We start from the raw sequence: 57671 nt of genomic DNA, 5'->3' as shown, positions 1-57671 counted from the left end.
TGCTTTACATTCTGTACTATATCTCTGCAATTTTTTGGTCATGGTAAGCGCCTCGTCCAGTGGTTAGTTTACTAAGTTTATCTTTACAGTTTCTTCAGCATCGCTCAATTTCTAACTTGCTAAAAACAACTTATTCAATTAAGAAAATACAATAAAAAATCCTTCATTATCAATGTTGAGGGTTTACAAAAGACATTGTATTTATTATAGATATCAATTCTTTAATATGTCAGCTTGAACGAATTTGAGCAAGCTAGAGCAAAACATAAATTTAAATAATTTCATTTGTTTAATGAATCGATAAAAATATTTAACCCATTAACCTTGTACCACCCCATACTTTTAATAAGAAGATTTTATCATGTTAAACCAACGTCCGTTATATATCCCCTTTGCAGGTCCTGCACTATTAGAAACCCCTTTATTGAATAAGGGCAGTGCTTTTTCATCAGAGGAGCGCGATAGCTTTAATTTAACCGGTCTATTACCTCATAATATTGAGACGATTGAAGAGCAGTCATCACGTGCTTATCTTCAACTACGCTCATTTACCAGTGATATGGATAAGCATATTTATTTGCGTAATATACAAGATACTAATGAGACATTATTTCACCATTTGATTGAGCAGCATATTGAGGAAGTCATGCCGCTCATCTATACCCCTACGGTTGGGCAAGCTTGTGAAAAATTCTCTCAAATTTATCGCCGTAAACGTGGTTTATTTATCTCTTATCCTGAACGTCATAAAATCGATGACATGCTGCAAAACGCCACCAAACAAAACGTAAAAGTTATCGTGGTCACTGATGGTGAACGTATCTTGGGCTTAGGTGACCAAGGTATTGGCGGTATGGGAATTCCAATTGGTAAATTGGCTTTATACACCGCTTGTGGTGGTATTAGCCCCGCTTATTGCTTACCTATTTTGTTAGATGTCGGTACCAATAATCAGCAGTTGCTTGACGATCCTATGTATATGGGCTGGAGAAATCCACGCATCTCTGGCGATGAGTATAATGAATTTGTAGACTTATTTATTCAGGCTGTTAAGCGTCGTTGGCCCGAGGTGTTATTGCAATTTGAAGATTTTGCACAGGAAAATGCGACCCCATTATTGAATAAATATCGTGATCAGCTATGTTGCTTTAACGATGATATCCAAGGAACTGCTGCTGTTTCAGTCGGTACATTGATTGCAGCATGTTTAAATAAAAGCCAGAAACTTAGTCAACAAAATATTGCTTTCTTGGGTGCAGGATCTGCAGGTTGCGGTATCGCTGAGCACATTATTCGTCAGATGCAGCGTGAAGGGTTAACAGAAGAGCAGGCTCGCAGACAGGTATTTATGGTTGACCGTTATGGTCTGCTAACCGATAGCATGACAGAGCTACAAAAATTCCAAACACCGTTAGTGCAAAAAGAATCAGACATTGAACATTGGGATAAGAGTCAAAAACTTGGGTTAGCACAAGTGGTTAAACAAGCAAGAATAACTGTCTTGTTTGGCGTAAGCGGACAAAAAGGTCTCTTTACGCAAGAGGTCGTTGAATCTTTATGTGCTAATACTGAACATCCTATTATATTGCCGCTATCAAATCCAACGTCTCGTGTTGAAGCAACACCGCAAGAAGTGACTAACTGGAGTCGTGGTAAGGCCATTGTTGCAACCGGCAGTCCTTTTCCTAATACCACTTTTGAAGGTCAGTCTTTTGAAGTCTCTCAGTGTAATAACAGCTATATATTCCCAGGCATTGGTTTAGGTGTATTAGCAGCACGTGCAACGGGTATCAGCGATAATATGCTGACGGCGGCAAGTCAAGCACTTGCAGATATCTCAGTAGAATATGAAAAAGCGCCAGGTGCCATATTGCCGCCCATTAAATTCATTAGAGAAATCAGTGAAAAAATAGCCTATGCAGTTGCCCTGCAAGCAATTGAAGATAAACTGGCATTACCAGTCACGGCAGAAAACTTAGAACGTCGATTAAAAGCTAACTTCTGGTTACCTAAATACCGCGACTATCGCCGTACTTCTTTCTAACGGTTAGAAAATCCGACTAAAAAGCCGAATGCTACGATTAAAAGTAGCATTCGGCTTTTTTAATGATAACAATGTTAATCCACTAGCCGTTGACGTTTTGCTGATGAAATTTTTACGTATAGTGAATTCAGTATTAAAGCGATACAGTAGGACTGGGATGAGTTTTACGCAGCCTCTGTCGGCGTAGGCACAGCACGCCAGAAAAATTTATACCAGTACTGCGTTGGAACATAACGTATCTGTTTTATTTGGAATTGACTATATCATGGTTTGTGAGGTTTTTATGGTCATGATAAATCCTTAATGTGTAAGCTAATCGATATGATCACTGTCTGATAATCTGCTTATCATTTAGTAGTTTGCAGAACCTCTATTTATGCCATAGCATGTGGCATTATAGGCACAGTCTTACGCTATGCTTATCATGCCTTTATCAAGGATAAAGGCAACAATGTCATCAACGCCTTCACCCGTTTTCATGTTGCTAAAGACCACAGGCTTATCGCCGCGCATTTTTTTGGCATCACGTGCCATCACCTCAAGTGACGCGCCTACGAGAGGGGCAAGGTCGGTTTTATTGATAATGAGCAAGTCCGATTTCATGATACCAGGGCCGTCTTTACGAGGAATTTTATCGCCTGCAGACACGTCAATGACATATAGTGTCAAGTCGGACAATTCAGGGCTAAAAGTTGCTGCCAAATTATCACCACCAGACTCGATGATAATAAGCTCAAGACCTGCAAATTGCTGCTGTAATTCGGCGATGGCAGATAAGTTAATTGAGGCATCTTCACGGATGGCAGTATGCGGGCAGCCACCGGTTTCAACACCGCGAATACGCTCGGCTGGCATGGCCTCATGACGCGTTAAAAATTCAGAGTCTTCTTTGGTATATATATCATTGGTCACCACGGCCATGTTGACATCATCGCGCAGGTGTTGACACAATCTCAGCGTCAATGCCGTTTTTCCTGATCCTACAGGGCCACCAATACCTAAGCGTAATGGCGATAATGTCGTGTCTGAATGTTTGTTTTCGACTTTAGGAGTTAGTGCCATAAATAAATGTCCTCAATAAGTGTTTGGGTTATCAGCGATTAAGAGCGAAATAAGCGACTATATTGCCTTTCATGCTGGCAAGACAGGAGCGCTAAATTTGGTAAGTTAGCGGATATTTGTAACTGTTGATAAAGTAGATTTAGCCTTGATATCGCTATGTCAGGCGTATCTGCCATTAACGGCAGCCTTTGAGCGTACAAAAAACTTTGCTTGACGCGAGCAGCCAGTGGCTGTACTTGTTGGCTTAGTAGCTGTTGCAGCTGCCAAATGATTCGCTGTCCTGCCATTTGCCCAAGCGGTACGGTCTTGACCGCAGCCAGCACCATGTTTTCGATTTGGCCAAAGGCGTAAGTGGTCATGGCTTGTACAGGGTTAAATTGCCAGTGCGAGCTAATATGGGCAAACAGCGGCAAAAACCCATGGGCGAGTAAGCTATCAGGCACATTGAGCTCAAGGACATTATCAAGCCATGCGGATAAAGACAGAGCCAATTGACTTGACTCATAGACGAACTCTTTGGTTTCGCGGCTAGCGTGGTAATCTGCACCTAAAGCATCAGCAAGTGTGACGTCCTCAATCATAAGGGCTTCAATCATGAGCGCTAGTAGCGGTAGCTCATAACGACATAATGCCAGCTCCAGATAATCACTCATAAAATCCATACTACTGCTTTCATCATGAATAAGCCCTGACTCAATAGCAGGTTCTATGCCTTGCGAGTAGGTATAACTGCCAATAGGTAAGTTGCTTGACGCCAGCATGAGCAAACGTCCGGTCACATCTGCATGATTCAAATCATTTATACCTTGTGCGGTACTGGCAGGATGCTGGGAGTGCGTGGCATGATTAATCATGAGAGTTGCCGTGGGTGTGTGAATGGTCATGGTCGTGATGACTATGATTATGACCATGAGAGTGAGAATGTCCGCCTTGATTGCCTTTATAAGCACCAGTCTCTGGCTCAAAGGGCGCTTGTACGGCTTGGGTATGTAGGCCAAGTTGATGTAACATCGCTTCTAAAACATGGTCAGGCTCAAAGTAGAGGGCAGTAGGGGTCAGCATTAAAGGCACATGGCGGTTGCCTAAATGGTAAGCGCCTTTCATAAGGTCAAAGTTATTATCGGCAGTTACTTCGATTAATCCCTGCTTGGCGGCCATAATCTGTATTAGGTTGCCTTGATAGTCTGCTAAAACACTGCCATTCTTAATGGTTTCCGTACGTGGCAAATCAACACCAATGGATTCTTGGTGCTGGGTTTCTGCTTTAAAACGGCTACGCTGACGGGTGTCGAAATCTAAATATAAAAATTTTTCTGCCTGTTTTTGCCTATCAATGATCGCCTGTTTTTCAGCGCTAAGGGTTGATGGATCGAGACGTTGCGTATAAATGTTCATAATTATGTTTATAGTTCGTTTAAGTAGATGATTCACAGCTGATCGTGGATTATCAGCACGACAATAAAAAGCAGCTAGAATAAAAAGTAGCTAGAATAAAAAGTAGCTAGAATAAAAAATAGCGCTGTGCCATCGGTAGATAGTCGGCAGGCTCACAGGTCAGCAGCTCACCATCGGCATACACTTCATAGGTCTCAGGGTTGACCTCCATCTGAGGACAGTAGCTGTTGAATTTCATGTCTTGTTTGCGTACCTTGCGAATGTTGTGTACTGCTTTGATGACCTTTTCTAATCCTAATTGCCTATCAACACCCTTATCAATAGCCACACTTGACATAAAGGTGATGCAAGTCTGCGCCACTGTCTTGGGGAAGCTGCCAAACATGCTGCGATAGTGCACAGGCTGTGGGGTGGATATGGAAGCATTGGGGTCGCCCATAGGTGCCGCTGCAATCAAACCGCCTTTTATAATTAAATCAGGCTTTACGCCAAAAAATGCAGGCGACCACAACACTAAATCTGCCCATTTTCCCAACTCAAGTGATCCCACTTCATCACTAATGCCATGGGTAATAGCGGGATTGATGGTGTATTTTGCGAGGTAGCGTTTGATACGAAAGTTGTCGTTGCCGCTATCAGAGTCAGTGGGACTTAGCATGATATTGTCTAAGGATTGCTCAGTTTTAGCTGATTGATCAGGAGCAAGGTGACCACGCTGGGCTTTCATCTTATCAGCCGTTTGCCACGTGCGAATAATGACTTCTCCCACGCGTCCCATCGCTTGCGAATCACTACTCATCATGGAGATAGCACCCATATCTTGTAAAATATCTTCAGCGGCAATGGTTTCTTTACGAATACGGCTTTCTGCAAAAGCGACATCTTCAGCAATGGCTGGGCTTAAATGGTGACAAACCATAAGCATGTCGAGATGCTCGTCAATGGTATTAATGGTGAAAGGGCGCGTCGGGTTGGTTGATGAGGGTAAGACGTTGGTTTCGCCAATAGCTTTTAAGATATCTGGGGCATGACCGCCGCCAGCGCCTTCGGTATGGAAGGTGTGGATACAACGGTCTTTAAACGCGCCTAGAGTGCTATCTAAATAGCCGCTTTCATTTAACGTATCAGTATGAATAGCCACTTGCACATCATATTTTTCAGCCACGCTAAGGCAATTGTCAATGGCTTTGGGCGTGGAGCCCCAGTCTTCATGAAGCTTAAGCCCGATAGCACCCGCTTCAATCTGCTCTACAATGGGGGCAGGTAAACTAACATTGCCTTTACCTAAGAATCCAATATTCATTGGAATAGCATCAGTGGCTTTTAGCATGCTGTGAATATGATAAGCACCAGGAGTACAAGTAGTGGCAAGAGTACCTTCAGCAGGTCCCGTACCACCGCCTAACATCGTGGTTATACCAGATATTAGTGCAGTTTCACATTGCTGCGGCGCAATGAAATGAATATGGCTATCGATACCGCCAGCAGTCAAGATTTTACCTTCTCCTGCGATGATTTCGGTAGCAGCGCCAATAGGTAACGTCACGTTAGGCTGAATATCAGGGTTACCAGCTTTACCGATACCACTAATGCGACCCTCTTTGATAGCCACATCTGCCTTATATATGCCGCTGTAGTCCACAATCAGAGCATTGGTAATAATAGTATCGGCAACTTGCTCACCTATTAGCTGTGACTGACCCATGCCATCGCGGATAACCTTACCGCCGCCAAATTTAACCTCTTCACCGATGCTGACGCTATCAATGTCAGGCTGGTGATCAATATGACTGGTCAAGTCATATTCAACCTCAAGCCATAAATTTGTATCGGCTAAGCGTACCTTATCCCCTGTGGTAGGGCCAAAATGTTCGGCATAGATACGTCGGTCAATGCGTTTTTTCGAGGTAGTTTGAGAGATTTTAGGGTTTACAACGCCCATAACCTCGCCTGAAAAACCATAAATGTGCTGTCTACCTGAAATGGCAACCAGCTCCACTTCACGCGCTTGGCCCGGCTCAAAACGTACAGCAGTGCCAGATAGGATATTGAGTCGATAGCCAAGCGTCGACTCTCGATCAAAGCTCAGTGCTGCATTGACTTCATAGAAGTGATAATGAGAACCGATTTGAATAGGGCGGTCGCCGGTATTGATTACTGCTATGGTTTGCACGCAGCGACCAGCATTCAATGCCATATCGCCTGCTTTAATCTTATATTCGCCTACTTTCATCGTCATTTTTATTATCCTTAATCGTCTTACGGCAATGGCTCTAGTTCAATATCGTTGTATACGACTTTATAGCAAACAAGCTATACGATGGGGTTATGTACCGTCACCAGCTTAGTGCCATCGGGGAAAGTGGCTTCAACTTGGACATCATCTATCATCTCTGCGATGCCTTCCATGACGTCATCGGCAGAGAGATAAGTGGCTCCTTCACTCATCAGTTGTGCCACGGTTTTGCCATCACGCGCGCCTTCCATTAGTAACATACTAATGTAAGCGATAGACTCAGGATAATTAAGCTTGACGCCGCGATTTTTACGACGTTCCGCCACCATGCCTGCGGTAAATAGTAAGAGTTTATCTTTTTCTGTAGGATTTAATTGCATAAAGCTTCCTTAATAATTATTGTGCTTTAAAGACTATGATTCGTTTTTAATCTTCATAAAGTAAAGGTGCCAAGTTAAATGTACTAAGTAGAGTCATTCTGGTTTGATTAAGCATTGTTCAGGGATGAGATTAAGTGGGAGCACATGATATTAGGTGTCCCAAATTCTCGGTCGATGAGGCTCAAGCGCATACCATTTAGACCTGATAAGCTCGCGAATTTGGTAAAAAGCTTCAAAGCAGGCACGCACATCTGCCCCTAAATAACGGCAATTGATACCTTGAAAATTGTGAGTACAGTGAATGGGTAGTGACTGCTGATCAATGAGGCTGCGTATCTCTGTAATAGTGGTATCTAAATATTGACCGAGCTTGAGCGGATTATTCTGTAACTCAGGCGCAATGACCTCTGTGCTAGGTATTGCCCAAAAAGAGCCATGCACATGTTGATTGTTCAGCCCTAATGGTGAGGTAAACCAGCGCGTATTGGCTTGCTGGGAAGTGCACTCACTGACCAATAAATCACTCTCACGCCATATCTCTAAGCGGTTGGCATAATGACCATTAGCAAACGTCTCTTGATACGCTTGACGTCCGAACACAGCAATATCCCAAGTCAATAAACTTGCCGTCTTAGCCAAATAAAAGCGATTATTGGCAGTAGAGACAGAATGATCGTAATAGATACTTTCTTGAGGGAGCCATTCAAGAATAGCGTGGTTATCAAGGTGGGCGTCGATATGCTGTTCTGCGCTGACAACATCATTAAAACAGTCGTTAGAAGTGTTGTTATTTGCCGATTGAGTACCGTTGTTAAATTTTGATGAGTCGCTAGGTCTAGAGGATCGTAATGATTTGCGTTGCCCGTACCATTTGCCGGCTCCAGGGGTGGTAATCACCGCATGGCTGTTAGAGTGTAGGTCAAATTCCAATGTTAAGCGGTCATCATCGGCGATACCAGCAGGAGGATACAACACATAAATATGGCAAATCCCTGCTTGGCTGTTATCAGTACTATCAGGCTCAGTATACAGCGCGCGCTGCACCATGAGTGCGCCAGTATGGGCACGATGACACAGCCGAGTTTTTGCAGCAGTAGAGGCGCAGTCGAAATGAAGCTGTAGTGAGGATTGCCAAGTCAAAATTGTATTTCCTTTTAGAAAGTGCCCTTTTAGAAAGTGTCCTTTTAGAAAGTGTCCTTTTAGATTGCCACCAACTCTTGAATGTTGTTTTTTGCCATGTCAACTCCAGCCCCTTGAGCAACTACTTGTCCTCTAGAAAGCACGGTATAGTTATCGGCAAGCTCTTCTGCAAACTCATAAAATTGCTCGACCAGTATAATGGCCATTTTACCTTGATAACCTAAATCCCTAATGACCCGCCCGATGTCCTTGATGATAGAGGGCTGAATACCTTCAGTCGGCTCATCGAGTACCAGCACAGATGGCTCGGAGGCAAGCGCACGAGCAATAGCGAGCTGCTGCTGCTGACCGCCAGATAGATCGCCGCCGCGCCGATGCTTCATCTCGTCCAGCACTGGAAATATATCATACAAGTGTTTGGGTACTTTGCTTGCTTTTCGTTGAGAGAATTTCGCCATGCCAATCAGAATGTTTTCTTCAACGGTCAAAGTGGAAAAGATATCACGTCCTTGCGGTACATAAGCGAGACCTGCGCGCACACGCTGCTCAGGCGTCATCTGACTAATGTCCTTACCGTCTAATAAAATTTCACCTGATTTTATTGGTAGGATGCCCATCAAGCATTTAAGCAAGGTGGTTTTACCGACGCCATTACGACCCAGTACCACGCTACATTTTCCTACAGGGGCGGCGAGGGTGACATCACGTAAAATGTGACTGCCACCATAATATTGATTTATGGCATTAATTTCTAACATATAAGCACCTCTATTTTTTAGGTCTATTTCTAAGCACTACTACCAATTATCGACCCAAGTAAGTCTCAATGACGGCTTCATTATTCTGCACTTCACTCAACGTGCCTTCAGCTAGAATAGCGCCATTTGCTAAGACCGTTACTTTCTCACTGATGGCATCAATGAAAGTCATATCATGCTCAACCACGATTAAAGTATGATTCTTTTTCAGGCGCAGACCCAACTCAGCGGTATGTTCGGTTTCGGCATCTGTCATGCCTGCCACTGGTTCATCAAGTAAGATAAGTTTTGGTCTTTGCATCAGTAACATCCCAATCTCTAGCCACTGTTTTTGACCATGAGATAGTAGTCCTGCTGGTTTGTTAATCATGTCTTTTAAACGAATCTGCTGTAGCGTTGAGTCAAGTGTGTTTTTCGTGTCAGCATCAATTTTAGTAAACCAGCTTTTTGACACTCGCTTATCCTTTGGCGCGGCCAGCATTAAGTTGTCGAGTACGGTAAATTTCTCAAACACGGTGGGTTTTTGAAACTTACGACCAATGCCTGCTTCCGCTATTTCTTCGGTAGATAGTTTGGCTAAATTATGTACTTGACCGAAAAATGCACTGCCTTTAGTAGGACGCGTTTTACCCGTAATAACATCCATTAAAGTCGTCTTACCTGCGCCATTAGGACCGATGATGCAGCGTAGCTCGCCTGCCTCAATGTATAAAGATAAATCATTGAGTGCACGGAACGAGTCAAACCACACGCTAACGTTTTCTAAATACAGCGCAATGCCATGTCTCATATCTGGCCCTGATTTGGGAACAGGATGCGCCAAGCCACCGCTATCTCCGTAATCTTCAGTCAGAGTAGTGACTGGTCGGGTAGGCGTGTTTTCTGCGACCGTTATGTGTGGTGTATTTTTAGAGTTTTTCATTGGATTATTGATACTAAGATTGTTTTTAACAAGCGCATCGTTAGTAACTTTTTGGGAAGTAGCAGCATTAGTTATTAACATTATTCTTTTTCCTTTTTAAAACGATCAAGTACGCCAATGATGCCGTTAGGGAGAAATAAAGTAACCACCACAAATAATCCACCTAGGATAAGCAACCAAAACTCAGGATAGGCGACGGTAAAATAAGTCTTAATCGCATTGATTGCACCTGCGCCTACGATAGCACCAATGAGTGAACCTCTTCCTCCCGCAGCTACCCATACTGCCATCTCGATAGAGTTGACGGGGTTCATCTCACCCGGATTAATGATGCCAACTTGCGGTACATATAGAGCACCAGCGATACCAGCAATGACTGCAGACAATACCCAAGCAGAAAGCTTGTACCAAAGCGTGCGATAGCCTAAATACTGCAATCGATTTTCACTATCACGAATGGCACCGAGCACGCGCCCATAAGGCTGGCTCATCAGGTAGCGTAGTCCAAGATAGGACAGTAGCAGCGCCAAAGCGGTCGTAAAACACAGCACAGCCCTTGTTGAAGAGGCAGTGATGTCATAACCTAATAGCGTGGTAAAACCTGTGAAGCCATTGTTACCACCGAAGCCTGTTTCATTACGGAAGAATAATAAGGCTGCCGCATAGGTCATGGCTTGAGTAATAATCGAAAAATAAACCCCTTTGATTTTTGAGCGAAAAGCAAAATAGCCAAAGATGAAAGCGACCAGACCCGGAACTAATACCACTAGAGCCATCGCCCACCAAAAATGTTGAGTACCTGCCCAATACCACGGCAGCTCGGTCCAGCTTAAGAAACGCATAAAGTCTGGCAAGCCCGTGCCAGCAGTTTCACGCGTCAAGTACATGCCAAAGGCATAACCTCCTAGCGCAAAATAAAGACCATGACCTAAGCTTAGAATGCCGGCATAGCCCCAGACCAAGTCTAAAGCCAGTGCTACCATGGCGAGCGCCATTATTTTACCAATCAAAGTTATCCAGTAAGCAGACAGGTGAAAACTAGAGGTTTCAGGTAGTAGATGGAGCCAAGGCAATATCAGTAGCACTAAAAAACACAAACCAATCAAAATGGCATTACGTGGGGAATCAGATAATAATTGAGTCAAACGCATGAGGTTCTCCTTAATCCACAAAACGGCCTTTGAGGGCGAATAAACCTTGTGGACGTTTTTGAATAAACAAAATCACAAGAACCAGTAATACAATCTTAGCCATCACAGCACCAATGCCAATCTCTAGCACCGTACCACTGACACCAAGACCTAAAGATGCCAATACCGCGCCCCATACTTGCCCAACACCGCCAACCACGACGACTAAGAACGCATCAATAATATAAGTCTGACCTAAGTCGGGTCCGACATTGCCTACTTGCGCTAAGGCACAGCCAGCGAGACCTGCGAGACCCGAGCCAAGTCCAAAAGCCAACATGTCGATGCGAGCAGATGAGATACCAACTGCACGTGCCATTTGCCGGTTTTGAGTGACAGCGCGCACAAATAGCCCGAAACGAGTCTTATTAAGTAAGTACACCAGTAGCATAAGAATAATGATGGTAAAGCCGATAATAGCGATACGGTTGAAGGGAAGCACAAGGCTCGAGGACACTTGATAGGCACCGCTCAACCAGTCGACATTGCTGACTTCGACGTTTTGCGCGCCAAATATCATCCGAACCAACTGCATAAGAATCAAACTGACACCGAAAGTTGCCAGTAAGGTTTCAAGCTCACGACCGTAAAGCGGGCGAATAATGATTCGTTCGATAATCATGCCGATAATGGCACTGACTAAGAAAGCGACGGGTATAGCAGCAACCAGATACCATCCAGTCATACTAGGAAAATACGCCTGAAAGAGATTTTGCACCATATAAGTGGCGTAAGCACCAATCATAATGAGCTCACCGTGGGCCATATTGATGACCCCAAGCAGACCAAAGGTAATGGCAAGCCCTAATGCCGCGAGTAGTAAGATACTTGCCGTACTAAGTCCCGTGAACAGATGACCTATCCAAGTACTGATGGTAATGCGCTGCTCAATACTATCCTCAGCATCTAACAGCGCAGATTTGAGCACAGGATCGATATCATCTGCCGCCAATGCTTTTTTGACATCAACTAAGACTTGCGGGCTATCACTATCAGCAAGGATGGTAAGCGCGGCAATTTGGGTAGTAACGTCGCCGTCTCTAAAATCAATCCTCGCTTGTAAAGTACTCAACGCTGTTTTGACGTCGTCGTCTTGCTCATTAGTGGCAGCAGTACTTATGAGCGCTGGATCTAGCTGTTCGATATTGTCCGCTAAGATAGTAACTGCCTGCATACGTTGCGTAGGATCGTTTGACTCAAGCTTAACCTTGGCTTGTCCAAATACTAAGGCTGAGCGTAGCGTATTGGTCAAAGTCACTTGCGCCAAGTCACTCGGCCACTCGGTGGTCAGCTGCTTAACAGGATAAGTAAATAGCTCATCTTCGCTGTTAAGTAGGTAGGTTTTCCCGCCATTGCCTTGGTATAGCTCATCGTTTTTTATCAGCTCAACTAAAGTATCCAAACTCTCAACTGACCCCGGCCACTGGTTGAGCATGGTTTGGCGAATGGTGAAGTCAGCAGCAACGAACTGCTCGATAGCATCCCCTTTACTTATCGCAAAATTAGTAGGCGTAGTCAGAGACTGCTTGTTTTGAGCAAGTAAGGTGTCGTCTTGAGCGAGTAAGATCTCTTCACTTACAGCATTGGATGTCGCTGCCACAGTATTAGTAGATAGTTTCTCGCCATGGCTGTGGGCTATTGGCGTCTCGTGAGCATGAGCAGCTGATGTGATAGCAATGAGGAGGAGTAAAGATAGTAAGGCGATGATAAAAGTCTTATTAGAATAATTGGCTTGCGCGTCACTTTTATAATAGGAAGGGTAATGTGACATGATGGTTCCTTTTTTGCAGTCAACACTCCTCTAACCTCTACTGAAAAACTGTTTTATCAGTAGAGGAGCTAAAGGGTTGCTGGTATTGATACCATTAAGGGGCTAAGGGCTAAGGGCTAAGGGCTAAGGATTGCGGTTTAGGTGACAACACCTTATTTAGGAATGTACTGACTCCATGGCTCAGCACGAATGACTTTTGGCGTTTTGCTGATCACATCGAACTGACCATCGGCACGGATTTGACCGATCATGACAGGCTTCCATAAGTGATGGTTTTCCTCATCCATTTTCAATGTATACCCTGATGGTGCGTCAAAAGTCTGACCTCCCATACTAATACGCACTTTGTCGACATTAGTGGTACCTGCCTTTTCGACTGCTTGTTTCCACATATTGATACCCACGTAGGTGGCTTCCATAGGATCATTGGTTACGACCTTTTCAGCATTCGGTAGCTTATGATCTAGCGCATATTTCTTATACTTTTTGGTGAAGCCGCTATTGACAGGATTTTTAACCGACATAAAGTAGTTCCATGACGCCAAATGCCCTTGTAATAAGCTGGTATCGATACCGCGAAGCTCTTCTTCTCCTACTGAGAATGCCATGACTGGGATATCAGAGGCTTTAATACCCTGATTGGCAAGTTCACGATAAAAAGGTACGTTTGAATCCCCATTAATGGTAGAGATAACCGCCGTCTTTTTACCAGTAGAGAAGCTTTTAATGTTGCCCACGATGGTCTGATAGTTGCTAAAACCGAAAGGGGTGTACTCTTCCATGATATCTTTTTCAGCGACGCCTTTAGATTTTAAGAACGCACGCAGTATCTGGTTAGTAGTCCGAGGATAGACATAATCTGTCCCAAGTAAGACAAAGCGTTCTGCACTACCACCCTCTGGACTCATTAAGTATTCAACGGCAGGAATAGCTTGCTGATTGGGAGCCGCCCCAGTGTAGAAAATGTTTTCTGACTGCTCTTGACCCTCGTACTGAACAGGGTAGAACATGAGGCCATTTAACTCTTCAACGACAGGCAGCACTGACTTACGTGATACCGACGTCCAACCACCAAATATGACATCCACTTTGTCTTGAGTTAATAGCTGACGTGCTTTTTCAGCGAATAACGGCCAATCAGAAGCGGGATCTACGACGATTGGCTCTAGCTGCTTACCCAACACACCGCCATTAGCATTAATTTCATCAATGGTCATGAGCGCAGTATCTTTTAAGGATGTTTCAGAGATGGCCATCGTTCCAGATAAAGAATGCAAGATACCAACTTTGATGGTGTCACCATCTGCCGCAGGGGTAGTAGTGGTCTCGGCCGTTTCGGTTTTTGTGGCTGTAGAATTGGTTTCAGCACTAGTTTCTGCAGGTTTTTGACAACCTATAAGGCTTAAGCTACCTACGACGGCTACTGCTAGTAGAGACAAACGTGATGTGAGTTTTGAGTCGATACGATAGTTTGTACTGATAGGAGTAGCAGTGATAAGCGTTGGCAATAAAGACATATATTTCTCCAAAAAGATAAAGTAGCAGCTTGGTAGGCCGAGTTAACAAACCATTTCTAACTGCTATTAACACTTCAATATTTATGCCATTCCAAAATACACAATAAACGCACCAATATCGGTCTTTTTAGGAGATATTGCACTTTTTTCGCACCATGATGGTTTTTATGATTTTCTATGCACCATAAGTGTCTAGTCTAAGAGGATTAAAACGATTACATTGAAAGCGGTGGGCTGCTAAGTTCAGAAAGCGTAAATAAGGGTGCTTGCAAAGCAAACCCCGATATTAATTAAGCCAATTGAGTACTCATAAAAGCAGCAAGGACTTGCTAAGACATGCCAGCATGTAGTGGCATAATAAATTCGGACAGCTGCTAAGAGGTCATACTAAACAAAAGACGGAACATAGTATGACCAACAAACGCAATCAATATACCCGATAATTCAAATTAGAAGCCATCAGCTTAGTCGTTGAACACAAACGTAAAATACCTGACGGTGCTGATTCATTGGGGATAGGCAAATCCACCCTCAGAGGTTTATCGCACACTTTAACAAGCCAGCTAAAAACACTAGACAACAAAAAACCCCATAAACATTGCGTTTACGGGGTTTGAATTTGGTGGGCCCAGTAGGACTTGAACCTACGACCAAAGGATTATGAGTCCTCTGCTCTAACCAACTGAGCTATGGGCCCTTTAGACGCACAATGATACCTGATTTTTATATATTTTCAAGTAAAAATTAGCAGATAGCGCCTACTATTTGATGAATTATCATTAATGACCACCAGCCAGCGTCAAACTGCGTCCACCATCTACCGTTATTATCTCACCCGTCACATAACTGGCATGTGCCAAATAAAGCACACCATGGGCAATGTCAGCAGGGACGCCTATGCGCTGCATAGGGATAGAGCTTATAATCTTATTTTGCTGCTCGCTATCAAGCGCTTGATCGCTATCTGCATCGGGTAAAATATTGACCCCAGGCGCGACCCCATTAACGCGTACATCAGGCGCCATATCTAGCGCTAAAGACTGTACCATCATCCGGTGCGCCGCTTTTGCCATATTGTAGACGGTATAATTGGCAAATGGCTTATCATGCGCATGGATATCAAGCAAACTAATAATACAGCCTTGCTGATTTTTTAGATAAGGATATAGCGCTTGGCTTAATAGTAATGGCGCTTTGGCATTGCTTAACAGTAGCTCATCCCATTGGTCATGAATAATACTGCCAAGGGGAGTGGGATAAAAGCGAGAAGCATTATGTACCAGTACGTCTAGTTGCCCAAATGCTTGCATGATGGTTTGGGTTAGATGCTCAAGAGTATCAGCCTGATTCACCACTGCCAAATCTGCAACAATAACCACGGCGCTATGAGGGCAATTATCATTTAGCTCGTCTGCTAAGGCATGGGCCTCTTGCTCGCTATGATGACAATGAATAATAACGCGATAGCCTTGCTTATGAGCCGCACGAACAATAGCAGCACCGATACGCTTAGCACTGCCCGTAACGAGCATGACAGGCGCAGGTATCGTCATAGTCTGAATAGGTGGAAGTTTTTGAGTCATGTTAGTATTTTGATTAAAATATGGGTTTAAGGTTTCAAGGCGTATGCAGACCCTTTCAGTCAGACAGCTCGCGTTTGTAAATGTTCAATCCTGCCTTGACGCAGCGCTTGACCGATCGCTGGACCTTTAAGATTTTGATCAATATCATTCATACCAATAGCGTGAAAGCTATTCAACGCCAACATCATTTGTCGATGTTGTAGCGCTAACTGCATGACTTGGCTTGTGACTAAGAGCTGCGAGAGTTTTTCAGGTGCTTTATGGGCGCTACAGGCTTGAATAAGATCTATTTTTTCAGCCGCCGTGAGATGGTTAATAGTACTTAATTTTGCGATTTGTTGAATAAATAAGCTGGCAAACTGAGTTTGTGCTTTTGGTACTTTAGCCGTGTTGCCAATATCATTCATGCCTTTACAGGCCATTGTCACATCAGAGGCGTCTAAATTGTTAGGATTGGCATGAGATACAGAGGATAACAGGCTGGTCATCAGTAGGGCCCAGCGCTGCGATAAGTTAAGCTGCATTTGACCAGAAAAATATAGTGCTGTTTGTACCGTTTCTCGTATCTGCCCATCGTTCCAAGCCTGATGTAATGGGGCAAAGTATCCTGTAAGGGCGCCGATATCAAATAACTGTTGCCAGTATACCTGAGGGGAGAGTTGCATCATTGCACGGCTTGACTCTTGCCAAATACGCTCGCTACTTAAATGGGCAAGCTCTCCTGAGTCCACCAATTCACGCATCAGTACTAACGTTTCATCCGCGATGGTAAACCCCAAATCATAGTAGCGGCTATAAAAGCGCGCTGTTCTTAACACGCGTAAAGGGTCTTCGCTAAAGGCATTTGAGACGTGACGTAAGGTCTTGCTTTTTATGTCGTCCAGTCCGCCATAATAATCAATCACGTCACCATTTATCGGGGTATCGTCGGTTAAGCTAGTAACCTCTATGGCCATGGCATTGATCGTCAAGTCGCGCCGCTGCAAATCGTCTTTTAAACTAACGTCAATACTGGCATGCACGCTAAAGCCCTGATAGCCCAAACCTTGCTTACGCTCAGTTCGTGCGAGGGCATATTCCTCACGGCTCACCGGATGCAAAAATACAGGGAAATCTGCGCCTACTTGCTGAAACCCTGCGTCAAGCATCTCAGTAACTGTTGCCCCAACGACAACGAAGTCTTTATCTTTGATAGGGCGTCCTAATAGCTGGTCACGTACCGAACCGCCGACGAGATACACTTGCATAATATTCTCTTTATATTTACTACCAATTAACCTAAATTTTGTCAAAAAAAACCAGCCAATACTTTAGGCATTGGCTGGTTTTAGTATAGCAGACGGTCTCTATAAAAAATGCAAGAGACCGTCTTAATTGCGCACTTTGACTTTGAAGAACGTAATCGATTACTGCTTCTCGTTATCTAAATCCTGAGCTTCAGTGACCGCAAGTGCCGTCATATTAACCACACGGCGCGCTGTGGCTGATGGCGTTAGGATATGTACAGGTTTGCTTGCACCTAACAAAATAGGACCGATAGACGCGCTACCGGTTGCTGTCTTGAGCAGGTTAAAGGCAATGTTCGACGCATCTAACGTTGGCAAGATAAGTAGATTTGCTGAACCTTTAAGATTGCTCGAAGGCAAGTCATTGGCACGGATATGTTCGTCAAGTGCAGCATCACCTTGCATTTCACCGTCAAACTCAAAATCGACATTCATCTCGGTCAGCAGTTGATGTACTTTACGCATTTTGACAGCACTGGCACGATCAGAAGTTCCGAAGTTTGAATGCGACACTAAAGCCACACGTGGGGTAATGCTAAAGCGGCACAATTGCTCAGCTGCCAATACAGTCATCTCAGCCAATTGCTCAGCCGTTGGATCTTCATGGATATAGGTATCAGCAATAAAAATATTACGATCTTGCATGAGCACCGCATTCATCGCGTAAAAATCATTAATGCCTTCTTTTTTATTGATTACTCTGCCGACATATTTTAAATGCAGCTGATAGTGACCGAATGTACCACAAATCATACCATCGGCATCGCCATTTTCAACCAAAAGCGCACCAATTAAAGAGGTCTTGCGGCGTACATCACGGCGAGCAAGCTCGATACTGACACCAGTACGTTTGTTTTTTTCGTAGTAGCCTTTCCAGTAATCGTTATAGCGCGGATCATCATCAACATTGACGATAGTAATGTTCACGCCATCTTTCAAGCGTAATGCTAGCTTGGCGATGTTATTTTCGATCACTGAAGGACGACCGACCAAGATTGGATAAGCCAACTGCTCATCGACGACCACTTGTACCGCTAATAGTACGTTGCTGTCTTCGCCTTCACAGTAAACGATGCGTTTTGGATCTGCTTTTGCACGAGCAAAAATAGGTTTCATTACAAACGCTGAGTTATAGACAAACTCAGACAGACGCTGACGATAGGCTTTCATATCAGCGATAGGAAGCGTTGCAACACCTGAATCCATAGCTGCTTTTGCGACTGCAGAGGCAATTTCAATGATTAGGTTTGGCTCAAGTGGTCCTGGGATCAGGTAATCACGACCAAAGCTTGGCGTACTTTCAACGTTTTTGATGTTGCTCATTGGCGTCGCTTCAACATGTGCCATAGCAGCAATGGCACGTACGCATGCAATTTTCATTTCTTCGTTAACAGTCGTTGCGCCTACATCTAACGCACCGCGGAAGATATAAGGGAAACACAATGCGTTGTTTACTTGGTTCGGATAATCAGAGCGACCGGTTGCCATAATAACGTCTGGACGGACAGCATGGGCGATTTCTGGCATGATCTCAGGCGTTGGGTTAGCAAGCGCAAAGATGATAGGGTCTTTTGCCATACGGCGAACCATGTCTTCTGTCAATGTACCCGGCATAGATAAGCCTAGGAACATGTCGACGTCATCCATCAGCTCTGCAATAGTCGTAGCAGTGGTTTCACGAGCGTAGCGCTGTTTGGTTTCATCAAGATTTTCGCGGGTAGTAGAGATGATGCCGCGTGAGTCTGATACGTAGATATTGTTTTTATTAACACCAAGGGCGCAAATAATGTCCAAGCAAGAAATCGCTGCCGCACCGGCACCAGAACAAATGACTTTAATATCTTCAATTTTTTTGTTCGTGATGATTAATGCATTAAGCATCGCCGCCGCAACAATGATTGACGTGCCATGTTGGTCATCATGGAATACTGGAATGTTCATACGCTTACGCAATTCGCGCTCGATTTTGAAACACTCTGGTGCTTTGATGTCTTCTAAATTAATCCCACCAAACGTAGGCTCTAAAGAAGCAACTGCCTCAATGAATTTGTCCGGATCGTTTTGTGCAATTTCAATATCAAAAACGTCGATACCAGCGAACTTTTTGAATAGAACCCCTTTGCCCTCCATAACAGGCTTGGATGCCAATGGACCGATATTCCCCAAACCTAGCACCGCTGTACCATTGGTAATAACACCCACTAAGTTGCTACGTGCGGTATATTTTGCCGCAAGAGATGGGTCTCTTTGAATCTCAAGACAAGGTACTGCTACACCTGGTGAATAGGCGAGCGCCAGATCACGTTGGTTGGCCAATTGCTTGATAGGAGTAACTGATATTTTACCAGGGCGAGGGAACTCATGGTAATGTAAGGCAGCTTGTTCAAACTGCTCTTTTTCCGTACTAGGGGTGTCCGTATTCAAAGTGATATCGTCATTCATAATAATTGCCATGGTTAGGATAAATTGGAATAAATTAAATGGTGATAAAAACTAATGCCTAATTCTCAATAACCATTGAATATGATCATGAGTGTACATTGATTGTTAAGGGGTACTATGCGGCGCTTAAACATCAACAAAAAACAACAATAGTGCAAAATAGAGAGTCTACATTATCGCCAATAGCTTGCCTAGCTAAGGACTGTGAACTACGCACACAATATAATAAATTGATATTCATTATTTAGCTAGTTGATAATGCCAAAAAAATGACCCAAATATCAACCCCAAATGCAAAATATTTCAAAATATTACAGAATAAATATATATTAAGATGAACAGCTGATTGGCACTTGCGGTGCACAAGGCGCAGGCGGTAAGGTATCAAGATCAATGGCGCTATCATGTAACGTATAAGGGCTAGCAAGCAGCTCAAATACTCGATTTAGTTCTTCAAACTGTCCTTGCTCTGCGGCAACGATAACACGCTGAGCCATGCTGTTACGCAATACATAAATAGGATTGCTGGCTTGCATATCCTCAATTGCTTGAGTAATCGATACCTGCTTTACTTGTGCCAGATAACGGATCGACCATGCTTGCCAGACTTGCTGTGCTTCAGGATTCAGCTCGGCCGTCAAGGTTGCAAGCAACTGCTGCTCATAATGATGCTCGTCCGGTGCGATTAATCCTAATAACGCTCGGAAACTATTGGTATAGTCGAGTAGATTATCCTCTAGCAGTGTCAACCATTCAAACGCTAAGCTTAGACTTTCACGCTGATGCGGCAATCCAAGCTTGCGACATAGCCCTTGCTGATAATGCTGCATAAAGGTCGCCTCATAAGGTGCTAGACAATCTGCTAACGTCTCGCGCGTCACACCGTCTAGACGCATAAAGTGCGGTAACCAAATATTTAGATTCCAATGTCCAATAGCAGGTTGATTTTGATAGGCGTAGCGTCCGCTATGATCAGAGTGATTGTTGATCCAAGCAGGGTTAAAACGCTCCATAAAGCCAAACGGACCAAAATCTAGAGTACTGCCGGTAATAGACAAGTTATCAGTATTCATAACACCATGCGCAAATCCAATCAGTTGCCAGTCGGCTATCATCCGTGCGGTACGCTCAACCACCGCCTGCAAAAATGCTAAGACTGGCGTGTCACTATCACGGCACTCTGGGTAGTAGGTATCAATCATGTAGTGGGTAAATTCGCCAAGCAAATCAGGCGCAAAGCTTGCAATCCACTCAACATGACCTAAGCGAATATGACTGTCAGCGACTCGCATTAAGGCAGCTCCTGCTTCTATTCGCTCGCGGCGCACTTTGGTATCTGATACCACAAATCCCAACGCATTAGAGGAGGCGATACCAAGCTGAGTCAACGCATGACCACATAAATACTCACGAATGGTACTGCGTAATACTGCACGCCCATCGCCCATGCGTGAGTAGGGCGTCAAGCCTGCACCCTTTAGATGTAAATCTTGTAGTTGATTGTTTTTATCGAGTACTTGCGCCATTAATAAGCCGCGACCATCGCCCAATTGCCCCGCCCATTGCCCAAACTGGTGACCGGCATACGCCATTGATAAAGGCTGAAATTCAGCTGGCACATACTGCCCACCAAGTATTTCAACCCAACGAGTCATCAAATCTGTATCTTCCGTCCAGCCCAGCTGCTCAGCAACTTGAATATTAAAATGACCGACACGAGGATTGTCTAATGGGTTTGGCAGTTGCTCATGATAAAGACGGGTGTCCAATTGAGCATAGGTGTTTTGATAGCGCATAAGAGCCGTTCCAATTTAAAGATAAAAGCTAGGAGAGGAAATTTAAAATATGAATAGAGTAAACTCACTATAACATAGCCTTGATATAGCAGCATTGCACTCTGTCCGTCTCTTGTAAATCATGATTAATTATCACATCATTGTTTATCACATTACTATTTATCCATAGACATGATATTTAATACCGCACGAAAAAATCCCCCTATCTTTTACAGATAGAGGGAAGGAGAAACGTCGCAATAAAAATATTAAATAATGCTTAAGCCGCTTTTGCGCTTTCACCGATAGAGCGAAATGCTGTTTTTAGGTTGCTGTTATGCGCCAATATTTTTTGTTCAATCTTGGCATAATCTTGCTTTAACTCATCTTCAACTTCATGCAAGCGATCAGCAAACTCGGTCTTTTTCAGCTCAATGGTTTTTGCTTTTAATGCTTGCCATTCTTCAACCGTTTGCGTAAAGGCATCGTATTCAAATTTAATACGATCTTGGAAGCTTTTCATCGCATGAGGAATATCAATACCACTTGATGTGACCGTATCAATCTGCTGCTGCGCTGCTTTAAATTGCATTTGTACTTCAGCATGCTTGATAGTGGTGTCATCAACAGTACGTAGCTCAGTAGTCAAGCCTAGCTTCGATAAACCAGCGATGAGCCATTTGGTTGGATCATACTGCCACCATTTTACGCCATTACGATAATCGTACTGGAAGAAGTGATGATAGTTATGATAACCCTCACCCCACGTAAATAGCGCCAAGAAGAAGTTATCACGTGCAGTGTTGGTATCGGTATAAGGACGCGACCCAAACATATGACATAGCGAATTGATAAAGAAGGTAAAGTGATGCGTCAATACCAGACGTAGCAAACCGACGATGACCAAAGTACCCCAAACATCACCCAATAACCAACCGATCGCGGCGACTGCACCGATGTTCAATGCAGCGACCCATAAACCGTAATATTTATGCTGAATTTGCAGCGTTCTATCTTTGGTCAGGTCAGGGATATTTTTATAGTCAAATTTTCCACTAGGATAATTGCGTAGCATCCAGCCCATATGACTAAAGAAAAAGCCACGTTTCGCTGAGTACGGGTCTTCTAAGCGATCATCGACATGACGATGATGCGTACGGTGACCAGAAACCCAATCAAACGCTGAACCCTGTACCGCAAAGGTAGAACCTAGCAATAAAAAGTTTTTGACGATTGGATGCGCTTTATAAGCACGATGCGATAGTAAACGGTGATAACCAGCTGTGATACTGATACCCGTCCAAACCATAAACGCCCCAAATACGCCCCAAACCGGTGCACTGACTTGATGGGTGAACAGATACCATGGCGTAATAATTGCTGCAGCAATAGGCGTGGCTACCAGAATAGTCGCTGGAATCCAGTTAATCGGTGCTTTGGTAAACTCAAATTCACGCATATCGATACTGTCTACATCGGTAGGCAGTTCAGTCTGCTCAGAGGCGCTTGCATAGTTGCGTTTGGCAACAGGCATCTCATCGAGTGAGTTTTTTGCTTTATTCTCATCAAAACGTGTTTTAAAACGTGTGACTTGAATGCTGGCATTTTTGACAAATGTGTCACCAGATTTGATAGCGAAACGTAAGCCTTTAAGCGGTAAGCCAAGTGCTTTTTTTGCAATCATATAATATCCCTAACGGTATTAATTTAAGCGTCTATATTACCTTAAATACTTAGTAAAGTGAACACTTATACACTATAAAAATATTGCTAAATAACAATAACTTGTATGGATTATAGTAGGTGTTATGGCAAATAAGCCGTGACTTATCAGCTATAAGGTAAAAATGTAAGTAAAACAATAAATATGTACACCACAAAAGCGAGTTTAGAAATACGAATAATGCGTTAAGGCAGTAATAAATAGCTTGGATAATCGGTAATAATCACATCAACTTGCCAATTTATAAGCTGCTTAATAGTCTCAATATCATTGACCGTCCATGCACTTACAGGTAAGTCATAGCGATGACAATACTGTATGACTTCATGATTCAAAAGTGGATAGTGGATACCTAATTGCTTACATCCAAGTTGTAAGGCAGTATTGGGAGCCTGTTTCAATAGTTCAGGCTCTCGAATAAGCAGCCCACGTGGTATATGCCTCATGAAAGTACTGCGTTGTAAGCGGGCATGCAGCTCAACATCAAAGCTGGTTAGTACAATCGGTAGGCTAGCAAGTGGGCTATCAATGAGGTCACGCATCAAGGCTTTTACGAGTTTGGCATAATCGGTGCGACTATGGGTTTTAACCTCAAGCTCAATATAAGTATAGGTATTTAGAGCAGAAGCAATGTCAAGCAACGTGATAATTGGCTGACCAAACTGATGATGACGCTGTATTTCGCTCACATTTAGCTGATCTAGACGTGATTGCTGCCCGCACATGCGCTCAAGCGTTTCATCATGAAAGACGATGAGCTGTCCATCTCGGCTAAGTTGTACATCGAACTCTACACCTGCTAAGCCAGAGCTTTGCAAATTTTGCGCATATTCAAAACCTGATAAGGTATTTTCTAATGCTTCACCGCGCGCGCCGCGATGACCAAGTAGCAAGGTGTTCTTAAGCTCTATCATAACCAGTAACCATCACATATTTTGAGCATTATAATGGAAATATTATATCGTCTGTTATTAACTGCATCCAACGCTATCACGTATCAAAGCGTATTGAATAGAGCATTTATAAAAATCTTATGCTGATAAAACTTTCTGTCATTATCCTCATATTTGTTTAAGTAAATATATATTTGTAGCTTTTTTGCAACTAAAGCTAGATTTCGGACACAATGTTGAACGTTATTTGTACATCAGTAGGCTACATGGATGACCATCTCCTGCAAACACCGTATAATAATGTGGTTTTCAAATCTATCGCAATGCCGGTTTCTGCTAGATTTGAGTTTTATAGTGTAAATGTCAAATACTGTCCGTGAGCGACGGTACGAATCAGTAAATTGGAGCAAAAGAGATATGAGCGTAGCAAATAAAAGTGTGAGCAAATGGTATAAAGTTGCTGGTATCGGCATGGTATGTGGTTTAGCGCTTGCTGGTTGTGATCGCTCAGAAAAAGACGATGCCGAAATGGTAGAAGTGACTGAGCAAGAAACACAGGTTAGTGAAAACGCTGCTGCCACGGCAGTGAGCTGTGATGATCCTATGGTACAAGACCGCCTCAAATCCGCTTTGAAAAATACGCTCAATCAACAAGCCCAAACTTTAGCAGTCAGTTATGCCAACGATGCAGAGATTGGCTTAGGCAGCGGTGTGGTTTCTACTAAAGCAAACGGTATTATCATCGATATACAAAATGCCGCCGTGTTGCAAGCAACCAATGAAAATGGTCTGACAACCTGTCAGGCAAGCGTCAGCATGACTCTGCCAAGTGAAGACTTATATCAAGCCAGCCAAGTGCAAGCCGCTAATAATCAGCCAAGTTTGCAATCGCGCTTAGCCAATGACAATATTCGTATCAATAACAATATGCTCATTGATGATGCTTTTACCTATGTTGTTGGTACGCAAGGCGGTCAAGTACGTACACGTATCGCAGGGCAGCCAGCATTATTGACTGTGGTATCAGAAGTGGTCGCCAGCTCAACGCTCCAGTCAGCAATGAAAGAGCAGCGCGCCCAACGTGCCACTCAGCAACCTGAACGCCGCCGTGAATCAGCTCAGAATACACAGAGCAATAATACTACTAGTCAGCCAAGAGCGGTAACGCCAGCTGCGCCTGTGCGCCCAGCACAGCCTGCTAAGCCACCAGTTGTTAATCAAAACAGCAGTCAAAGTACAAAGACGCCAAGTAGTACTCCGTCAGCGCCAACACCTAGCACTACTGCGCCTAGTACAGTAACTCCTACACCTGCTGCTCCAGAAGCGCCAAAAGCAACGCCTAAAGATGAAAGCATTGATATGGTCATTATTGAAGATAAAGAAGCAACTTATTAATCTTATTACTATTAAATATCGATAAGCATCGTTTCAATATTTCAATTCAGTATTTCAATAAAAAAACGCCTGCAATAAATATGTTGCAGGCGTTTTTTTATGGTTCATTAAATGGCTCAACTATCAGCGAATTTTTGTAATACTTGGCTGTCCCACAAGACTTCAGAGACCTGTTCAGGGTCTGTGCAAAAACGTGCCGCGACAAACAACCAATCAGACAAACGGTTGATAAAGCTGACCGCTGTCGGTCGAATGGCTTGTGGCTGCGCTTGTTTTAGTAATACTGCTTGGCGCTCAGCGCGGCGACAAACAGTACGTGCCACATGCAACTGGCTGACCAATAATGAGCCTGTTGGTAAGATAAAGTCTTTTAGCGGTGGTAACGTCGTATTCATCGCATCGATCTGCTGCTCAAGCCAATCAATATGAATCGTATTTACGCCTTCATATTCTGGCATAGCAAGCTCACCACCGATATTAAATAATAAATGTTGAATAATCACTAAAGCTTGGGCAAAGTCGACTTCTTGCTTTGTTTGCAAGCGTTCAGGTAGCTGTTGGCTGTGGCTTGAATTATTGGTTTGCGCACTTAACGCTTGAGTAAGCTGTGCACGTACCAAGCCAATGTGCGAGTTGAGCTCATCAATATCACCCATCACACTAAATAGGATGTCCGCTTTACTGACGCGACTACCATCTGCCATGCCGGTACTGCCATCATCGCCAGTACGCGTATAAATTTTGCTTAAACGATTGCCCATATTTTTATCCTTAACTATCAATGTTTTTATCATTACAGAGTCTTACTTGCGCGCTCATTGTAGTATTTTACGAGTATTTTCGCTAAGATAATGGGTTAAGTTTTATATTGATGTTCTCTTTATCCTTGATTTATGCATGATTTGCTTATGTAAGCGCTTTTTTATTGGCTAAGCGTACATGATTGCTAGGCTTGTTTTCTCTTATACTTTTAATTTAAAGGCTTTATGACTATGACCACACCTCTTGCAGACGCGATGTCTCAGCTCGTCATCTATGACTCACTTACTGGACGCAAGCAAGCATTCAAGCCGCTTGCCACGGGCAAAGTTGGCATGTATGTGTGTGGCATGACGGTTTATGATTATTGTCATATCGGTCACGCTCGAGTGATGGTTGGCTTTGATATGGCAGTACGTTGGCTAGCACAATTGGGCTATGACGTAAATTACGTGCGTAATATTACTGATATTGATGACAAAATCATTACTCGTGCTGCCGAAAATGGTGAAGAGATTGGCACATTGACCCAACGTTTTATTACTGCCATGCATGAAGATGCGACAGTACTTGGCTGCTTGTCCCCTGATGCAGAACCGCGTGCGACCGATCATATCGATGAGATGCAGCAGATGATTGAGACGCTGGTTAGTAATGACTATGCCTACGCGGGCGATAATGGTGATGTCTACTACGCGGTCGATAGTTTTGCAGATTATGGCAAATTGTCAAAACGTAACCTTGATGATATGCAGGCAGGATCACGGGTTGAAGTCGAAAACGACAAGCGCAATCCGTTTGATTTTGTGTTATGGAAAGCGGCGAAACCGGATGAGCCGCAATGGGCATCAGCGTGGGGTCAAGGGCGTCCGGGCTGGCATATTGAATGCTCAGCGATGTCGACCAAATGCCTTGGTAATACCTTTGATATCCATGGCGGCGGTCATGATTTGCAGTTCCCGCATCATGAAAATGAGATTGCCCAATCTGAAGCAGCGACTGGCTGTGAATACGCGCGTAACTGGATGCACGTTGGTTTTATCAATGTTGATGGCGAAAAAATGTCTAAGTCATTGGGTAACTTTTTTACCATTCGTGATGTCATGGCAAAATACTTACCAGAAACGGTGCGTTTCTTCTTATTGTCGAGTCATTATCGCAGTCAAGTAAACTTCTCTGATAGTGCCTTGGACGAAGCGCATAATAGCCTAAGCAGATTTTATCAAACATTAAAAGTTGCTGAACAGCAAAAAGGTGAAGTACTTCTTATCGATGAAGCCTTGATTAATAATGCCTATGCCAGTGCAGTGGGACAAGATTTTATTAAAGCCATGAATGACGACTTTAATAGCTCAACGGCAATCAGTGTGCTGTTTGGATTGGCGCGTGATATCAATAAAGCGAGTAAAGCAGAAGATGTAGAGACTGCATGGCAATTAGCGCAGCACTTAAAAGCTTTGGCGCAAACGCTTAATATTTTACAGCAGCCTGTGCAGCAGTTCTTGCAAGCCGTCATTGGTGAAGTAGCTGAAGATAGTTTAACCGACGAAGCCATTGATGGGCTAATCATCGAGCGCGCTGATGCCAAAACCAATAAAGACTTTGCGCGTGCTGATGAGATTCGTGTGCAGTTGAAAGAGGCTGGTATTGAGCTTGAAGACAGTCGTGCGGGCACCACTTGGCGCCGTGCTTAATGTAAGCATTAGTTTTTTGCGCTTGTTCATTCACAAACAATAATAAATTAAGCCAGCTATCTGCTGGCTTTTTTGTGTCTTCTGCATTAGCTTAATATCATACTTATTAGCAAGAGTTTTTGTATGCAAACTCCTTTCGGATTTCTCAGGACTCACTCTCTACAGTCTCATGCCCAGTTTCTACCGCGACTGCTCTTTATAATTGGCAGCTTATTTATCCTATTAAATATGGCGTGTATTTCTGCTTATGCAGCAAGCAGTATTGAGGAAATAGACAGTCGAAATATTGAAGAGACAGTTACTACAAAACCAGAAAATTTGGTGGAGTATGCTGCGCAAAGAATCGATAAGTTAAAAGAAGAAGGAGTGACTGTTTCTGCTGTTGCAGCAGAGGTAATTAGCCCGCTAGAAAAAAGGACAGTGCAGCAAGCAGGTGTGCTACAAGGACACTCTGGTCTCACTGGTGATTATAACGAAAACTACTATGCGTTAGATAAGCTCAATGCAGGTTTGCCGCCCTTGTCTGAGCCGCCAAACTTGTCGACACCCCTTGCCACATTAGAGTTTTTCCAATCGGCAGTCATGAAGCAGCAATATGATTTGGCAGCTTATGCACTAAATATGAACTTGATTGATAGAGAATCACAGTCGAATCAAGCAATGGATTTGGTCAAACAGCTTGATTTTTTATTGGTTGAAAAGCAGCTATATGTGTTTGATAAGTTGCCTGATCGTCCTGATGGCTTGATTGAACCGCCGCTTGGCAGTACGAGCAGCATTCAAGGCATTCCTAGACGCTCTATTCAGCTTGGTTATATCGATTATCGTGAGCGCCGTGTACCCATACATCTAGAGCGTGTGCGCATTGATGATAGTGCGCCTTTTTGGGTATTTTCTGCCCAAACGGTTGGTAATATCGATAACCTCTATGAGCAATATCATCCGGCAAAGTTTGAGCGTTATTTACCGGCGTGGACAAAATTACAGTTATTTAGCATCGCCATCTGGGAGTTTTTAGCATTACTTGTTTTCTTCTCTTTTACCATGGGAGTGGGCTGGTTACTCAGCAAAGGTGCTGGCAAGCTTCTCAATTGGTATGTCAAAGATAAAGCCGGCAATCGGCTGAGTACGGTTCACCACAATAGCGTGGAAGATTTGGTCAATAAGCTGACAGTACCGCTAACCTTTACCATCAGCTTCTCATCGGTATTTACCTTGGTATCGGGCGGCTTTCCTTATCTGGATGCAGTCGCTTCCTCGACACGTCCGATTATTTGGATTGGATTGGTCTTTAGCGCCATGTGGCTCGGTATACGTGTTATCAACTTTTTTGCCAACCGCTATCAAGATATGCAGATTGAAAATCTAGGAGAGGAGCAGTTTGACAAAGTGCGCCGTCGTCGAACTTACGTATCGATATTTCGCCGCGTCTTCGTATTTGTCATGGTGTTGGGCAGTATTTGGATAGGTCTGAGTGAGTTTGCCAACATGGAAGGCTTTGGCAAAACCTTACTGACTTCGGCTGGCATTGCTGGCGTGGTCATTGGTATCGCCGCTCAACCAATACTCGGTAACATCATTGCTGGAGTACAGGTAGCAGTGACCCAGCCCGTACGAATTGGCGACAGTGTGATAATGGATGGCAACTTTAGTACCGTTGAGGACCTGCGTTATACTTATGCGGTACTAAAAACATGGGATGAACGTCGATTAATCGTGCCGATGCGCGAATTGATCACCGAAATGGTAGAGAACTGGTCGCATACAGAAGTGCATCAGACCTGTCCTGTGTTCTTATATATCGATTACGGCGCAGATATTGACGCCATTCGGCAGCAGTTTATTTCGGTAGTGAAAGACAATAAGCTTTGGGATAATAAAACTGAGCCTGAAATATTTGTCGTTGAGGTAACTGAAAAGACCATTCAACTGCGCGGCGCTGTTTCAGCGGTAGGCCCTGTAGAAGCATGGACACTGGCCTGTGAGATACGTGAGCAGATGCTTGATTATTTGTACCGTGAACAAAAGCATTATCTACCAGCTGAGCACCTTGTATTGAGACAAAAATAGTCAATGTCTATTGGTTTGGCGCTTAAAAAAAATTGAATGTACAGCGTCACTATCGATAGACAGCTTTGGGTAAAACCTACTGACAAATATAGCATGCGATTTGCTTGCTTATTTGTTATAATATGGCGTTATTTTTAAGGGATAATTCAGTTGTTAAGCATTGTATAGTTAGATTTTGGGGCAGGTACAGGGTGCTGTATTAGCCAGTCTGCTGAGCCAATGATTTAATGAGCAATGATAAATTGATGATGTGCCGAGCGAATGTTTGTATTTAGTATTTGTTCCCCACGGTTTTATTATTTTCTGCTAGGTTTATAACCTTATGATTTTGATAGAATTTTCTTTGATTTTCTTGATGCTGTATTGCCCACCCATCAAAATAACCACTAATAGGGGTCTGTATGTTGCGAATTGTCGATGAAGCCTTAACCTTTGATGACGTTTTATTATTGCCAGCTTATTCAGAAATACTGCCAAAAGCTGCTAATATAACGACCCGCCTAACAAAAAGTATCACGCTAAATTTACCGCTAATTTCTGCTGCTATGGATACAGTCACTGAGTCTGAGATGGCCATTACCATGGCACAACTTGGTGGTTTAGGTATTTTGCATAAGAGCATGGATATCGATAAGCAGGCAATGCAAGTGCGCCGCGTCAAAAAATTCGAAGCTGGTACTGTGGTTGATCCTATTACTGTGCATCCAGAGATGACCATCGGTGAGTTATTAAGACTGACCCAAGACAATAACATCTCAGGCGTGCCAGTGGTTGAAAAGGGCACTGATAAAGTAGTTGGTATCGTTACTCATCGTGACTGGCGCTTTGAGACCAATCTATCATTGCCTGTCAGCCATATCATGACGCCAAAAGAGCAGCTCGTCACCGTTAAAGAAGGTGAGAGCAACGAAAACATCAAAAGACTGCTACACGAGCACCGTATCGAAAAAGTTATTGTTATCAATGATGATTTCCGTTTGCGTGGTCTGATTACGGTCAATGACTTTGCTAAAGCTGAAAACAATCCAAATGCTTGTAAAGATGAGCAAGGTCGCCTGCGTGTGGGCGCAGCAGTTGGTACGGGCGCTGATACTCAAGCACGCGTTGAAGCATTGATTGCGGCTGACGTCGATATCATCGTTGTTGATACCGCGCATGGTCACTCAAAAGGCGTTATTGATAAAGTATCTTGGATTAAAAAACATTTCCCGCATGTACAAGTGATTGGCGGCAATATCGCGACAGGTGATGCTGCAAAAGCCTTACGTGATGCTGGTGCAGATGCGGTCAAAGTTGGTATTGGTCCAGGATCTATCTGTACCACACGTATCATCGCTGGTATCGGTGTGCCGCAAATCTCGGCGATTGATAGTGTTGCAAGCGCTTTGCAAGACAGTATTCCATTGATTGCTGATGGTGGTATTCGCTATTCAGGTGATATGGCAAAAGCCATTGCTGCTGGTGCGTCATGCATCATGGTTGGCTCACTTATGGCAGGTACAGAAGAAGCGCCAGGTGAAGTTGAGTTGTTCCAAGGTCGCTATTATAAAGCTTACCGCGGTATGGGTAGCTTAGGTGCGATGTCAGGTCAAAACGGCTCATCAGATCGCTACTTCCAAGATGCCAAAGACGGTGTGGAAAAATTGGTGCCAGAAGGTATCGAAGGTCGTGTACCTTATAAAGGTCCAGTCGCTGGTATCGTCAACCAATTGGTAGGTGGCTTGCGCTCATCTATGGGTTATACCGGCTGTGCCACGATTGAAGATATGCGCAGCAAACCACAGTTCATCAAAGTTACCTCAGCGGGTATGAAAGAATCACACGTCCATGATGTGCAGATTACCAAAGAAGCACCTAACTATCGAGTCGACTAATTATATCTTTGCCGCTATAGGATACGATGACTCGCAGCCGTACAGTGTCAAGCGACGTTAAGATACAAACAGCCAACAATGCCTTGTTATTGTTGGCTGTTTTTTTTGTAAAATACAATCATAGATTATTCTAATAATTGATAACTGTTTGTCTTATCAAAACCATTGATGACAGTGAATGATTGAAGCTACTGAGCCTGCTTCCATGTCGGGGCTTTTACTTTTAGACTTAAGGAACAATAATAATGAGCTACTTTGGCACTGATGGTATTCGCGGTAAATTTGGTGAGCTGCCAATTACGCCAGATTTTATCTTAAAGCTCGGCTATGTCACAGGATTGGTGCTGATAGAAAACAATCAAAATTCGCCGCGTAAGCCAAGTGTTGTGATTGGTAAGGACACGCGGTTGTCAGGCTATGTGATTGAAGGCGCACTACAAGCAGGCTTTAACGCCGCTGGCGTCGATGTATATATGTTAGGGCCATTGCCCACACCTGCTATCGCACATTTAACTCGTAGCTTTAATGCGGATGCAGGCGTGGTCATTTCTGCTTCACACAATCCATACTATGATAATGGCATCAAATTCTTCTCAGCCGACGGCAAAAAATTAACTGATGCAATGCAAAATGCTATCAATGATAAGTTGGACGCTATTATGGCGACTGACGGTAATAACGATGCCGTAATGCCTATTCTTGATCCGGCACAATTGGGTAAAAATAACCGTATCGATGATGCGAAAGGTCGCTATATTGAATTCTGTAAAGGCAGCTTTCCCTATCAATATGACTTAGATCATCTGACTGTGGTCGTCGACTGTGCAAATGGTGCAGGCTATAGCGTGGCGCCTCGTGTCATGCGTGAGCTGGGCGCCAATGTCATCGCCATTAATAATAAGCCTGACGGCATAAATATCAATGCTGATTGTGGCTCAACCCATCCTGAAGGTCTGCAAGAAGCAGTGCTAAAATACGAAGCCGATGTGGGCATTGCCTTAGATGGTGATGGCGACCGTATTGTGATGGTTGATGAAGCCGGCAATTTGGTTGACGGCGATGGCATATTGTATGTACTTGCTACTCAAGGTCAGACAAAGGTGGCAGGTGTCGTTGGCACCCTAATGAGCAATATGGGTTTAGAGTTGGCGTTAAAAGCGGCTGATATTGAGTTTACACGGGCAAAAGTAGGCGATCGTTATGTGATGCAAGAGCTTGAGGCCAACGGTTGGATATTGGGCGGTGAGCCGTCAGGTCATATCTTATGCTTGGATAAAAGCCGGACTGGCGACGCTATTATTGCAAGTTTGCAGATACTTGCAGTCATGCAAGCAAGAGGCAAAGCGCTAAGTGATTTAACTGAAGGCTTTGAAGTATTACCACAAAAACTGGTCAATGTACGCTTATCTCAAATGCAAGATCCGTTTGAGCATGAAGAGCTGGTTGCCGCTTTTGATAAAGCACGTGCTACTCTAGAAGGTCGCGGTCGCTTGCTTATTCGCCAATCGGGTACAGAGCCGATGATTCGAGTCATGGTTGAGTCAGATGATGAGATAGAGTGTGATGTAATGGCGAATGATTTGGCAGATAAAATTAAAGCCATATTAGGTTGATAGTCTTTGATATAAACATACTAGAATAGCAAAATAAGGAACAATCATGAGTATGGATTTTAGCGATCAGCGTTTGTCATATGAAAAAGGTCAACTAGACCAACAGTCAGTATCAGCATCACCATTTGAGCTATTAAATGCTTGGATGCAGCAGGCTATAGAAGAAAACGTACAAGAGCCGTATGCGATGAGCTTGGCAACATGCGGGGCGGACAATAAACCCAGTGTGCGTATTGTTCTATTGCGTGAAATTACAGATAAAGGTATCGTTTTTTATACCAATTACGAAAGTGCTAAAGGTCAAGATATCGCTGAAAATCCTAATACAGAAGCGCTATTTTTTTGGCACAAGCTTGAGCGTCAGATTCGTATCAGCGGCAGTATTGCTAAAATTGATGCTGATAAATCTGCTGCTTACTTTCAAAAACGCCCGCACGATAGCCAAGTAGGCGCATGGGTTAGCCAACCACAAAGCGGTGAAGTTGCCAATCGCGATTTGATGGAGCAGACTTTTGAGCAATTGAAAACAGACTATCCAGAAGGCGCAGCCGTACCAACGCCTGAGTTTTGGGGTGGTTACGAGATTACTGTCAATGAGATGGAGTTTTGGCAAGGTCGCGCCAATCGAATGCATGACCGTATTGTCTATCATAAAGAGGCGGATGGTAGCTTTAGTACCAAACGCTTATTGCCTTAAACGTAATCAATAGCGCATGATATGGGCTTAGAAGAAGTTCATGTCTATAAAAAAGCCACTTTACCTGTCATATTCATATGGCAAAAAAAGTGGCTTTTTTTATTTCTTTAATAGTGGAGCTATTTGGTATCAATATCTACCGACACAGACATACCAGGACGTAGGCGGGCAAGGTCTGGCTGGTTAGAGTCTAAGTCGATGCGTACCGGAATACGCTGAGCGATTTTAATATAGTTACCTGTCGCAGGATTGGCAGCGCCAGCACTGAATTCACTGCCTGTTGCGGGTGATATATTGCTGACCCGTCCGCTAAACCGTGTGCCACCTAAGGCATCCACATGAATAGTGGCCGCTTCACCAATGATCATATTTGCCACTTGCGTCTCTTTAAAGTTGGCAATAATCCATATGCCTTTTGGTACGATATACATAAGCTGCGTACCAGCAGTGACATATTGTCCTGTTTTAACGCTCAACTGACTCAGTTGTCCCGATTCAGGAGCACGGATTATGGTGTTGTCCAAGTTAATCTGCGCTTGTTTTGCGGCAGCTTCAGCATTTTTGATATTGGCATCTAATGAAGAGCGGCTAGCCGTCGTTTTTTTGCTGCCCTCGACTGCCACTTGTAAATTGGCTTCCGCTTGTTGGACACCAGCTTGTGCTTTTGCTAATTGAGCTTCAGCATGAGCAACATCTGCACTTGATACTGCACCAATGGCAATCAAGCCCTGATAACGGTTGACGTCCTCTCGGGCACTGTCGACACTCACTTTGGCGCTATAAACATCTGCCTCACGTGCCTGAATCTGTGCTTGGCTGGTGCCAGTATCTTGCGCATTACTAGAGCGATTGGTTAACGCAATATCGATATTCGCCTGCGCTTGTTCGAGCTGCTGCTGAAAAGTACGGTCATCTATTTTTACCAATAAGTCACCAGCTGCAACATTCGCAAAATCCTCTACTGCTACTTCTGTCACATAACCTGACACTTGCGGACTGATAATGGTGGTTTGTCCTTTAACAAAAGCATTATTGGTTTGCTGCATGGTTGGGGTAAAAGGTGGCAGTTTCCACGCATAGAGAATGAGTGCCACACCAATAACAATCAGCGCAATCAGTAAGGCTAAATTAAAAAATGACTTCTTTTTGGGCGACCAACCTGCTGGCGCAGGAATAGATTCAGTGGGTGGCATCGGTGTATCATCTTTGCCATCGCCTGCCTCAGTGCTGTCTATTTTATTTGTATCAACGGCGTCTATAGGCTCATTGGTATTCGTAGGTAAGTCATCAGAAGGGTCGGTTTGAATCCGAGTTGCAGACATAGTCGGTTCAGGTTGAATGGCTGCTATATTGGTATTTGTGTCATTATTGGACGCCATGTGTGACTGTGATGGTGTATCCACAACCGCTTGATTTGATAATGATTCACTAGCTTGAGCATTTTCAACAGTTTTAGCTGTTTTGTTAGGGGTGCTTGCGTCATCAACGCGGTTCGGTTTGTTTTCGTTCATGACACGCTCCTAAAGGGTCTAATAAGCATAATAGATAACGTTACAATAATAATAAGAGAGAATAGGCGCTATAGAATACACAATAGCATTTGTACTATCTGCTATTTTTTGCCCATCATTTCTGCTAACGCGGCAAGCTCTTTACCAAGAGGATTGCGCTTATGATACAAATAATAGAAATACACCATTAATAAATAGATCGCGGTAATCGTAGCGCTCACTGCCATTAAAAAGAATAAATCATCATAAGCGGCGACGGTCGCTTGGCGCTGAATCCCTTGTAATATTTGAGGCATGGTTGCCGGATCGCTGGTACTCATGGAGCTGACCATATCCGCATAGTGCATTTGGGTGCGAATAGTGGTAAAGGCTTGAATACCGGCGGCACCTGCTAAACCGCCAACCGTTTGTGAAATACCAAAAATCACCGAAAAGCTAATAATATAGGCAGGTCCATTGGCAATGGCACGAAACATCCCTTCAAATACCATCGGTCCCATAAAGTATACGGCAGCAAACGCAATGATAAACTGGCTAAAATAAAACATGACAGGTGTAGAATTCAGTGACACACCCGTATCTATCCATGCACCAATCGCAATCAATGCCACGGCAAAAATCACCGGTCGACGCAGGTCCATCGCATTGGTCGTAAAAATACTAAGCACCAATGCCAGCGCACTAGCGGCTAAAATAATGGCATAGAACATAATCAGCTGATCATTGCCATAACCGAGGTTAGCCAATAACCCTGCCGCGCCAACGCTTTGCTCCGACAGCAAGATACGCATCACAGCGCCCGTTATCATAAAGGCGATAATCGTCCGGCTGCGCATCCAACGTACTTGTAGCATCGGGTTTTTACGATGGGTTTCAATCCACAACGCAATAGAAATGGTGACGACGGAAATAATCAGTGGATAACTGAGCCAAGGAGTCGTCCACCATAAAATACGCCCTTGTACCAAAAACACTGCCAATGCTGCAAGACCAGTCGCAAAAAAAACAAAGCTGACAATATCCAGCTTTTCAAAGACTTTTTCCATATTACCGCGTGGCAGTTCAAGAAGGTTAATTAAGCCAAAGCATATCAAAGCTAAGCCTACTTGGAATAAGAACAAGCCTTCAAGTTGACCATCGGCGGCAAGATAAGGCGAGATGATGCGAGACAAAGGCACCCCAAACTGTACCAAGCCAAAGCCCAAAATCAGTCCACTAATACGCCGAGCTGCTGGCATGCCTTGCAAACAATAAAAGATAGACAATACCGTCATGGCACTCGCGACCACGCCGCTAAAGCCACGGGCAATCAGCTCTAAATAATAAGGATCAATGCTAATTCCGGTGGTTGAGCTCAATAGATGACTACTGACTAACCACTGCATACTGGTCGCTGAGAGCAAAAAGAATAGGGTGATTTTGCTAAATAACGACATACCAAACTGTTGGCGAATTTTATAGAGCAGTACCGTGATACAGGCATTGGTCATATTGTAAGCGACTGATATCCAGCCACCCTCAACAGGGGTTAAGCCCATCTCACCTTGAATTTGAGAGAGGTTGGCGACCAACAGACCGTTTTGAAAACTGGCAGTAATACCGATAAAAATACCGATCAGTAAGTAATATACTTTTCGATAAGTAGGATGATCGGGTGTGGCAGGAGAGCCCAGCATAAACGGCTGTTCATGAGGCTTAAACTGATAGTCGGTACTCATGGGCTATCTATCATCGGTAACGACGGATAATGTAAATTCATGATAACGCTCCCAAGTATCAGGCGGTGTCTGATCAGCGCTAAGAAGCGTGGTCGGCGCTCACCATACGGTTTTATTCTTAGCGCTCATTCATTCAAAGCGCTGTAAAAAATAGGTCACAGAACAATAAAAGCATAGAGAGATATAAACTCTAATACTTAATAATGCTGTATAAGAAAAAATAGCCCAAGAAAAGCTTGAGCTATTTTATCATAGTTTTTGATTATCGTTCGCATCTACGCGCTTAACCGTGGGATTTATGTCAGAGTAGTCATATCATAATTTGCTTCCAAACGCATGGCGCGCTGATAGCTATCAAGGCTTGCCAGTTGTAGCGCGTATTCTTTAATATGAGGATAATCCTCTAACGCCTCACGCTTGAGAAGCATAATCAAATCAAACGACAGCATAAAATCTGCACCGCTTAGCTTGTTACCCACGATAAAGGATTTGCCTGCCACCTCGTCATTTAGATAGCTCAGTAGCCTGTGTTTTTCTTGAGCGATATACCCTTTTAAAAATGCATTATCACCAGCACCTGCTTTATTGGTAAATAATTCAAGCAAAAGCGGCAGCATCAGCGAGCTTTCAGCAAAGTTAATCCACTGTAAGTAATGACCATAATCTGCGCTATCGATAGCAGGGCGAAGATTATCAGGTGCAAACCGCTCAATCAATAGCTCAGTAATCGCACCTGACTCTGCATAAAGCTCGCCATCCATCTCAATAACCGGAGACTTACCAAGAGGATGTACCGCTTTTAGGCTATCTGGTGCTAGATGCGTTTTGGCATCACGCTGGTGGCTAATAATTTCATAAGGTTGTCCCAATTCTTCTAGAAGCCATAACGTCCGTAATGAGCGTGATTGATTGAGGTGATGTAAGCGAATCATTTAGTTAGCCTTTTTGCAGTGGATTTGATGCTATTAAGCCTGTATTTTAGCCATTAAACGCTTGGCGGCTTCTTCTGACGATGCTGGATTTTGACCCGTGATCAGCAAACCATCTTCGACCACAAACGATTCCCAATCAGAGCTTTTTTCATAGTTGCCGCCATTGGCTTTTAGCACATCTTCTAATAAGAAAGGCACGACGTCAGTGAGCTGAACCGCTTCTTCTTCGGTATTACTAAAGCCTGTGACCATTTTGCCTTTGACCAGATACTCGCCATCGATTTTAACGTTTTTGAGCGCGGCAGGAGAATGGCAGACAAAAGCAACGGGCTTATCTTGTTTGATAAACGTCTCAATTAATTCAATCGAGTTTTTATCAACGGCTAAATCCCACATTGGACCATGACCACCAGGATAGAATACTGAATCAAAATCTTCCGCTTTCATATCAGCCAGTTTTTTGGTTGTTGCCAGATGCTCTTGGGCCTCAGAATCTTCTTTAAAGCGTTTGGTATCTTTGGTTTGCGCATCCGGCGTGTCACTACTTGGATCTAGTGGTGGTTGACCGCCCGCAGGAGAAGCAAGCGTAACATTGACACCGGCATCTAAAAAAGCGTAGTAAGGCGCGGCAAATTCTTCTAGCCAAAAACCAGTTTTCTTACCCGTATCGCCCAATTTATCGTGTGAAGTTAGTACCATTAAAATATTCATAATTGTCCCTGTTTATTGTTGAAAATTATTATTGAAGTTTATTATTAAAGCACTATCAGTACTGTGTTGCAGTCGGTATTGAGAACTAACGCTGTCAAAAACGAGTAACGTTAAAAACCGACTGCTGACAGTATTCATCTTTTGAAAATGACTTTCAGTAGCTGTCTTAACAAGTTATGTTGTTAACTGGTTATTTTCATGATTTTTATATGAGCTATCAGCTATTTAACGTCAGCCACTTTAATCACTGTCTTACCAAAATTCTTACCATCAAGCATGTCAAAGAAAGCTTGTGGCGCTTGTGCTAAACCATCGACTTGATGCTCTTTGGTTTTAACATTACCTGATTCAAGCCATTTGCTCATCGTAGCTAAAAATTCTGGAAAGTGATCACCGTATTCTTCAAAGATAATAAAGCCTTTGATGGTTAGACGTTTACTTAGAATATTACCCATCAGGACACCCAAACGGTCTTTACCGTCCGGCAATTCAGTGGCGTTATACTGTGATACCAAACCACATACTGGAATACGTGCGTGGGCATTTAATAGTGGCAATACGCCATCAAAGACTTTACCACCGACGTTTTCGTAATAAATGTCGATACCATCTGGGCAAGCGATTGCTAGTTGTTCAGCAAAGTCATCGGCTTTATGATCAAGACAAACATCAAAGCCTAATTCTTCAACTGCGTAAGCACACTTCTCAGCACCGCCAGCGACGCCAACAGTACGTAAGCCTAATTGATTACCAACTTGTCCAACAGTTGCGCCAACAGGACCCGTTGCCGCCGCGACGACTAAAGTTTCGCCTTTTTTTGGTTTACCAATATCGGTCAAACCCATGTAGCCTGTGAAGCCGGGCATACCAAGCACACCCAAGCCATAAGAAGGGTTTGCCATATTTTTATCGAGCTTTAGTACGCCTTCGCCATCGCTGACGCTATAGTCCTGCCAGCCCGAGTTCGATACTACCAAATCACCGACTGTAAATGTATCGATATTAGACTCGACGACTTGGGCAACCGTTCCGCCTAGCATGACATCGCCAATTTCTAATGGGTCAGCGTAGCTTGCGGCATCACTCATACGTCCGCGCATATAAGGGTCAAGCGATAAATATACGGTGCGTAATAGCATCTCGCTTTGATTGGGTTTTGGAATCTCGCCAGTAGCCAATTCAAAATTATCGGCAGTTGGTGCGCCATGTGGGCGGCTGGCAAGTTTGATTTGACGGTTTTGTTGTTGATTTTGTTGTTCGTTAAAGCTCATGATAAAGCGCCTTATTTTATTTATTTTTGATTTTAAAGTTACCTGCCACTCTGAAGTGACAGGCTATTGGTTTCTATAACGACAATATAACTATAGATAATTACTCAGAGAGTTAAGCGTTGCTAGTAATGGCACGCTCTAGAATACGACGTGATACTGCCAAGTCGTTTTTACCATGCTCACCCAATTTCACCATACCATGCACTTCTAATTGCTTGATAATAGGATCAATGGCAGCAGCATCTAACTCAACATCTGCTAAGCTGACCGGCAGTCCAAGCTCGCGGAAGAAGTTTTCAGTCTGTTTGATAGCCGCTTCAATGATGGCATCATCATTTAATTCAGTACCATTATCGTCAGCTTTGATGTTCCAAACGTTGCGTGCATATTGAAGCAATTTGTCTTTTTTGCTGTCTTTAAGCTCACGCATGACTGATGGCAATACGATGGTCAGCGTGCGAGCATGGTCAATCGCGTGCAATGAGGTCAACTCATGACCAATCATATGCGTCGTCCAATCTTGCGGTACACCAGTACCGATCAGACCATTTAGCGCCATAGTCGCTGTCCACATAATGTTTTTGCGGGTCTCTAAATTCTCTGGATCGGCTTTTACCGCTGCGCCTTCCTCAATCAGAATCTTTAATAAGCTCTCAGCAAAGGCATCTTGAACTTTCGCATTGACCGGATAGGTCAGGTACTGTTCCATCACATGAACAAAGGCATCAGCCACACCATTCATTACTTGGCGTTCAGGTAAAGTCATGGTTTTGGTTGGATCTAAAATTGAAAATTTAGGGAAGGCAAGTGCATTACCAAACGGCAGTTTTGCTTGGCGTTCACTATAGTTAATCACGCCGCCTGAATTCATCTCAGAGCCAGTTGCTGGAATGGTTAATACCGCGCCCAAATCAACTGCTGAATCGATATCTCTGCAATAACTGGTGAGTGCATCCCATGCTTTATCGTGCGATACCGTACCGTCTTCTTCAGTCAATGAAGATACCAGTGCGACAAACTTACTGCCGTCAAGCACAGAGCCACCACCAACTGCTAGTAGAAAGTCGATATCGTGCTCATTAACCATATCAGCCGCTTTTAATAGCGTCGTAAATTCTGGATTGGCTTCGATACCACCAAACTCGAATATTTCGCGATTGCCACTGGCAGCTAATGCCGTTTTAACTTCATCTAACGTACCTGTACGCTGTGCTGAACTGCCACCATAGGTAATCAGTACGCGGGCATCTGTCGGTACAAGCTCGGCCAACTTCTCGATTTGACCTTCACCAAAAACGATACGGACAGGATTGTAATATTGAAAGTTATTCATAAGATTCCTAATAGATTTATAAGTATGAAAAGAGGAGTTAATATTTAAAATAAAGTCTGCAACTGTTCGCATTATATATTAATTAGACCGGTCGTCTAGTAGATATTTATGAATAATTACAAAACTATCGTATAAGCGAAAATAGCATTTAATAATCTAAAGAAGGGTTCGTTTTAGTTATAGCTACTGTAATGAGTAGAGAATTAAGCAGATAGAACCCTATTATCTTCCCATTTCCGTCGTTGTCATCTGCCACACTTCTGCTAATGGTGTATCCGTTTGGCTAATCTTAGCTACTAAGCTAGCACCCAACCATGCAAAATACCACCGCTTCGCCATACTCTCAGCAGCCACATTATCGAGATGTGGGACAGAATTATCTGCCCAACCAGCTTTGATTTGGGTTGCTAACCAAGTAATGGTTTGCTGATAGCCTGCATGTAAAACTTTACGCATTGGCTCCGACATATCTGATACTTCAGCGCTAAGCTTTACTACCAAACATTTCTCATGAGCGCAGCCGCTTTGCTGCGTGTCATACCAGTTTTGGAAATAGTCATACAGTTTCTGCTGGGCGCTATCATCTTGTGAACCAATAGTATCAAGGCGCTGCTTATACTGGGTAAAGTAGTGGCTGATAATCGCCTCACCAAAGGCTTCTTTTGACGCAAAATAATGATAAAAAGAGCCTTTCGGCACGCCTGCCGTATCTAATATTTGCTTAATGCCAACTGCGGTAAAGCCTTTTTGTGCGATGAGCTTATAGCCCGTCGTTAACAGATGGTCTCTGGTGTTCGATAATGCAATATTAGATAGCGAACTGTCTGGTTGAGTATGTTTTATAGCATTGGGTATAGACATATGACTTATGTTCTCCTTAGAGAGACTAATTATTTAAGATAGTTCAACAAATTTATAAGTATTGATTGGCAAGTTACGTTTGTTCAACAAACAATAGGTTTAAAAGATTCTAATTTTTATAGCGTTTATGTTAGCATTAGACCAGTCGTCTAGCAAGTTACGTTTGTTATCGTATGCTGCTATTGCTTATTAAACGTGTTACGGAATCTGATAGACGGCCATGATACGTTATAGCCACACTCTAATAATATTATTAAATAAAAAATAGGAACAATTATGTCAACAGAAACTAAAAATACGCAGGTAAATGTTTATACGGATTTTCACTTGCAATATATATCAGGCGAATGGAAAAAGGGTGATGACGATAGTATCAATACCAATACCAATCCGTTTAACGGTGAAACTTTGGTTGAGATTCAACAAGCAACGGATAAACAACTTGATGAAGCTTATCAAGCGGCAAGCGAAGCGCAAAAACAGTGGGCAAAGCAAACTCCGAACGAACGTGCCGCTATCCTTTATAAAGTAGTTAGTATCTTTGATCAGCGTCAAGATGAGATTGTCGATTGGCTAATCAAAGAGTCGGGCAGTACACGTATTAAGGCGATGGTCGAGTTTAGCAGTGCGCGGGCGATTACCCTTGAAGCCGCAAGCTTTCCCAATCGCGTCCATGGTGAGATTCGCCCGTCGAACACACCGGGTAAAGAAAACTTTATCTATCGTGAACCGATGGGTGTGATTGCCGTGATTAGCCCATGGAACTTCCCACTACATCTAACCCAGCGCTCTATTGCGCCAGCATTAGCACTAGGGAATGCCGTAGTGTTAAAGCCTGCTAGTGATACACCGATTACCGGTGGGTTGCTGCTTGCGAAAATATTTGAAGAAGCCGGTTTGCCAAAAGGATTATTAAACGTTGTCGTTGGTAGCGGCAGTGAAATAGGCGATGCGATGGTCACCCATCATGTTCCGAGTTTGGTTTCCTTCACCGGTTCGACCTCTGTAGGTAAGCATATCGGTGAGTTGGCAAATGGCGGCGACTATATCAAGCAAGTGGCGTTAGAGCTTGGTGGTAATAGCCCGTTTGTCGTGCTAAAAGACGCTGATATTGAGCAAGCTGTAAAAGCTGCTACCTTTGGTAAATTCTTGCATCAAGGTCAGATATGTATTGCGATTAACCGTATCATTGTCGAAGATGAGATTTATGACGATTTCGTTACGCGTTTTGTGTCACACGTTAAGACCTTGAATGTTGGCGATCCTAGCAAAATTGATACGGCAGTTGGTCCGATTATTAATGAAAAACAAGTTGAATCGCTAAAAGAAAAAATCGCTAAAGCGCAAGATGAAGGCGCAAAAATGCTATTAAGTGGTGAGATAAAAGGTCAAGTTGTACCACCGCACGTCTTTAGCGACGTCACACGTGAGATGGACTTGTCTTGCAACGAAGTATTCGGTCCTTTGGTTGGTATTATTCGTGCCAAAGATGAAGACGATGCGCTGTCGATTGCTAATGACTCTATGTATGGCTTATCGAGTGCAGTGTTTACCCAGGATATGGCAACAGGCTTGCGTTTTGCTCGCGGTATCAAAGCTGGCATGACCCATATTAATGATATCTCAGTGAATGATGAAAGCAACGCGCCATTTGGCGGCGAGAAAAACTCGGGTATCGGACGCTTTAATGGTGAATGGATACTAGAAGAGTTTACTACCTTGCATTGGATTTCAGTGCAGCATACGCCGCGCGATTATCCTTTTTAAACGTTTTGTTTAGCTGCTTAATTTGACATGTTTTTTTAAACGTTTATTGTTAAAGCTCTAATTTGATGTGTTAATAAAAAAGACTGCCTATAGGGCAGTCTTTTTTGTGCAGTCATAAGAATCTTATTTTCTCATTTAGCATGAAAGCCTAATAACCCTTGTATTTCTTCGATAGTCATATGTCTGATAAGCGCTTGTTCCTCAACGGTTAGGCGATTCGTATGTTCTTTTAACATGCTATAAAGACTGCGTGCAATCTCAGATGTCGTGGCGTAATACATCTGCGGTTCTTCTTTGGTCAGTTTTATCAAAAATTTATCAATTAATTTGCGTTTGTGAGTAGCAGCGTTTTCTTCGATTTTTTCAGTCATGATATTCTCCTAGGGATAAATCATTTAAGCAGTCGGCTTACTTATAGTCAATGAGTGTATTGAAAGTGGTGAAGCGTCAAGTAGGGTTGAACCTATCTGTAAGCTGCCCTAGATTTTCTTACTTATCTAAGACAGCCCCTAAAATTATTATCTTACTTTATAATGAATGGCACGCTAAACCATATCAAAGGTAATATCCTATAATGACCACGACCATTTTTGCTACCCACCATTATAATTATCCGCAAAATTTTATCGAGATGAAACCCAAGATTGCGCGGCTTGAACAGGCAATTAAGAAGCTTGAAGCCAATCTGATAAATGCGGATGCTGAGGTATTAGCGCAAAGGCTTAGCAATCATTTAGGGTTGCAAGTAGATTATGCCAGTGAGCTTAATGCCAATCAGCTATTGGCCGCCACGACTATTGAGGGCAAGGTATTGGTGATCGCTGGCGCGGGTTCTGGCAAAACCAAGACTTTGACCTATAGAACCAGTTACTTGATAGAAAATGGCGTGTCGCCAAAAGAGATTTTACTATTAACCTTTACCCGTAAAGCAGCTAATGAAATCAAAGGTCGGGCTAGAGCTGTGCTAGTAAGCACACCATCTTTTGCCCAAAGGTTAAATGAGGATTTGGTAGAAGATAAATTGCCAAAGAATAAAGCGCTGAATGATATTACCAGTGGCACTTTTCACTCTTTTTGTAATATGCTCTTGCGTCAATACTCAGGTCTGCTTGGTATTAATCCAAGATTTACCATTCTAGATACAGGCGACAGTGAAGACGCTATCGATTTAATTTATAAGGAAAAAAAGTATCCGACCAAAATAACCAATCAGGCATTTCCGCGCAAAAAAACGTTGCAAAACATCTTTTCAACCTCTAGAAATCGCCGTATTCATATCCGCGATTTAATCGCAAACAGCTATCCTGATATTGCTGTACATATTCCTGTTATTGAGCAATTGGCCATTGACTTTCATGAGTACAAGCGTGCCAATCATTTATACGATTTTGATGACATCATTAGCCAAGTGGTGCGTCATTTAAAGCATAATGATACCTTTCGCCAACTGCTACAAAAGCAATATCGTTATGTCATGGTTGATGAATATCAAGACACCAATATTCCGCAAAAAGAGCTGATTGATCTCATCTGTGCGCCTACGTCAGTGTCGCTGATGGTCGTCGGTGATGACAACCAAAGTATTTATGCCTTTCGCGGCGCCAATTATGAAAATATCTTATTATTCGGAGAGGGTTACCCTGAAGCTAAGCTGATTAAACTTGAGCAAAATTATCGTAGTACGCCAGCAGTGCTTGATTATATCAATGCTCTGTCTGCTCAGATCACCTTGGGTTACCAAAAGCAGCTGTACTCTGGTGTTTCTATAGAAGGCGTAAAACCAATATTTCGCCGACTTAGCGATGAGAGCAAAGAAGCAAAGTATATTGCTGATAGAATTATCGAATTAAAATCAGACTATGATTATCAAGACTTTGCGGTATTGTGCCGAACGTCCTTTCAATCTAACTACGTTCAGCTAGAATTCATGGAGCGCAATATCCCGTTTATTGTCGTAGGCGGTATTCGTTTTATTGAACGGCGTCACATTAAAGACGTCTTAGCATTTGTTAAGATACTTTATAACCCGAATGATACCATTGCATGGCACCGTATTTTGACCTTGTTCAAAGGCGTAGGGTCGGTGACTGCCACGCGCTTAACCCAAGCGATTAATGCTGACAATAACTCTTTTGAGCCGTTATTAACAACAAAGTTTGCCAAAAAAAGCACCCAACTTGAGCCGCTGTATAAAATGCTAAGTCAAGCCAGCCAAGCAGAGTCGGTTGAAGCCATTATCGAGCTGATTCTGGATTTTTATATGCCCGTTTTAAAAATAAATGAAGACAATTGGCGTGAGCGTAGCGAAGACTTTCGTGTGCTTAAAAATCTAGCGTTAGAGCATGATAGCCTAGATAAATTTTTAGAAAATCTGGCACTTGATCCACCTAATGACTCGGTTGCCACCGCAGGTGAGCCTGAAAAAGGGGATGAGAATAGTGACAAAGTGACCATTTCGACCATTCATAGTGCCAAAGGACTTGAATGGCCAGTGGTATTTGTTAATTCATTGGTAGATGGTATGACGCCGCATTACCGTTCATTAAGCGATTTTGAGGAGTTAGAAGAGGAGCGTAAGCTGTTTTATGTTGCCTGTAGTCGTGCAAAAAGCAGGCTGTTTTTAACTGCGCCCGATTATTTTTCGAGCTATTCAGGCTATTTTGATAAAGTGTCACGGTTTATCGCTGAAGTGCCTGCCGATAAGATAACGGTGCTAACGGTAAAACAGCCTTTAGAAGAGAGTGATGATCCAGTTTGGTGGTGATAAAAAATGCTATAAATGTTGGAAAATAGCTTAAAAAATGACTTTTGTTTTTCATTAGGTTGTTACTATTCCTATCAAAAATACCTTGCATAAAAACATATAACCAAAAGTGTTTATTCGTAAAAATATTTAACAGATAAGGGTTTAAAAAATCTTTCAATGCGTTACTATGACCACCTTACCCGTTATATTCATCTATTTAACACTCTGTATCAAAGCCATAAAAAGGGATATGTTATGCGTCATGAAGTTATCGTTATCGGTGCAGGTATGGTTGGCACCTCGGTTGCTTGGCATCTACAAAAAAATAATGCTGAAGTTTTGCTTATAGACAAAAAGCTACCGGGCTCAGAGACTTCATACGGCAATGCTGGCTTGATTCAGCGTGAGGCGATTCATACGCATCCGTTTCCGCGCCAGCTGACTGAAATGATACGTGTATTGCCAAACCAAGGTACTGATATCCGCTATCGCATACCAGCTATTCTTCGTTATCATCAGGCGCTGTTGCAATACTGGAAATACTCTACACCTGCTTCAGTTAAAAAAATCGAAGGCGAGTGGCAAACACTGATTGAGCATTGCACAAGCGAACATCAAACCATGATTAGCGCCTCTGGTGCAGATGAGCTGATTACCCGCGATGGTTGGTTGCAATTACATCGCTCTGAAGACACTTTTAAAGAAGCCATTGCGCTAGCTATCGATGCTCGCAATCAAGGTGTTGAACATAATGTATTGACAGTTGAAGAATTAAGAGTCATGGAGCCTAGCGCCAATTTTGACGAGTTCGTCGGCGCAATTCATTGGTTGAATTCTTGGCAGGTCTCAAACCCAAGCTTTCTGGTTAAAGCCTATGCAAAAAACTTCCAAGAAATGGGCGGGACAATTAAAGAGACTGGCGTTCAAGAAATCTTACAAGAAGATGGCGGCTGGAAGATTGTCACCGATACCGAGACTTTCTATAGTGATAAATTAGTCATCGCAGCAGGACCTTGGTCTAATGATCTCATCAAGCCGCTTGGTTATGACTTGCCATTATTCCCGATGCGTGGCTATCATCAGCATTTTAAAGTCAACGAAAAGAACACCATCCATCATAGTATGTTTGATATGGATAAAGGTTTTGTCATGGGACCGATGCAGCAAGGTATCCGTATTACCACTGGTGCTGAGATGACGACCATGAATGCGCCAAAGAATTTTGGACAATTGAAAACTGTGCTTAAACTGGCGCGAAAAATATTGCCATTAGAAGATGCAGTTGAGAGTGAAGCATGGGCAGGCTCGCGTCCTTGTATGCCAGATATGAAGCCAGTTATCGGTCCTGCAAGTAACCATGAAAAATTATGGTTTGCCTTTGGTCACAGTCATCAAGGTTTCACCTTAGGACCGATGACCGGTCGTCTCGTTGAAGAGATGATTCATGAAAAACCGCTATTGGTCGATATCAAGCCATTTAGCGCCGAACGTTTTTCTCGCTAAGTAAGATTTCATAAAACTTGAGTCATTTATACATTTTAAAGCATTAAAAATTAAGGATAATAATCCATGCAAAAGCTCCATAGTAATCAACGTATGAGTAAAATTGTGGTTCATAACCAGACTGTTTATCTATGTGGTCAAGTAGGTAACGCTGAAGATGACATCAAAGCCCAAACATTGACTTGTTTAGAAAAGATACAAGCCTTGTTAGAAGAAGTGGGTAGCGATAAATCAAAGCTACTGTCAGTGACTGTCTGGATAAAAGATATGTCAGATTTTGCCGCCATGAATGAAGTATGGGATAAGTGGTTTGAAGGCGTACAGCCGCCAGCTCGTGCTTGTGGCGAGTCGGCATTGGCACGTCCTGAGCTATTGGTTGAGATGATTGCCATCGCTGCTGAGTAAATACCAGTATCTGCTGCTTAAAAATGAATAATGATGAGAGGGCGTGATATGACTATCACGCCCTTTTTGATGAGTAAAGTATGCAAATAGTCTATAATTAACCTCGTTGACAGTATTGACAGTTATCTGATGAGCAGCAAAAAAAGGTTATAAAAAAATGATTAATAATAAAATTTATCACTCAATTTATGTGTTGGCAGAAAAGCTATTAGAAGCAGACAGTGCCAATGATAAAGAGACATTTGATACGCTGTATTTACAGCTAAAAGACTTGTGCATTGAAAATGAGAAAGGCAATAAGGATCATCCTGAGCAGTGGGAGACATTGGCAGATTTTACGGAAGATTTGGATGAGGCATTAGTTATTTACCAAAAAGCCTTGGATAAAGCCGCAGCGATTCAATCAAAAGAGCATTTATCATCGATTGCCTTTTCAATGGCTGAATTACAGAGCGAGCTTGGACAGACAGAGGCAGCGATTCAAAGCTTACAGAGTGCTAAAATTACTGCCAGTAAGCTCGACGATAAAGCATTCAAAAGTGAGATAAATAAGATGCTTGCCAGATTATTAGCTGAGCAATCTTAGTTATTGCCATTTCTTATTTAAAAAACGCCTTTGTTATTTAAAAAGTGGCGCTGCCAACGCCAACAGAGACATTTTGCATTATAGAATAACTCTATTGTTCTTATCGTCCTGTCCATATGGCAGAACGCTTTTCGATAAAGGCGTCAATCCCTTCACTCACATCATCCGCCATCATATTGCAGCTCATCACCTCGCTGGCATACTCGTAAGCATCTGCCAATTCCATATCCAGTTGCTTATAAAACATGGTTTTGCCAGTTTTAAGAGCGACTGAAGATTTATTGGTAATAGCGTCTATCAGAGACTGTAGCATCTGGTCTAATTGCTCAGCGCTTGCCACACGATTGATCAGTCCCTGCTGTAGTGCGGTGTGGGCATCTATAAATTCACCAGTAATCAGCATCTCAAATGCTTGCTTGCGAGATAGGTTGCGACTGACTGCCACTGCAGGGGTGGAGCAAAATAACCCTACATTGATACCAGATGTGGCAAATTTGGCATTGTCTGAGGCAACAGCTAAATCACAGGCTGCGACCAGTTGACAACCAGCAGCGGTAGCGATGCCTTGTACTTTGGCAATGACAACTTGCGGCATTTGATTGATGGTAAGCATCATCTGACTACATTGATCAAATAAGGTACGCTGAAAAGCGACATCTGGATTGGCACGCATCTCTTTTAGATTATGTCCGGCACAAAATGCCTTGCCATTCGCGGCAATCACTAGCACTTGCACGCTTGAGTCTTTCGCAATACTGTCAAGCTCCGCTTGCATAGCTGTTAGCAGCTCAATCGATAATGTATTGAATTGTTTGGGACTGTTGAGTGTCAATGTCACCACGCTGCCTGAGTTTTCTTTGATAACCAGTGGCTCATCAATGTTTGTCGAGGGAGTTACTGGTTGAATGGGGTTAAATTGGGTCATTTATCGTCCTTGATAATGGGTATTTAAACTTAGTGTAAAAGCGCAAAAGCTAATTAAATAATAACCCAAATAGTAGCATGCTTAATTAGTTAAGCAATATCTCTGTGATACTTAATATAGCCCATATAAAAATAGCGCCCTTATCATATAAGAGCGCTATTTTTATGTTTCAAAGCAATAATTCTTCAAAAAACATACTACTAATGACTCTTAATAAGCGCCTTCACTATAAATCAGCTCATAGCTATGGCTATATATCTCAACGATATTACCAAATGGATCTTCCATATAAATCATGCGATAGGGCTTTTCGCCAGGGTAGTAATAACGAGGTTTCTCCATCCGCTTTTTACCCCCTGCGGCAACCATACGTTCGGCAAGCTCTTCAACATTAGGATCTTGAACACAGAAATGGAAGATGCCTGTTTTCCAGTATTCAAAGTTATTGTCAGGGTCTTCTTGATTTTTGAATTCAAAAATCTCCACACCAATACGGTCGCCAGTCGATAAATGAGCAATACGAAAACTGCCCCAACCTGCACCAAAGACTTCTGTACACATCTTACCAATAGCACTGTCATCTTCAGTGATTTCGGTCGGCTCCATGATGGTATACCAACCCATCACCTCAGTATAAAATTTGACAGCGGCATCGAGGTCAGGTACTGAAAGACCAATATGTGAAAAGCTTCTTGGATAAATATTGTTCATGGTTTGTACTCCTTTTTGATATGGGAGTAGTTTACAAAGTTAAGTCTATTACGTAAAATTATCGTTTATTATAAAGATAAGTATGTATTGTAATGATTAATACCACATGGCTACGTACCTTTTGCACCTTGGTGGAAGTCGGACATTTTACTCAAACGGCTGAGCGTCTATATATGACGCAGTCAGGGGTTAGTCAGCATATACGTAAGCTTGAGAATCAGTTGGATGTTGACTTGCTTATTCGTCAAGGTAAGCAGTTTTCATTAACAGATGCAGGTGAGCAGCTTTATCGAGAGGCAGAAGACATCTTGCAGCGATTATCACGCTTAGAGCAGCGTATCGGTGACGATCCGTACAATGAGGGAATGGTGCGAATCATATCGCCTGGCAGCGTCGGTTTAAAGCTCTATCCGCAGTTGTTAACATTACAAGAGCAGCATCCACAGCTGGTGATTGATTACCGTTTTGCCCCCAATACAGATATAGAGCAGGCGCTTTCCAAGCATGAGATTGATATAGGTTTTATGACAACTATCTCGAATGATGAGACGGTCAGCTGCAAGCCGGTGGCTCAAGAAGCGCTACAACTGGTGACACCAGTCACAATGATGGAGCCTAGCTGGGAAGCACTTACCGAGCTTGGATTTATTGATTATCCTGATGGCGCACATCATACCAGTTTGCTGTTGAGCGCCAATTATCCTGAATTTGGACACATCAATGACTTTATTAAAAAAGGCTTTTCTAATCAGATAGGTATGATTTTAGAGCCGGTAAGTAGGGGGCTTGGATTTACCGTATTACCAGCGCACGCAGTTGCCGCGTATCCAAACCCGCAGCTGCTTAAATGTCATCAGCTGCCAGTCTCAGTTAGTGAAACCTTGTACTTTGCTGTACGCCGCCAGCAGGTACTGCCAAATAGGATGCAAACCGTCCTCAATGAGGTGAAAAAATGGCTATAACAGCGTCTAATAGAGTATCTTAAGTAGCCGTATAAAGCCTACTTGATACTTTGACCTAGTTTTATTGCCGCAGCAATATTGGTGGCAGTGATTTCAACATTATGATAAGCATTTTCAAAGATATTCTCGATGGACTCTAGCTTTTGGATACTGGGCATGATGATATCAAATTGACTGGTCTGAGCCGATTCTAGTCCATCAACACTGCCACAAATCGCAATCACTGGCGTATGGCGGGCTTTGGCAATGTGGCTAATGCCGCCAGCTACTTTACCCATGGCAGACTGAGCGTCAAGCTTGCCTTCACCAGTAATGACCAAATCTGCATCGGCAATGTGCTGTGATAAGTTGGTAACTTTTACCACTGTATCAAAACCTGACTTCAACTCAGCTTGGCAAAAGCTCATTAACGCATAGCCAAGACCACCTGCTGCGCCAGCACCCGCTATCTCTTGATAATTCTGATAGCCATGTTGCTTACATACACTTGCAAAATGATTCAATGCTTGGTCCAAATCATTGACTTGCTGTAGGCTAGCGCCTTTTTGAGGACCAAATATTGCACTGGCACCCAATTCGCCACATAAAGGGTTGGTGACATCACAGGCTACTTCAAACACTGTCTGTAACACGCTAGTATGGAAGCTTGTCGCATCTAATCGTTGCAAGTTGGCAAGCGCGCCGCCGCCTTGGGCTAGCATATTGTCATCACTATCATGAAACCTCATGCCAAGTGCGGTTAGCATACCAAGTCCTGCATCATTGGTGGCACTACCACCAAGACCGATAATAATACGTTTGACACCTTCCCTTAAAGCATCTGCAATCAGCTCGCCAACGCCATAGCTGCTGGCGATGACTGGATTGCGCTCTGCCACAGTCAAGAGATGTAAACCACAAGCTTGAGCAACTTCGATGACCGCAGTTGCATCAGGCAGTAATAAGTATTTTGCGCTAATCGGTCGCATTAAAGGGTCATGGACGCGCACTTCTTTCCAGCGGCCACCTAGCACGTAAGACAATACTGCAGAAGTCCCTTCGCCGCCGTCTGCCATGGGTAGCAGTTTATAGTCAGCATCTGGAAACACTTGGCTGAAGCCAGATTGAATGGCGCGGCAAACATCCAGTGCTTCTAAGCTTTCTTTAAACGAATCAGGGGCGATCAAAATTTTCATGACTTTCTCTTTAAGTTTTTCTTTAAATCTCATTTTTAATAACTTAATTTTTGATAATTTAACTTGTAGTCATTTATTTAAGACGTTAGATAAATACCAAGGTTAATAACCAAATAAAGATGATACTGGTCACGCCCTGAATACCAGTCGCCATAGAATGGGCTTTATAAGCCTGTGCCACACTCATACGACTAAACTGGCTGACAATCCAAAAAAAGCTGTCATTAGCGTGTGAGATAGTCATTGCGCCTGCACCAATTGCCATCACGCAAAATACGCGACCAAGCTCACTATCAAGACCTATTTGACCCAATAGTGGTGCAACCATCGCAGAGGTGGTCACCAAGGCAACAGTAGTTGAGCCTTGTGCTGTTTTTAGTGCAGCAGAGACGATAAACGGCATAAAAATACCAAGCCCCAAGGCAGATAAAGTCGTTCCTAAATAATCGCCAATTGGTGTGACCTTTAGCATAGCGCCAAACGCGCCGCCAGCACCAGTGATTAAGAGAATAGGCGCTGCGACCACCAGACCTTGAGAAATACTATCGCTGATTTGCTGTGTTTTTTGTTCAGTATTGATCAGTAAAAATGATAGAAATAAACCAATCAGTAGGGCAGTCAGTGGATTGCCTATAAATACTAAGATATCGGTTATGGTGCTTGTACCAAATGGCGTACTAGGTAAGTTAGCAACAGACGACAAGCAAATCAAGACGATAGGCACGATGATAGGTAAAAATGCCATGGCTGCCGACGGTAGCTTACTATAGTCGTCGCGAGTTTTCATGTTTTCTGGCACAGTCGCAGCTGGCGCGTCGAGTGCATCAATATTGTCAGGAGTGGCATTCAGGAAGCGATTGGACCATAACCAACCGGCAAGTACTGCAACAGTTGTCACAACGACCCCGACCATAATGACCAAGCCCAAATTTGACTCAAGCCCCAAGTTTCCTGCTGCTGCAATTGGACCGGGTGTCGGTGGTACAAAGGTATGAGTGGCATATAAGCCAGTTGCTAAGGCAATACTCATCGCCACGCTTGATACTTTTAAGCGCTCAGCCAAAGACTCTTTTAACGAGTTTAAAATAATATAGCCTGAATCGCAAAACACTGGTACAGATACTACAGCACCTACAATAGACATCGTCAAAGTAGGGAAGCGTGGTCCCAAGACTTTAATGACCGTTTCTGCCATCACAATGGCGGCACCTGTTTTTTCAAGGATTAAGCCGATAATGGTACCAAATACAATCACCAGACCGATATACCCTAAGATACCGCCAAAGCCATCAGAGATAGTTTTGGCGACCGTATTAAGCGGTACTTGGTAAAACAGTGCGACCAAGAAGGCAGATAATATCAATACTAAAAAAGGATGCCACTTGAGTTTTGCGGTGGCAAAAATAATAAAAAGAATGGTCAGCACCAGCCAAAATACGATCATCACTGTCTCTATATAGTTGTTAATGTCTTATGAAAAATTATGAGGCTTATGCAGCGTGCACTTCATAAAGCATCAATAGTCATATGAATTTTTAAAGGGGCATATTCTATAGTAAATCTACGTTGCTAGGAAATCTATTCGGCTCATATTTGATTTTATTCATGGTAAAGCTTAGATACTCTGCTAGTATGTGGGTTTTGTTTGACATGTACCAGATTTAGGATACTTCCTTTGAACATATTTAATGCCCCGATAATTCCCAATATCGAAAATAATGCGCTACGCCAGCAGCTAGAGCAAATCATTGACCAGAAGACCAAACCAATTGGCGCACTTGGACGTTTAGAGACGCTCGCTCTGCAGTTAGGTATGATTCAAGGCACAATTATGCCAAAGATTGAGCAACCTCAAATTCGAGTATTTGCCGCCGATCATGGTTTAACCAAGCATGGCACGTCTGCGTATCCTAGTGCAGTCACTGCACAGATGGTTTATAACTTTTTGCAAGGCGGCGCTGCCATCAATGTCTTAGCACGTCAGCATGATATTGAGCTAAAAGTAGTCGATGCTGGGGTAGACGCGGATTTTGGCAATTCTCCTTTTAAAGACCATCCGCAACTGCTAGATTATAAAATTCGACATGGTAGCCGCGATGCGCTGACAGAACCTGCGATGACACAAGTAGAATGCTTGGCCGCATTAGAGAGCGGTATGAGCGTGGTTAAGGACATGGTAGGCAATCTATTGATTGTTGGTGAAATGGGCATCGGTAATACGTCAGCGGCAAGTCTATTGCTGGCGAGACTTGGCGACTTGAGCATTGCCGACTGTATCGGTCGCGGTACAGGACTCGATGATGCAGGCTTGCAGCATAAGGCAAATATCTTAACGCAAGTATTAGAGCGTCACCGTGAAGTACAAGCGCCGCTCGATGTGCTTGCTGCATTAGGTGGGCTTGAGATTGCTATGATGGCGGGGGCGCTTATTCAGGCCAGCAGTGAGCGTCGTATTTTATTAATTGATGGCTTTATCGCCAGTAGTGCTTTGCTTGTCGCCGAGCGCTTAGCACCGGGTGTTGCTCAATATGCTATCTTTGCTCATCACTCAGTTGAACCAGGGCATGCGCATTTATTAAAACTGCTGAATGCTAAGCCATTACTTGATATGGGTATGCGCTTAGGCGAGGGCAGTGGTGCGGCATTAGCGTATCCATTATTGCAATCCGCTTGCGCGATTATCAATGAGATGGCAAGTTTTAGTGATGCTGGTATCAGTGAGCAAAGCAAGTGATGCCAAGCTCATCCTCCAAGCTGTCTGTATTGCAGCGCCTTCGTTATGAAGCCCGATTGATATTGGTTGCTGTTCAGTTTTTAACCCGTATATCCGTCCCGTCTTTTAGCCATTATGATCCGCAGTGGCTGCACCAAAGCAGCCGTTATTTTCCAGCGGTAGGCTTACTGATAGGTTTGCTTTGTGCTAGCGTGTTTTGGCTTAGCAATCTCTTATTCATACCGCTAGTTGCGGCAGTGATAAGTACGGCTTTTGGTATCAAGTTAACAGGTGCTTTTCATGAAGATGGACTTGCCGATAGTTGCGATGGGCTAGGTGGCGGACTCACTCGCGAGCGCACTTTAGAGATTATGAAAGACTCACGCCTAGGCACGTATGGCGTATTAGGTTTGGTCTCAGCGCTATTGCTTAAAATCAGCTTACTTACTGCGATGCCAATACCCGTTGCTATCGTTGCACTCATTATTGGGCATACTGCGTCACGTTTATTTTGTATTAGCTTACTGACGCTATTGCCTTATGGCGGAGAGATTGAACATGCCAAAGCAAAACCGATGGCACAGCAGCTGACACCATTACAAGCTATATATAGCAGTGGTTGGCTAATGTTGGCTATCACTTTGGTCGCACTGGTTTTCCCTAATACCATGCAACAGATTGGTATTTGGCAATGGTTATTGGCATTATTGCTAGGCATAGGCGCGACAGATTATATGCGGCGCTTATTACGTAGACGTTTAGATGGTTATACGGGTGATGGCTTAGGAGCCACGCAGCAGCTTAGCGAAATTGCTATTTACATTGGACTGGCCGCTTCATTGCCCTTAATTTAAGCCAAAGCGTTAAAAATGATGCTAAGAAAGGATACTCGCACTCATGATTATGTATATTTGGCGTCATCCAAAACCAGTTACGGCTGGTGGTCTCTGTATTGGGCAGACAGATGTAGAGGTCGATAAACGTAAACTAAAACGCCTTGCCAATAAAATACAGCGCTTTGTACGTCTACAACAATTACCAAAAGTGATTTGGGTTAGCCCCTTACAGCGTTCACTAAAGGTCGGGGAAATATTGGCACAGCGCGGTTTTGAGTGTCGAGTCGCACCTGAATTGGCTGAGATTCATTTCGGTGATTGGGATGGTCAGTCTTGGAAACAGATTGAGAAACAACAAATTGATGAATGGTGCAATAATTTTGCCCACTTTGCGCCTGATCATGGTGAAAATTTGCAACAGCTGTTTAATCGAGCGGAGAGCTGGTTGGATAAAATTGCAGTTGAGCAAAAAGATCATCCAGTATTAGCCATCGGTCATGCTGGTTGGATCAATGCCGCTAAGATGATCGCGACTGGTCAAGAGGTACCAAACCTTGCAATTAACTGGCCACACTCTGTAGGATATTTATCCTGTAGTCGTATTGATATTTAACCAAAAAAAATGGTCATTATAATGACCGTTTTTAATATTTAATTATGGGGCTGTCCTAGATAAGTAAAATAATCTAGGATAGCCATATGAGAAAGAGTAGATTAAGTTGGTACAAACAAACTAAGCTTATCGAACTATTTGTTGCCGGTTCTACCGCAAGAACAGCAGCAAGC

At 43.3% G+C, this 57671-nt stretch carries 46 protein-coding genes, 1 tRNA gene and 1 pseudogene; 17 read left to right on the top strand and 31 right to left on the bottom strand.

Going from position 1 to position 57671, the window contains the following annotated elements:
• The first annotated feature begins 361 nt into the window (after positions 1-361).
• Positions 362-2044: an NAD-dependent malic enzyme gene (locus tag FQ082_RS06935; RefSeq protein ID WP_149408632.1), complete on the top strand. Its 1683-nt coding sequence runs from the start codon at positions 362-364 to the stop codon at positions 2042-2044.
• Positions 2045-2452: 408 nt separating this feature from the next.
• On the opposite strand, the gene ureG is transcribed toward FQ082_RS06935, so the two are convergent.
• The 18 genes from ureG to FQ082_RS06845 form a co-directional block, all read right to left on the bottom strand.
• Positions 2453-3106: an urease accessory protein UreG gene (gene ureG / locus FQ082_RS06930; RefSeq protein ID WP_149492544.1), complete on the bottom strand. Its 654-nt coding sequence runs from the start codon at positions 3104-3106 to the stop codon at positions 2453-2455.
• Between the two features lie 38 nt (positions 3107-3144).
• Positions 3145-3960 (bottom strand): urease accessory protein UreF, encoded by an 816-nt coding sequence (locus FQ082_RS06925; RefSeq protein ID WP_149408630.1) that lies wholly within the window; start codon positions 3958-3960, stop codon positions 3145-3147.
• A complete protein-coding gene (gene ureE / locus FQ082_RS06920; RefSeq protein ID WP_149492543.1) occupies positions 3953-4501 on the bottom strand; it encodes an urease accessory protein UreE in 549 nt (182 codons plus the stop codon). Before ureE ends, FQ082_RS06925 begins: the two co-directional genes overlap by 8 nt.
• 106 nt (positions 4502-4607) lie before the next feature.
• Positions 4608-6740, bottom strand: coding sequence for an urease subunit alpha (ureC, locus tag FQ082_RS06915; RefSeq protein ID WP_149408628.1), 2133 nt, complete (start codon positions 6738-6740; stop codon positions 4608-4610).
• A gap of 74 nt (positions 6741-6814) precedes the next feature.
• Positions 6815-7117 carry an urease subunit gamma gene (gene ureA, locus FQ082_RS06910; RefSeq protein WP_149408627.1) on the bottom strand — a complete coding sequence of 101 codons (303 nt, stop codon included), beginning with the start codon at positions 7115-7117 and terminating at the stop codon, positions 6815-6817.
• Between the two features lie 150 nt (positions 7118-7267).
• Positions 7268-8257, bottom strand: coding sequence for an urease accessory protein UreD (locus FQ082_RS06905; RefSeq protein ID WP_149408626.1), 990 nt, complete (start codon positions 8255-8257; stop codon positions 7268-7270).
• Positions 8258-8316: 59 nt separating this feature from the next.
• Positions 8317-9015 carry an urea ABC transporter ATP-binding subunit UrtE gene (gene urtE, locus FQ082_RS06900; protein ID WP_149408625.1) on the bottom strand — a complete coding sequence of 233 codons (699 nt, stop codon included), beginning with the start codon at positions 9013-9015 and terminating at the stop codon, positions 8317-8319.
• Positions 9016-9061: 46 nt separating this feature from the next.
• Complete coding sequence (urtD, locus tag FQ082_RS06895) at positions 9062-10018, bottom strand: urea ABC transporter ATP-binding protein UrtD (protein ID WP_149492542.1); 957 nt, start codon at positions 10016-10018, stop codon at positions 9062-9064.
• The gene (gene urtC, locus FQ082_RS06890) at positions 10018-11088 is read right to left on the bottom strand and encodes an urea ABC transporter permease subunit UrtC (protein ID WP_010200558.1); all 1071 of its coding nucleotides are present in this window, start codon (positions 11086-11088) and stop codon (positions 10018-10020) included. Before urtC ends, urtD begins: the two co-directional genes overlap by 1 nt.
• Before the next feature lie 10 nt (positions 11089-11098).
• Positions 11099-12898, bottom strand: coding sequence for an urea ABC transporter permease subunit UrtB (gene urtB, locus FQ082_RS06885; RefSeq protein ID WP_149408623.1), 1800 nt, complete (start codon positions 12896-12898; stop codon positions 11099-11101).
• Between the two features lie 152 nt (positions 12899-13050).
• Entirely contained in the window at positions 13051-14361 is a 1311-nt protein-coding gene (gene urtA, locus FQ082_RS06880; protein WP_149408792.1) for an urea ABC transporter substrate-binding protein, read from the bottom strand.
• 674 nt (positions 14362-15035) lie between these two features.
• Positions 15036-15112, bottom strand: a tRNA-Ile gene (locus FQ082_RS06875).
• 82 nt (positions 15113-15194) lie between these two features.
• Complete coding sequence (locus FQ082_RS06870; RefSeq protein WP_262498172.1) at positions 15195-15998, bottom strand: pteridine reductase; 804 nt, start codon at positions 15996-15998, stop codon at positions 15195-15197.
• A gap of 59 nt (positions 15999-16057) precedes the next feature.
• Entirely contained in the window at positions 16058-17245 is a 1188-nt protein-coding gene (locus FQ082_RS06865; RefSeq protein WP_149408622.1) for a tRNA nucleotidyltransferase, read from the bottom strand.
• 159 nt (positions 17246-17404) lie between these two features.
• Positions 17405-19726, bottom strand: coding sequence for an NADP-dependent malic enzyme (locus FQ082_RS06860; RefSeq protein WP_149492541.1), 2322 nt, complete (start codon positions 19724-19726; stop codon positions 17405-17407).
• Between the two features lie 329 nt (positions 19727-20055).
• A complete protein-coding gene (locus FQ082_RS06855; protein ID WP_149492540.1) occupies positions 20056-21522 on the bottom strand; it encodes a protein adenylyltransferase SelO in 1467 nt (488 codons plus the stop codon).
• Between the two features lie 259 nt (positions 21523-21781).
• The gene (locus tag FQ082_RS06850) at positions 21782-22960 is read right to left on the bottom strand and encodes an acyl-CoA desaturase (protein WP_181210356.1); all 1179 of its coding nucleotides are present in this window, start codon (positions 22958-22960) and stop codon (positions 21782-21784) included.
• A gap of 449 nt (positions 22961-23409) precedes the next feature.
• Complete coding sequence (locus FQ082_RS06845; protein WP_149492538.1) at positions 23410-24138, bottom strand: glycerophosphodiester phosphodiesterase; 729 nt, start codon at positions 24136-24138, stop codon at positions 23410-23412.
• Positions 24139-24534: 396 nt separating this feature from the next.
• On the opposite strand from FQ082_RS06845, the gene FQ082_RS06840 reads away from it, so the two are divergent.
• Positions 24535-25512, top strand: a complete 978-nt coding sequence (locus FQ082_RS06840) for a hypothetical protein (protein WP_149492537.1) — start codon at positions 24535-24537, stop codon at positions 25510-25512.
• A 116-nt stretch (positions 25513-25628) separates the two neighbouring features.
• On the opposite strand, the gene FQ082_RS06835 is transcribed toward FQ082_RS06840, so the two are convergent.
• A complete protein-coding gene (locus tag FQ082_RS06835) occupies positions 25629-26273 on the bottom strand; it encodes a cob(I)yrinic acid a,c-diamide adenosyltransferase (RefSeq protein ID WP_149492536.1) in 645 nt (214 codons plus the stop codon).
• Positions 26274-26498: 225 nt separating this feature from the next.
• Between FQ082_RS06835 and cysS the strand changes: the two genes are divergently transcribed.
• From cysS to pdxH, 5 genes are all read left to right on the top strand, one after another.
• Positions 26499-27965: a cysteine--tRNA ligase gene (gene cysS, locus FQ082_RS06830; RefSeq protein ID WP_149492535.1), complete on the top strand. Its 1467-nt coding sequence runs from the start codon at positions 26499-26501 to the stop codon at positions 27963-27965.
• A 228-nt stretch (positions 27966-28193) separates the two neighbouring features.
• Positions 28194-30035 carry a mechanosensitive ion channel family protein gene (locus tag FQ082_RS06825; protein ID WP_262498171.1) on the top strand — a complete coding sequence of 614 codons (1842 nt, stop codon included), beginning with the start codon at positions 28194-28196 and terminating at the stop codon, positions 30033-30035.
• 401 nt (positions 30036-30436) lie between these two features.
• On the top strand, positions 30437-31909 hold the full coding sequence (gene guaB, locus FQ082_RS06820) for an IMP dehydrogenase (protein WP_149492533.1): 1473 nt from the start codon (positions 30437-30439) through the stop codon (positions 31907-31909).
• A gap of 245 nt (positions 31910-32154) precedes the next feature.
• A complete protein-coding gene (glmM, locus tag FQ082_RS06815; protein ID WP_149408613.1) occupies positions 32155-33522 on the top strand; it encodes a phosphoglucosamine mutase in 1368 nt (455 codons plus the stop codon).
• Between the two features lie 46 nt (positions 33523-33568).
• A complete protein-coding gene (pdxH, locus tag FQ082_RS06810; RefSeq protein WP_149408612.1) occupies positions 33569-34219 on the top strand; it encodes a pyridoxamine 5'-phosphate oxidase in 651 nt (216 codons plus the stop codon).
• A 119-nt stretch (positions 34220-34338) separates the two neighbouring features.
• Here pdxH and FQ082_RS06805 read toward each other — a convergent pair whose 3' ends face one another.
• The 7 genes from FQ082_RS06805 to FQ082_RS06775 all read right to left on the bottom strand — a co-directional run bounded on the left by FQ082_RS06805 (position 34339) and on the right by FQ082_RS06775 (position 42556).
• Entirely contained in the window at positions 34339-35730 is a 1392-nt protein-coding gene (locus FQ082_RS06805) for an HlyD family secretion protein (RefSeq protein WP_149408611.1), read from the bottom strand.
• 101 nt (positions 35731-35831) lie between these two features.
• Positions 35832-37448 (bottom strand): MFS transporter, encoded by a 1617-nt coding sequence (locus FQ082_RS06800; protein ID WP_149408610.1) that lies wholly within the window; start codon positions 37446-37448, stop codon positions 35832-35834.
• Between the two features lie 296 nt (positions 37449-37744).
• Complete coding sequence (locus tag FQ082_RS06795; protein WP_011513349.1) at positions 37745-38380, bottom strand: glutathione S-transferase family protein; 636 nt, start codon at positions 38378-38380, stop codon at positions 37745-37747.
• Between the two features lie 33 nt (positions 38381-38413).
• Positions 38414-39091, bottom strand: coding sequence for a type 1 glutamine amidotransferase domain-containing protein (locus FQ082_RS06790; protein WP_149492532.1), 678 nt, complete (start codon positions 39089-39091; stop codon positions 38414-38416).
• A 221-nt stretch (positions 39092-39312) separates the two neighbouring features.
• Positions 39313-40362 (bottom strand): NADP-dependent oxidoreductase, encoded by a 1050-nt coding sequence (locus FQ082_RS06785; RefSeq protein ID WP_149492531.1) that lies wholly within the window; start codon positions 40360-40362, stop codon positions 39313-39315.
• Between the two features lie 112 nt (positions 40363-40474).
• Positions 40475-41695, bottom strand: coding sequence for an iron-containing alcohol dehydrogenase (locus FQ082_RS06780; protein ID WP_149408608.1), 1221 nt, complete (start codon positions 41693-41695; stop codon positions 40475-40477).
• Positions 41696-41917: 222 nt separating this feature from the next.
• Positions 41918-42556, bottom strand: coding sequence for a TetR/AcrR family transcriptional regulator (locus tag FQ082_RS06775; RefSeq protein WP_149408607.1), 639 nt, complete (start codon positions 42554-42556; stop codon positions 41918-41920).
• Between the two features lie 276 nt (positions 42557-42832).
• On the opposite strand from FQ082_RS06775, the gene FQ082_RS06770 reads away from it, so the two are divergent.
• Positions 42833-44323, top strand: coding sequence for an aldehyde dehydrogenase family protein (locus tag FQ082_RS06770; RefSeq protein ID WP_149492530.1), 1491 nt, complete (start codon positions 42833-42835; stop codon positions 44321-44323).
• 131 nt (positions 44324-44454) lie between these two features.
• On the opposite strand, the gene FQ082_RS06765 is transcribed toward FQ082_RS06770, so the two are convergent.
• Positions 44455-44694: a hypothetical protein gene (locus FQ082_RS06765; RefSeq protein ID WP_020443232.1), complete on the bottom strand. Its 240-nt coding sequence runs from the start codon at positions 44692-44694 to the stop codon at positions 44455-44457.
• A gap of 203 nt (positions 44695-44897) precedes the next feature.
• On the opposite strand from FQ082_RS06765, the gene FQ082_RS06760 reads away from it, so the two are divergent.
• The 4 genes from FQ082_RS06760 to FQ082_RS06745 all read left to right on the top strand — a co-directional run bounded on the left by FQ082_RS06760 (position 44898) and on the right by FQ082_RS06745 (position 49563).
• Positions 44898-47087 (top strand): ATP-dependent helicase, encoded by a 2190-nt coding sequence (locus FQ082_RS06760; protein WP_149492529.1) that lies wholly within the window; start codon positions 44898-44900, stop codon positions 47085-47087.
• A gap of 237 nt (positions 47088-47324) precedes the next feature.
• The gene (locus FQ082_RS06755) at positions 47325-48572 is read left to right on the top strand and encodes an NAD(P)/FAD-dependent oxidoreductase (protein ID WP_149492528.1); all 1248 of its coding nucleotides are present in this window, start codon (positions 47325-47327) and stop codon (positions 48570-48572) included.
• 66 nt (positions 48573-48638) lie between these two features.
• Positions 48639-48977 carry a RidA family protein gene (locus FQ082_RS06750; protein WP_133104122.1) on the top strand — a complete coding sequence of 113 codons (339 nt, stop codon included), beginning with the start codon at positions 48639-48641 and terminating at the stop codon, positions 48975-48977.
• A 157-nt stretch (positions 48978-49134) separates the two neighbouring features.
• On the top strand, positions 49135-49563 hold the full coding sequence (locus FQ082_RS06745; protein ID WP_149492527.1) for a tetratricopeptide repeat protein: 429 nt from the start codon (positions 49135-49137) through the stop codon (positions 49561-49563).
• Positions 49564-49663: 100 nt separating this feature from the next.
• Here FQ082_RS06745 and FQ082_RS06740 read toward each other — a convergent pair whose 3' ends face one another.
• The gene (locus FQ082_RS06740) at positions 49664-50488 is read right to left on the bottom strand and encodes an enoyl-CoA hydratase (RefSeq protein WP_149492526.1); all 825 of its coding nucleotides are present in this window, start codon (positions 50486-50488) and stop codon (positions 49664-49666) included.
• Between the two features lie 210 nt (positions 50489-50698).
• Positions 50699-51199, bottom strand: a complete 501-nt coding sequence (locus FQ082_RS06735; protein ID WP_149492525.1) for a lactoylglutathione lyase family protein — start codon at positions 51197-51199, stop codon at positions 50699-50701.
• Positions 51200-51291: 92 nt separating this feature from the next.
• On the opposite strand from FQ082_RS06735, the gene FQ082_RS06730 reads away from it, so the two are divergent.
• Positions 51292-52161, top strand: coding sequence for a LysR family transcriptional regulator (locus FQ082_RS06730; protein WP_149492524.1), 870 nt, complete (start codon positions 51292-51294; stop codon positions 52159-52161).
• Positions 52162-52199: 38 nt separating this feature from the next.
• Here FQ082_RS06730 and FQ082_RS06725 read toward each other — a convergent pair whose 3' ends face one another.
• Positions 52200-53336: a glycerate kinase gene (locus FQ082_RS06725; RefSeq protein ID WP_149492523.1), complete on the bottom strand. Its 1137-nt coding sequence runs from the start codon at positions 53334-53336 to the stop codon at positions 52200-52202.
• A gap of 85 nt (positions 53337-53421) precedes the next feature.
• Positions 53422-54780 carry a GntP family permease gene (locus FQ082_RS06720; RefSeq protein WP_149492522.1) on the bottom strand — a complete coding sequence of 453 codons (1359 nt, stop codon included), beginning with the start codon at positions 54778-54780 and terminating at the stop codon, positions 53422-53424.
• 231 nt (positions 54781-55011) lie between these two features.
• On the opposite strand from FQ082_RS06720, the gene cobT reads away from it, so the two are divergent.
• The 4 genes and pseudogenes from cobT to FQ082_RS06700 all read left to right on the top strand — a co-directional run.
• Complete coding sequence (gene cobT / locus FQ082_RS06715; protein ID WP_149492521.1) at positions 55012-56070, top strand: nicotinate-nucleotide--dimethylbenzimidazole phosphoribosyltransferase; 1059 nt, start codon at positions 55012-55014, stop codon at positions 56068-56070.
• Entirely contained in the window at positions 56070-56903 is an 834-nt protein-coding gene (locus FQ082_RS06710; protein ID WP_149492520.1) for an adenosylcobinamide-GDP ribazoletransferase, read from the top strand. Before cobT ends, FQ082_RS06710 begins: the two co-directional genes overlap by 1 nt.
• Before the next feature lie 43 nt (positions 56904-56946).
• Entirely contained in the window at positions 56947-57498 is a 552-nt protein-coding gene (locus FQ082_RS06705; RefSeq protein WP_149492519.1) for a histidine phosphatase family protein, read from the top strand.
• An 86-nt stretch (positions 57499-57584) separates the two neighbouring features.
• Positions 57585-57671 (top strand): annotated as a pseudogene (locus FQ082_RS06700) (IS1595 family transposase); the annotation flags it as partial.

It is taken from the genome of Psychrobacter sp. ANT_H56B (assembly GCF_008369245.1).
Taxonomy (GTDB): Bacteria; Pseudomonadota; Gammaproteobacteria; order Pseudomonadales; family Moraxellaceae; genus Psychrobacter; species Psychrobacter cryohalolentis.
The sequence above is the reverse complement of the archived record's forward strand: the minus strand, read 5'-3'. Positions and strand labels throughout refer to the sequence as shown.

Excerpts from the sequence above, each read along its gene's own strand:
- FQ082_RS06925 (WP_149408630.1), bottom strand. The coding sequence starts at position 3,960 with ATGATTAATCATGCCACGCACTCCCAGCATCCTGCCAGTACCGCACAA.
- FQ082_RS06805 (WP_149408611.1), bottom strand. The coding sequence starts at position 35,730 with ATGAACGAAAACAAACCGAACCGCGTTGATGACGCAAGCACCCCTAAC.
- cysS (WP_149492535.1), top strand. The coding sequence starts at position 26,499 with ATGACTATGACCACACCTCTTGCAGACGCGATGTCTCAGCTCGTCATC.
- FQ082_RS06835 (WP_149492536.1), bottom strand. The coding sequence starts at position 26,273 with ATGGGCAATCGTTTAAGCAAAATTTATACGCGTACTGGCGATGATGGC.
- urtD (WP_149492542.1), bottom strand. The coding sequence starts at position 10,018 with ATGTTAATAACTAATGCTGCTACTTCCCAAAAAGTTACTAACGATGCG.
- FQ082_RS06870 (WP_262498172.1), bottom strand. The coding sequence starts at position 15,998 with ATGACTCAAAAACTTCCACCTATTCAGACTATGACGATACCTGCGCCT.
- FQ082_RS06705 (WP_149492519.1), top strand. The coding sequence starts at position 56,947 with ATGATTATGTATATTTGGCGTCATCCAAAACCAGTTACGGCTGGTGGT.
- guaB (WP_149492533.1), top strand. The coding sequence starts at position 30,437 with ATGTTGCGAATTGTCGATGAAGCCTTAACCTTTGATGACGTTTTATTA.
- FQ082_RS06790 (WP_149492532.1), bottom strand. The coding sequence starts at position 39,091 with ATGAATATTTTAATGGTACTAACTTCACACGATAAATTGGGCGATACG.
- FQ082_RS06845 (WP_149492538.1), bottom strand. The coding sequence starts at position 24,138 with ATGATAGAGCTTAAGAACACCTTGCTACTTGGTCATCGCGGCGCGCGC.
- FQ082_RS06825 (WP_262498171.1), top strand. The coding sequence starts at position 28,194 with ATGGCGTGTATTTCTGCTTATGCAGCAAGCAGTATTGAGGAAATAGAC.
- FQ082_RS06770 (WP_149492530.1), top strand. The coding sequence starts at position 42,833 with ATGTCAACAGAAACTAAAAATACGCAGGTAAATGTTTATACGGATTTT.
- FQ082_RS06785 (WP_149492531.1), bottom strand. The coding sequence starts at position 40,362 with ATGAGCTTTAACGAACAACAAAATCAACAACAAAACCGTCAAATCAAA.
- FQ082_RS06760 (WP_149492529.1), top strand. The coding sequence starts at position 44,898 with ATGACCACGACCATTTTTGCTACCCACCATTATAATTATCCGCAAAAT.
- FQ082_RS06935 (WP_149408632.1), top strand. The coding sequence starts at position 362 with ATGTTAAACCAACGTCCGTTATATATCCCCTTTGCAGGTCCTGCACTA.
- FQ082_RS06795 (WP_011513349.1), bottom strand. The coding sequence starts at position 38,380 with ATGATTCGCTTACATCACCTCAATCAATCACGCTCATTACGGACGTTA.
- FQ082_RS06750 (WP_133104122.1), top strand. The coding sequence starts at position 48,639 with ATGCAAAAGCTCCATAGTAATCAACGTATGAGTAAAATTGTGGTTCAT.
- ureG (WP_149492544.1), bottom strand. The coding sequence starts at position 3,106 with ATGGCACTAACTCCTAAAGTCGAAAACAAACATTCAGACACGACATTA.
- ureA (WP_149408627.1), bottom strand. The coding sequence starts at position 7,117 with ATGCAATTAAATCCTACAGAAAAAGATAAACTCTTACTATTTACCGCA.
- FQ082_RS06735 (WP_149492525.1), bottom strand. The coding sequence starts at position 51,199 with ATGAACAATATTTATCCAAGAAGCTTTTCACATATTGGTCTTTCAGTA.
- FQ082_RS06775 (WP_149408607.1), bottom strand. The coding sequence starts at position 42,556 with ATGTCTATACCCAATGCTATAAAACATACTCAACCAGACAGTTCGCTA.
- FQ082_RS06865 (WP_149408622.1), bottom strand. The coding sequence starts at position 17,245 with ATGCAAGTGTATCTCGTCGGCGGTTCGGTACGTGACCAGCTATTAGGA.
- urtC (WP_010200558.1), bottom strand. The coding sequence starts at position 11,088 with ATGCGTTTGACTCAATTATTATCTGATTCCCCACGTAATGCCATTTTG.
- ureE (WP_149492543.1), bottom strand. The coding sequence starts at position 4,501 with ATGAACATTTATACGCAACGTCTCGATCCATCAACCCTTAGCGCTGAA.
- FQ082_RS06755 (WP_149492528.1), top strand. The coding sequence starts at position 47,325 with ATGCGTCATGAAGTTATCGTTATCGGTGCAGGTATGGTTGGCACCTCG.
- FQ082_RS06730 (WP_149492524.1), top strand. The coding sequence starts at position 51,292 with ATGATTAATACCACATGGCTACGTACCTTTTGCACCTTGGTGGAAGTC.
- urtE (WP_149408625.1), bottom strand. The coding sequence starts at position 9,015 with ATGTTAGAAATTAATGCCATAAATCAATATTATGGTGGCAGTCACATT.
- FQ082_RS06840 (WP_149492537.1), top strand. The coding sequence starts at position 24,535 with ATGAGCGTAGCAAATAAAAGTGTGAGCAAATGGTATAAAGTTGCTGGT.
- FQ082_RS06855 (WP_149492540.1), bottom strand. The coding sequence starts at position 21,522 with ATGCGCTATCAAAACACCTATGCTCAATTGGACACCCGTCTTTATCAT.
- FQ082_RS06720 (WP_149492522.1), bottom strand. The coding sequence starts at position 54,780 with ATGATCGTATTTTGGCTGGTGCTGACCATTCTTTTTATTATTTTTGCC.
- glmM (WP_149408613.1), top strand. The coding sequence starts at position 32,155 with ATGAGCTACTTTGGCACTGATGGTATTCGCGGTAAATTTGGTGAGCTG.
- FQ082_RS06725 (WP_149492523.1), bottom strand. The coding sequence starts at position 53,336 with ATGAAAATTTTGATCGCCCCTGATTCGTTTAAAGAAAGCTTAGAAGCA.
- FQ082_RS06745 (WP_149492527.1), top strand. The coding sequence starts at position 49,135 with ATGATTAATAATAAAATTTATCACTCAATTTATGTGTTGGCAGAAAAG.
- FQ082_RS06780 (WP_149408608.1), bottom strand. The coding sequence starts at position 41,695 with ATGAATAACTTTCAATATTACAATCCTGTCCGTATCGTTTTTGGTGAA.
- FQ082_RS06710 (WP_149492520.1), top strand. The coding sequence starts at position 56,070 with ATGCCAAGCTCATCCTCCAAGCTGTCTGTATTGCAGCGCCTTCGTTAT.
- ureC (WP_149408628.1), bottom strand. The coding sequence starts at position 6,740 with ATGACGATGAAAGTAGGCGAATATAAGATTAAAGCAGGCGATATGGCA.
- pdxH (WP_149408612.1), top strand. The coding sequence starts at position 33,569 with ATGAGTATGGATTTTAGCGATCAGCGTTTGTCATATGAAAAAGGTCAA.
- FQ082_RS06800 (WP_149408610.1), bottom strand. The coding sequence starts at position 37,448 with ATGAGTACCGACTATCAGTTTAAGCCTCATGAACAGCCGTTTATGCTG.
- urtB (WP_149408623.1), bottom strand. The coding sequence starts at position 12,898 with ATGTCACATTACCCTTCCTATTATAAAAGTGACGCGCAAGCCAATTAT.
- FQ082_RS06765 (WP_020443232.1), bottom strand. The coding sequence starts at position 44,694 with ATGACTGAAAAAATCGAAGAAAACGCTGCTACTCACAAACGCAAATTA.
- FQ082_RS06860 (WP_149492541.1), bottom strand. The coding sequence starts at position 19,726 with ATGAATGACGATATCACTTTGAATACGGACACCCCTAGTACGGAAAAA.
- FQ082_RS06850 (WP_181210356.1), bottom strand. The coding sequence starts at position 22,960 with ATGCGTGAATTTGAGTTTACCAAAGCACCGATTAACTGGATTCCAGCG.
- FQ082_RS06740 (WP_149492526.1), bottom strand. The coding sequence starts at position 50,488 with ATGACCCAATTTAACCCCATTCAACCAGTAACTCCCTCGACAAACATT.